This is a genomic window from Pseudomonas sp. GW822-FHT06D10 (assembly GCF_058799535.1).
The window spans coordinates 169,849-223,727 of sequence record NZ_JBXALN010000008.1 but is presented as its reverse complement, the minus strand read 5'-3'; the positions used below and the strand labels follow the sequence as shown (position 1 = coordinate 223,727).

The following is a 53,879-nucleotide window of genomic DNA, read 5'->3' as shown; positions in this document are numbered from 1 at the left end:
GCTCGATCAGCTCCAGCATGATCGAAACGGTTACCGAGGCACCTGGCGAGGCGCCGAGCAGGGCGGCCAGAGAGCCGTCCTTGGCTGCCACCAGTTCGGTACCGAACTGCAGGATGCCGCCTTTCTTCGGATCCTTCTTGATGATCTGCACCCGCTGGCCGGCCACTTCCAGGCGCCAGTCCTCGGCCTTGGCCTCGGGGTAGAAGCGGCGCAGGGATTCCAGGCGCTGCTCCATGGACTGCATGACTTCGCTGACCAGGTACTTGGTCAGGTCCATGTTGTCCCGGGCCACGGCCAGCATCGGGCCGATGTTGCCGGCGCGTACCGACATCGGCAGGTCGAGGAACGAGCCGTGCTTGAGGAACTTGGTGGTAAAGCCGGCATAAGGCCCGAACAGCAGGGACTTCTTGCCTTCGACCACGCGGGTGTCCAGGTGCGGCACGGACATCGGTGGCGAGCCCACGGCCGCCTGGCTGTAGACCTTGGCCTGGTGCTGCTTGACCACTTCCGGGTTGTCGCAACGCAGCCACTGGCCGCTCACCGGGAAACCGCCGAAGCCCTTGCTCTCCTCGATGCCCGAGGCCTGCAGCAGGGGCAGGGCCGCGCCACCGGCGCCGAGGAACACGAACTTGGCGTCGACTTCGCGGGTACTGCCGCTGTTGACGTCCTTGATGCTCACGGTCCAGCCGTTGGCCTTGTTGCGCTTGAGGCCAGTGACACGCTTGCAGTACTTGACCTGGGCATCGGGAGCGCTGGTCAGGTGCTTGAGCAACTGGTTGGTCAGGGCGCCGAAGTTGACGTCGGTACCGTTGAGCACGCGAGTGGCGGCGATGGTTTCGTCCGCTGGGCGGCCCGGCATCATCAGCGGCATCCACTCGGCCATCTTGGCCTTGTCTTCGGTGTATTCCATGTCCGCGAAGGCATGGTGCTGGCTCAGTACTTCAAAGCGTTTCTTGAGGAAGGAAACGCCTTTTTCGCCCTGTACGAAGCTCAGGTGCGGCACGGGGCTGATGAAGGACTTGGACGAGCCGAAGGTGCCTTTCTTGGTCAGGTAGGACCAGAACTGCTTCGACACCTCGAACTGGGTGTTGATGTGCACGGCTTTCTTGATGTCGATGCTGCCATCGGCGGCCTGTGGCGTGTAGTTCAGCTCACAGAGGCCGGCGTGGCCGGTACCGGCGTTGTTCCACGGGTTGGAACTTTCCGCGGCACCCGAATCCATCAGCTCGACGACTTCCAGCTTGATCGCGGGGTCGAGCTCTTTGAGCAGTACAGCAAGGGTGGCACTCATGATGCCGGCCCCGACCAATACGACGTCTACTGCTTCGTTATGCGCCATTAACGCGTCTCCAAAATCTGCAGCACCAAATTGACGGCATGGCTGCCAGGAGTGACGGGGCGGTTCACGTAATGCCCCAGGTTACCCATGGCCAGGATCGCCATGTCCGAATCTTCGCAATTTTTTGCAACTACCACGGACGCTGCCAACCGGGCCTCAAGGTGCGTATGAACGCATCTCGGGGAGCCTCGGGCAATTCGACTTATGGTCGATACATCCGCTCGTGCAACCAAATCCGTCAGCGGACAGGCTTCAAGCACCAGTTCTTGAGGAGTGCTCGGTCCTGTGTAATCGGGCTGTTGTAGAGGCCAATGGTGCCAGTTCAGACGCAAAACTATTCATTTGCTCGCCACACTCTTGTGAAGTTGTGAAAACCCGTTTTTTCACGCTCTTTTGAAGACGTGAACCTCAAAAAAGGGCTGCCTCAGCCTGGCACCTGGCCCGCGCGGTGATGCCGGCAAAGGATGCGGGCACGACGGGCAAACAGCTTTAAGTGGCCGAGCAACGGCAGCTCTGCAGTTTCGCGAAAAGTGGAGGTTTGCAAGGTGAACAGCAAGCACGCCAGCTTCACTCGAACTGTGTGGGCGGCTCTCTGTGGGCGGTGCGGGGTGCCAAAGCAGTGGCGTTGGCGGTACTGCGAGGCCCGATCAGGAGACGTCCTTATAATCGGGGGGAGATTGTAACGAAGAAATGCGCAGAAATGATCCTGTTTCGCGACTTTTATTAGGCTTTTGGTCAGGTGGCCAGTATCGGTTGCACCCGGGAGCGAGCGCAGCGCGGGCTGACCCGGGCGCTGGCGGGCAGAGCCTGGTGCAACCAGTTCAGGCGAATTTCCTGGATTTCCACCCAGCCATCGCCTACCGGGGCCAGCAGGCAGTGCTTAAAGGCCTGGCAACGTCCCTGGTTGTCCAGCAGGGCGAAGCTGCGAAACTGTTGACGGGGGGCGAACAGGGAACGGAGGAAGTTCATGACCAGGTACCTGAATGTGTCATTGACGATAAGAATGCCCTTGAGCCGTTACATCATGATGTATTGCCAGTGAACGGCAGGTTACAGGAACCCGGTTGTACGGGACCTGTCTGAGTCTTGACTAAGTCATGCCTGGCGCTGGTTTGCCGTCCTTGTGCACCGCTATACTGCGGGCCTGTTTGTGCCTGATTCCTGGAGAGATGAGCATGTTGCAACGCCTGTTGTTCGGTTTGATCACTGTGACCAGCCTGTCGCTGGTGGGTTGCGCCCACAGCCCGCAACAACTCAGCCCGGAGCCCAAGCTCACTGCCCAGCTGGCGCCTGTCGGCCATGGCCAGCCGGTGGTGGTGAAAGTGGTTGATGGACGTCCTTCGCCGACCCTGGGCACCCGTGGTGGCCTGTACCCGGAAACCAGTGCCATCACCGTGCAGAGCGCGCAGATCCTGCCCAAGCTGCAGGCCCAGGCCGAAGCGGCAGTGCGCCTGCTGGGCTTTACCCCGACCGCCGGTGGTACCAACGCCCCTCAGTTGACCGTGACCCTGGCCGAGCTCAAGTACCAGTCGCCTAAAGAAGGCCTGTACGTGACCGAAGCCACCATCGGTGCCACCTTCCGCTCGGATGTGCAGAACGCCAACCGTCGTTACAGCGGCCGTTACGGTGCTTCCCTGGACCAGCGTTTCGGCATGGCGCCGAACCAGGACACCAACACCAAGCTGGTGGGTGATGTGCTCAGCGATGCCTTGACCCGTCTGTTCAAGGATCCGACCGTGGGCCAGATCCTCGGCGAGTAACCCGCGCCTGGCCGGGGTTTGAGCCCTGGCCAAGCAACGAAAAAGCCCGGCTGCCTGATAGCGCGCCGGGCTTTTTTATGGGCGCGGATCAGGCCGCCTCGACGTAGAAGTCCAGCATGCTGACGCCCGTCAGCAGGTCTGTTTCCGGCAGGTCCGCGTGCTGGTGCCCGCCCAGGGCGCAATACACCAGCCAGTGCCGGTCCTGCACGTTGAACGCCAGGGCGCCCACCAGCGCCTGCTGTTCTTCACTGGGGGCGATCAGGTAAAGGCGGTCCTGGTTTTCGGCGTGCAGCATGACAAGCTCCGTGGGTTTCGAGGGGCGACAGACTGGCTTGTTTAGATGACGAAAAGATGACGCTTTAAATTAATGGACCGGCGTCTCGTTACTGGTCGGAAAGCTCCCCGCGTTTTGTCGGGGATTGAGTAGAATCCGCGCCGCGGGTGCACTCGACGGCCCGTATACGGCTTTCCTCCGAGGTTCATGATGTCGCTGCAACTGATCTGGTCGATGTTCAACGCCCATCCCGCCAAACTGATCAACCTGCTTGCCCTGCTGTTCGCCTGCCCAGGCAGCTGGCTGCTGCACGCCACCCGCCGTCGTGAACTGCGGGCCCTGGCCAATCTGGCCGTGCAGAGCGAGGGACGGGCGGTGGATCAGCCGCTGCTGATGCTGGATCCCGCAACCTTGCGCATCAATAGATTTTTCTACCGCTTCGGCTTCGCCTGCCTTGGCCTGGCGTTGCTGGTGTCCTGGATCAGCACCCGGTTCTGATCAACCCCCAGGTTGCAGAAACGACAACGGCGCCCGCAGGCGCCGTTGTGCTTTCCAGTCCGGCCGTTACAGCGCCAGACCGGCCTTGACCCGATACTGGTTGCGCACCGGATTGGCGTATTGCAGTACTAGGTACGGCCGGTGTTCTGCCGGGCAGGCATCCAGCCGGCGCTGCCATTCCTGTTCGGCCTTGGCCAGCTCCTGGGCCGGGAAGACCTCGGCGGCCGTTGGCACCTGCAGTTGTGGATCGGCATCGCTCCACTGGGCATAGGCCAGGTAGTGCACCGGGAACAGGCGGTAGCCGCCGAGGATCTGCCGGTCCATTTCCATGGCCAGTTGCTTGGTGTCCTCGAAGGATTCGCTGATGGGCGCGGCGAAGTTCACGTGGACCCGGCCTTTATAGCCGGTGATGCCCTTGGCGATGCTCACGTCATCCTCGCCTGGTGCCTTGGTATAGGTGCCGGTGGTGGCGCGGATGTACAGCTCGCGGGCCTTGGCCTGGTCGCAGGGGTCGTATTCGTAGCTGATGGACACCGGTGTCAGGTTCAACGACTGGATGACCTCGCCGAACGGCTCGTCCTTGCGGCTCATGTGGAACATCTTGAGGATCGCCGACTCGGTGCGATCGTCGCCATCCTTGGCCCGGCCCTCGGCCTGTGCGATCCAGATCGACTGGCCGTCGTTGCGGATCGAATGGTTGATATAGGCCGACAGCAGCTGGTAGGCCGCGAGCTTTTCCCGGCGACCGCTGATGGAACGGTGCACGATGAAACTCTTGTTCAGACGCATCAGGTCGCTGACAAACGGCTTCTGCAGCAGGTTGTCGCCAATGGCGATGCGTGGCGTCGGCAGGCCGGCGTGGTACACCGCGTAGTTGACGAAGGCCGGGTCCATGACGATGTCGCGGTGGTTGGCCAGGAACACATAGGCGGTGCCCGACTTGAACTGCTCGACGCCGGTGTAGGTCACGCCGTCGGTGGCCCGCTCGATGGTGTGGTCGACGTAGAATTCGACCTTGTCCTGCAGGGTGGCCACCGAAGTGACCCCGGCAAACTCACGGCGCAGGCGGTGAGCGATCAGGGGTTTGAGCAGCCAGCCGAAAGTCTTGGCAAAACGCGGGAAGCGAAAGTGGGTGAGGATATCTAGAAACGCCTTGTCACCGAGCAGCCGGGCCAGCACCGCTGGTACTTCGCTGTCGTGGTAAGGTCGGATGGCATCGAATTCGCCCATCATGCTCTCTTGTTAGAAACGGCTAGGGTAAGAAAAGGTTCGGATCGAAAAAAAGCCGGGCACGGTCTGAAAATTCAGCTCAAACAAAAAAAGCCCTGCAAATAGACCGGCGATTATACGCATAAGTCACTCTGGAGACGGCGATGCTGGAAACCGACCATTATCAGTGCCCTTACTGTGGCGAACAGGCAGAGGCGGTGCTGGACCTGTCTGGCGGCGACCAGACCTATATCGAAGACTGCCCGGTGTGCTGCCGGCCCATTGTATTCACCCTGCAAACCGACGGTCGGGAATGGATGCTCGACGTTCACAGTGAAAACGACTGAATGGGGAGTGGCCCTTATGCAGCGCATCTACGAGCCGGAAAACCTGCTGGAAGGCGAGTTGCTCCAGTGCATGCTGGCCAGCGAGGGGATCGAGGCCCATCTGCAGGGGCGCGATCTGTTGGGCGGGGCAGGGGAGCTGCCGCTGTTCGGGCTGCTGGGGCTGTCGGTGGAAAACCACCAGGCGCAACAGGCGCGAGAGCTGATCGCTGCGTACAATGCGGCCCTGCCGTTGCCCTTTGATGAACCGGACAATTTTGCCGGGGTGCTGGTCTGTTAGGCTGAGCGCCGATTTGCCGAGAGTTGTATTGCCCCATGTGTGGACGTTATGCCCTGTTTCGCTGGAACCCCGCGTTTGCCGCCTTGCCGGGATTTCCCGCCGACCAGAAGGCGCAGTGGAACATCTCGCCCAATGATTCGGTGCTGATCCAGCGCGCGGAAAACGGCCAGCGCACCCTGGCCCGGGCCCGCTGGGGGCTGACACCGCCGTGGCTCACGGACCTTTCCCGGACGCCCGCCCATGCCCGGGCGGAAACCCTGGCGGAGCAGCCGATGTTTCGCCAGGCCTTTCGCGAGCGGCGCTGCCTGCTGCCGGCCAATGGTTTCTACGAATGGCGCGGCGGCACCCGCAAGCGCCCCTACTGGCTGACGCCGGGGGAAGGTTCGTCGATCTTTTTTGCCGCGATATGGGAGGCCTACCCGGTGCAGGAGCAGGTCTGGCTGAGCACTGCAGTGGTAACCCAGGCGGCTTCCAATCTGCGTCGCCCGCTGATCCTCGATGCCGCCGGCCAGCAAGCCTGGCTCGATCCAGAAACCCCCTTGCATGCCCTGCAAGCCTTGCTGGCCAGCCCGCCGGCAGCCCTGCGCGAGCGGGTCCTGGCCAACCTGGTCAATGACCCCAAGCTCAACGGCCCCGAGTGCCTGACCCCCGCCTGAAGCATCAACTGCAGGAGCTGGCTGCAGGAGCTGGCTTGCCAGCGAAGAGGCCCCTGGTTTGCTGTCCAAGCCAGGATCGCTTTCGCCGGCAAGCCGGCTCCTGCAGGTCCGTGATTAGACTTTGAACTGGTTGATCAGGCGTCGTTGCTGTTCGGCGAGCTTGGTCAGCCCGGCGCTGGCCGCACTGGACTCATCGGCGCCGCCCGCCACTTCATTGGCCACCTGGCCGATATTGATCACATTGCGGTTGATGTCCTCGGCCACCGCGCTCTGCTCCTCGGCGGCGCTGGCGATCTGGGTGTTCATGTCGTTGATCACCGACACCGCCTGGGTGATGGTTTCCAGGGCCTGGGCCGCCTTGGCCGCGTGTTCCACGCTCTGGTCGGTCTTGTGCTGGCTGTCCTCCATTACCCGCACCACTTCCCGGGTGCCCTGCTGCAGTTGCTGGATCATCGACTGGATTTCTTCGGTGGCCTGTTGGGTTTTCTGCGCCAGGTTGCGCACCTCGTCGGCAACCACCGCAAAGCCCCTGCCTTGCTCGCCGGCCCGCGCCGCCTCGATTGCCGCGTTAAGCGCCAGCAGGTTGGTCTGCTCGGCAATCCCGCGAATGGCGATGAGGATGGCGTTGATGTTCTCGCTGTCCTTGGCCAGGGTCTGCACCACGCCCACCGCACGGCCGATTTCCTCGGCCAGGGCGCCGATGGCGCTGGAGGTGTCGCGCACGATCTGCATGCCCTGGCTGGCGGCCTGGTCGGCGTGGCTGGCGGCTTGCGCGGCCTGGGTGGCATTGCGCGCGACGTCCTGGGCGGTGGCGGTCATTTCGTGCACCGCGGTGGCTACCTGATCGATTTCAACCATTTGCTTGTGCACGCCCTGGTTGGTGCGAATGGCGATGTCTGCGGTGTGTTCCGAAGAATCGCTGACGCTCTGAACCGAGGTCACCACTTGGCTGATCATCGCCTGCAGCTTGGCCAAAAAGGTGTTGAAGCCTTTGGCGATGGAGCCCAGCTCGTCAGCGCGATCGCTGGTCAGGCGTCGGGTCAGGTCGCCTTCGCCCTGAGCGATGTCGTCGAGCATTGCCACCATCTGCCGCAGCGGCCGGGCAATGCCGTGGCCCACCAGCCAGATCACCAGCAAGCCGAGGCCGGCAATCACCAGCCCGACCATGGCCATGCCGAAGGTGTCGGCCTTGCGTTGTTCGGCCAGGTCACCTTGCAGTTTGTCGAGGTCGGCCATCACCGCGCTCAGCGGCAGTTGCAGCATCAGGGTCCAGTGCGCATCGGTCTGGCCGATGCCGAAGGGCAGGTACAGGCTGATGGTGCCGTTGGCCTGGTCGACGTCGTAGGTCACTTCGCCGCGCTTGAGGCTGGACAGCTTGGTCAGTGCGTCACTGCTGAGCACGTCGCTGACTTTTTCACCGAACTTGCTCGAGTCCTTGGTATAGGCGACCAGGCGACCGTTACCGCCGATCAGGGCCATGTGCCCGGCGCCACCGTAGAGCTTCTGGTTGGCGCCCACCAGCATGTCCTGGATGAAGTTCACTGACAGGTCGGCACCCACGATGCCCTGGAACTTGCCGTTGAGCAGGATCGGCTGAATAAAGGAGGCCAGCATCACCACCTTGTCGCCGACCTTGTAGGGAGCGGGATCGATGGCGCAAGGCTTTAGGCTGTCCTGGGAGCAGAGGTAGTACTCGCTGGCGCGCACGCCGGTGGAAAGCAGGGTCCGATCATTGACGTCGGCCAGTTTGTCCAGGCCCAGGCTGCCGTCTTCATTGCGGAACCACCAGGGCAGGAAGCGGCCGTTTGCTGCATCGATACCCACCACCGAGGTGCCTACGTAGGCAGCGTCGTCATGGTCGATGGCGCCGGGTTCCCAGCCAATGTACGCACCCAGGATCTTCGGGTTCTGGGTGACGTTTTCCTTGATCAGGGCAATCAGCTGTTCACGGCTCAGGCTCAGCCCGGCATGGCCTTGCGGGTCCTGGGTGCCCATCAGCGCATTGACCCGCACCAGGCCGCCGGCGATCAGCAGGGGCGCTTCCAGTTCGCGCTGGATCTGGCTGACCTGGGTCTGCGCCAGGCCGCTCAGGCGTTGTTCGATGACCTGTTCGAACTGGGCCTGGGTACGGTCTTGCACCATCTGCTGGGTCCTGGCCCCGGAGAACAGGGCGTACAGCACCAGGGCTGCAACCACGCTGAGAACGATGGCGCCGGCCAGGGCGGCGACGGAAAACTGGATCGACTTGAACTTCATAGAGGCTCCGGGCGCAGGAATTTAGGTCTGCCGAGCTGTATCGGCCGCTGCAGCGCTGGCCATTAGCCTTACACGGAAAAATGACTGTTTCAGGGAGCTTGATGTCGTTCTTGGCGAGCTGTGGGGGTAACCCGGGCGGGATTTGCGGGAGGAATGAATTTTCTCCTGCAAGGCAAATATGTATCTGAAATGCGACCGATTGCTGTTTTTACATCTGGCGCGGATACATTTCCGCCCTTAGGATACGCGCCACGTTTTCAGGGAGGTTTCATGATGAAGAAGTCATTGGTCGTATGTGCATTGAGTGCCGCAGTGCTGCTCAGCGGTTGTGAAACGGTCAATACCACCAGCGGTGGCGTGGTCGGTGTGGATCGCAAGCAATCCATGTTCAGCATGGTTTCCAGCGCTGAAGTGAACCAGTCCTATGCCCAGTCCTATCAGCAGACTCTGGGTGAAGCAAGCAGCCAGGGCGTACTGGACAAGACCAGCGCCAACGCCAAGCGCCTGCAGGTCATTGCCAACCGCCTGATTGCCCAGGCGCCGACTTTCCGCCCCGACTGCGCGCAGTGGAAATGGGAAGTCAACCTGATCAAGAGCGACGAGCTCAACGCCAACTGCGGTCCTGGCGGCAAGATCATTTTCTACTCCGGGCTGATCGAGAAGCTCAAACTCACCGACGATGAAATCGCCGCGGTCATGGGCCATGAAATTGCCCACGCCCTGCGCGAGCACGGTCGCGAAGCCATGTCCAAGCAGTACGCGGTCGGTGCCGGCAAGCAGATCGCCACCTTGTTCGGCGTTCCGCAGGAAACCGTAGCCCTGGGTGACAACGGGGTGAACCTGCTGATGACCCTGCCCAACAGCCGCGAGAATGAAAACGAAGCGGACCTGATCGGCCTGGAACTGGCCGCCCGTGCCGGTTACAACCCGAATGCGGCCATCAGCCTGTGGAACAAGATGGGCCAGGCTGCCGGTGGCTCCGCGCCGCCCGAGTTCATGAGCACTCACCCGGCTTCCACCAGCCGTATCGCTTCCTTGCAGGCGGCGATTCCCAAGGTGATGCCGCTGTATCAGGCCGCCAAGAAGTCCTGATCCCTTCGCGTCATTGTCGATGACGCTGTCGCCGACAAGCCGGCTCCTACGGGTTGCGTAGGGCCAGCTTGCCGGCGATTTCTTTTATACCCAGCCGCTGATCTGCATGGCCTTGTACACCGCCACCACGGCGAGGATGAAGAAGGCCGACGCCGCCAGGCGACGGATCAGGGTCAGGGGCAGCTTGTCTGCGGCGAAGTTGCCTGCCAGGACCACCGGTACGTTGGCAATCAGCATGCCCAGGGTGGTACCGATGATCACCAGCCACAGGTCCGGGTACTGCGCCGCCAGCATGACGGTGGCGACCTGGGTCTTGTCACCGATTTCTGCCAGGAAGAAGGCGATCAGGGTGGTCAGGAAAGGGCCGAACTTGCGTGCGGTATTGGCTTCGTCGTCGTCCATCTTGTCCGGTACCAGGGTCCACAGCGCGGTGGCGGTGAAGCTGGCGGCGAGGATCCAGTGCAGGGTCGAGTCCGAGAAGAAGCTGCCGAACCAGGCGCCTACCGCACCGGCCGCCGCATGGTTGGCCAGGGTCGCGGCAACGATGCCGGCGATGATCGGCCAGGGTTTGCGAAAACGTGCGGCGAGAATCAGGGCAAGCAGTTGCGTCTTGTCGCCGATTTCGGCCAAGGCAACGATTGCGGTGGGAACGAGCAGGGAGTCCAGCATCATCAGGGTTTTCCTAAGGGGCGGGTCGACACGGCTATGACACGTACAGCCTTCCCGCCCCGGGTAAGGTGTGCGTGTCATAGGTCTTGTCAAACCCTGCGGTCCGTCTGTGCGGACTCTTGGGTCGCATGCGCCATGGTCTGTTGACCAAGTATGTTGACGCATGCCGGACGAGCGTGGCGCTCGTGGGAGACTACTCCCCTAGGACGGAGCGGATTCTGCCTAGGCAAAACCCTTTCGGCAAGCCTTGTTTGCGAAAAAGGATTTCAGCCGCGCTTGGCCCGATAAATGCGAAAGCCCTGGCCTTCGGCCTTGATCGCACAGGGCCCCAGGTGCTCTTCGATCAGCGGCTGGTAGCGCAGGAAGCTGTTGGCAACTACTCGCAGTTCTCCACCTTTTTGCAGATGTTTGGCTGCTTTTCGCAGCAGGTTTTCCGTTGCCTGGTAGTCGGTATGGACCCCGGTGTGGAAGGGCGGATTGGTCAGGATGCCGTTCAGCCCCATGGGCGCGGCGTCGATTCCGTCACCGGTCAGCACCTCGGCTTCCAGGCCGTTGGCCGCCAGGGTCAGGCGGCTGCTGGCGGCGGCGAAGGCGTCCACATCCAGCAGGGTCACGCGGCTGTCCGGGTAGCGGCGTTTCACGGTGGCCCCTAGCACTCCGGCACCGCAGCCGAAGTCCAGCAGGTGGCCGGCGGGCAGGTGGTCCAGGTGCTCCAGCAGCAGCGCGGTGCCGCGATCCAGCCGGCCATGGCTGAACACCCCCGGCAGGCTGATGACTTTCAGCGGGCCTTCGGCCAGCGGCAGTTCGTACTCCTGGGCCAGGCTCTGCAGGGTGAGCGGTTCGGGAGCATTGGCCACCGTGACCTGCCACAGCTGGCAGTGCCGGGCGCTATCGAGCTTGCGCGGCTTGCCGAAGGGGTTGAGTTGCTTGGCCGCACTCTCCACGCCGCTGCGCTTCTCGCCCACCAGGTACAGTTCACGCCCGGCCAGGCGCGAGGCCAGGGCGTTGAGCAGGTAGTCGGTCAGGTCCTTGGATTTGGGCAGGAACAGCACGGCGCTGTCGAAGGATTGGGCCGGTGCGTCTACGCCAAAGTGACTGCGGCCGGGAAAGCGCGCCTCCAGGGCTGCCTGGTCGCCGGCGTGCCAGCTCCAGCCCCGGGCATTGGGCAGGCGGCCCAGCAGATCGTCGGCGGCCAGGCCGGCCAGCAGCAGTGAGCCTTGAAACAATTCAGCCTGACGCAACAGTACTTCACTGCGTGTGTCCATGATCCGCCCCCGAAAAAAGTGGCGAAGTTTATCAACTCACGACCCGCAGCGGGGCGCCGCTGAAGAAGGCGTGGGCGTTTTGCGTCAATTGACCGACGATTCGCTGGCGGGCCTCGCGGCTGCCCCAGGCGTTGTGTGGAGTGACGATCAGGCGCGGAATGTCGCCGGCCAGCAGGGGGGTGCCAGCCACCGGGGGTTCGACGCTGAGCACATCGGTGGCCGCACCACCCAGGTGACCATTGCGCAATGCATCGGCCAGGGCCTGTTCATCGATCAGCCCGCCGCGGGCGGTGTTGACCACCAGGGCTCCGGGCTTGAGCAGGGCCAGCTCCGGGGCACCGATAAAGTGGCGGGTGTGCTCGTTGAGGGGGCAGTGCAGGGTCAGGGCGTCCACTTGCGGCAGCAGTTCCTTCAGCGGCAGGCGGTCCGGGCGGGTCGGGCGGCCTGGAATCTGCCCCAGCAGCACACGCATGCCAAAGGCTTCGGCCAGGCGGGCCACCGCGCTGCCCAGTTCGCCATTGCCCAGCAGGCCCAGGGTCTTGCCCGCCAGTTCGATGATCGGGTAGTCCAGCAGGCAGAACTGACTGGCCTGTTGCCAGCGCCCGGCGGCCACGGCCTGTTGGTAATCGGCGACCCGGGTGGCCAGGTTGAGCAGCAGCATCAGGGTGTGCTGGGCCACCGAGGGAGTGCCGTAGCCCTGGCAGTTGCTGACGGTGATCCCCTGCTTGCGGGCTGCGGCCAGGTCGACATTGTTGGTGCCGGTGGCGGCCACCAGGATCAGTTGCAGGTCGGGGCAGGCGGCCAGGGTTTCGGCTGTCAGTGCCACCTTGTTGCTGATGGCCACCTGGGCGCCCTGCAGGCGTTCGGTGACCTGTTCCGGCGCTGTGTGGGCATGTACTTGCAGAGAGCTGAAACTGTCATGCAGCGCACCCAGGTCCAGGTCACCGAGGTCCAGTGAGCTGTGATCGAGGAAGACGGCGCGGCGATTGTTAGTCATGAACTGTACCTTTTGCACGAGGGTTCTAAGGCGTAATCTGCCGAGCCTAACAGATGAAATAATTAGACATACACAGGAGCCTGCATGTACTTCACCGAGTTCTTGACCGTTGCCCTCATCCATCTTCTGGCAGTGGCCAGCCCCGGCCCGGACTTCGCCGTGGTGGTGCGTGAAAGCGTGACCCACGGCCGTCGAGCCGGCACCTGGACCGCGCTGGGCGTGGGCTGCGCAATCTTCCTGCACGTGGGTTACTCGCTGCTGGGGATCGGCCTGATCGTTTCCCAGTCCATCGTCCTGTTCAACGCACTGAAGTGGCTGGCAGCGGCCTACCTGCTGTACATCGGCTACAAGGCCCTGCGTGCCCAGCCGGCCAAACCGGCGGCCGACGACTTGCACAAGGAGGCCGGGGTCCGCACCGCGCGTGGGGCCTTCACTTCAGGCTTTGTCACCAATGGCCTGAACCCCAAGGCGACGCTGTTCTTTCTCTCGCTGTTCACCGTGGTGATCAACCCGCATACGCCGCTGGCGATCCAGGCCGGGTATGGCGTGTATCTGGCGGTGGCCACCGCTGTGTGGTTCTGTCTGGTGGCCATGCTCTTCAGCCAGCAGCGGGTTCGTGCCGGCTTTGCCCGCATGGGCCACTGGTTCGACCGCACCATGGGCGCAGTACTGATCGCCATCGGCGTGAAGCTGGCCTTCACCGAGATGCATTGATTGCGCTGAGCTGATTCAGGGCCGCCACGTAATGCCGTGGCGTATCCCCGAGCAAACGGCAGAACATCGCGCTGAAGGCCCGGGCGCTGCCGTATCCCAGCGAGTCGGCCACGCTGTGCACGCTTTCCCCGGCGAGCAGGCGTGGCAGAGCTTCCATCAGGCGCACCTGCTGGCGCCAGGCATTGAAATTCATCTGCACCTGCTGCTGGAACAGCCTCGCCAGGGTTCGTGAACTGGCGCCGACCTGCTGCGCCCAGTCTTCCAGGGTGTGGGGGTGATCCGGGGTCTGTATCAGGGTCCGGCAGATGGCTTGCAAGCGCCGGTCCTGGGGCATGGGAATGTGCAGCGGAAGGTTTTCCAGGGCGGCGATTTCTTCCAGCATCAATTGCTGGATCAAGGGGTTTTCCGCTTGTTCCGGACCTTGCACGGCACGCAGGATCAACTCCCGCAGCAGCGGTGTGACCGCCAGGACGCAGCATTGGCGCAATGCGGGCGCTGACAGCTCCGGGTCGATGAACACAGAGCGCATGCGCACCTCGCCGACCATGAAGATTTCATGCTCCACCAGTGGCGGGATCCACACCGCCCGGCTCGGTGGGATCACCCAGGCGCCCTGGGCGGTGACCAGGCGCATGGTGCCGCAGGCGGCGTAGAGAAACTGCGCCTCGCGATGGCGGTGCAACGGTTGGTGCGCGGCGTCGGGGTAGTCCCGGGGATAGGCGCTGACCGGCCCATGGTGGAAGTGGTCGATTAACATGTCCGGTCCAATGACTTTGTTGTCAGAAATGCGGTGGATTGCCAAATTAGCATAGGCGGCACAACAACCAACCCCCGGTGTGTCGCCATGAATCAAGCCCGAAACGTCATCCGCTACGTCAACGCCGCCCATGTCATCGATCACATGTTCATGCTGATCTTTCCCGCTGCCGTGCTGGGCATGACCCAGGCCTTTGGCCTGGACTATGCCGGGCTGATCGGTCTGTCCCTGGGCGGTTTCATCGCCTTTGGCGCCTGTTCGCTACCGGCCGGTTGGCTGGGGGATCACTGGAGTCGGCGGCAGATGATGCTGCTGTTCTTCTTCGGCATCGGTGGCGCCTCGATCCTCACCGGGCTCAGTAATAGCCCGAGCATGCTGGTGATCGGGCTGACCCTGATGGGAATATTCGCCGCTATCTATCATCCGGTCGGCACCGCGATGCTGGTGGCCTATGCGCAGAATCGCGGGCGCGAGATCGGCATCAACGGTATGTGGGGCAACCTCGGCGTGGCCTTCTCGGCCTTGATTACCGGCTTGCTGGTGGCGCGGTTCGGCTGGCGCTCGGCGTTCATCCTGCCAGGGGGCGTGGCCATCCTTCTGGGTGTCGGCTTTGCCTGGCAGGTGCGTGACGAGCCTGCCCCCGCACGCGCCCATGTGCCGCTCAAGGGCAAGGGCGGGCAGCAGATCTCCATGCTCCTGGTGTTCGGCGTGCTGGCCCTGGCCACAGCCACTGGCGGGGTGGTCTTCAACGCCACCACCATGACTTACCCGAAGCTGTTCCAGGAACGCCTGCATGAACTGTTCACCTCGCCGCAGACCCTGGGGGTGGTGGTCAGCCTGGCCTATGCCTTCGGCGCAGTGGCGCAGTTGTTGATCGGCCGGGTATTGCACCGCTTCAGCCTGAAGTGGCCGTTCATCATTTTGACCCTGCTCCAGGCCCCGTTGCTGCTGGCGATGGCCGACAGCCAGGGTTGGGGCGTGATCGTCCTGGGTGCGGCCTTCATGTTCGTGGTGTTCGGCCAGGTCACGGTGAACGATGCCATGGTCGCCAACTTCGTTGCGCCCCAGTGGCAGTCGCGAGTCTTCGCCTTGCGTTACTGCTTGTCGTTCGGTGCCAGTGCCACGGCGATTCCATTGATTGCTCTGGTGGAACCGCGTCAGGGCCTGAGCGGCCTGTACCTGGTTCTGGCGGGTGTCGCGGCGCTGACGTTTGCCGCGGCGCTGGCCTTTCCCCGCACCCCCGCGGAAGCGGCAGTGGGGCAAAGCGCCTGAGGTCGTGCAGGGCCGTAACAATACTGGCCTGAAGCTAGTATTTGTGCGGCCCTGCAAATCATTCCTTTGGCTGATTTAGCGGGCGCGCAGGAGCTCTAGAGTGGTTATCCTCCAGTCACGACCGAGCCGTCAGAAAAGGGATTCTTATGTTGCAGACTCGCGTTATTCCTCCCGCCGAAGGCGCCTACCAATACCCACTTCTGATCAAGCGCTTGCTGATGTCCGGCACCCGCTACGAAAAAACCCGCGAGATCATCTACCGTGACCAGTTGCGCTACACCTATCCGACCCTGATCGAGCGGGTGGCGCGCCTGGCCAATGTGCTGACCGCGGCCGGGGTCAAGGCGGGGGACACCGTGGCGGTCATGGACTGGGACAGCCATCGCTACCTGGAGTGCATGTTTGCCATCCCGATGATCGGTGCGGTGATCCACACCATCAACGTGCGTCTGTCGCCGGAGCAGATTCTCTACACCATGAACCATGCCGAGGACCGCTTCGTGTTGGTCAACAGCGAGTTCGTCGGCCTGTACCAGGCGATTGCCGGGCACCTGACCACGGTGGAGAAAACCCTGCTGCTCACCGATGCCCCGGAGAAAACCGCCGAGTTGCCGAACCTGGTGGGCGAGTACGAGACCTTGCTCGCCGCGGCCAGCCCCCAGTACGCGTTCGAGGATTTCGACGAGAACTCGGTGGCCACCACCTTCTACACCACCGGCACCACCGGCAACCCCAAGGGCGTGTACTTCACCCACCGCCAGCTGGTGCTGCACACCCTGGGGGTGTCCACCATCATGGGGGCCATCGACAGCGTGCGCCTGCTGGGCACCAACGATGTGTACATGCCCATCACCCCGATGTTCCACGTGCACGCCTGGGGCTTGCCGTACGTGGCCACCATGCTCGGGCTCAAGCAGGTCTATCCCGGGCGCTACGACCCGGAGTACCTGGTGGAGCTGTGGCGCCGGGAGAAGGTCACCTTCTCTCACTGCGTGCCGACCATCCTGCAGATGGTGCTCAATGCCAAGGGGGCCCAGGGTACGGATTTCGGCGGCTGGAAGATCGTCATCGGCGGCAGTGCGCTGAACCGCGCGCTGTACGAGGCGGCCAAGGCCAAGGGCATCCAGCTGACGGCTGCCTACGGCATGTCGGAAACCGGACCGCTGGTGTCCTGTGCACACCTGAACGATGAACTGATGGCGGGCAGCGAGGACGAGCGCACCACCTACCGCATCAAGGCCGGAGTACCGGGGCCGCTGGTGGAGGCGGCGATCATCGATGCCGAAGGCAACTTCCTCCCGGCGGACGGCGAGGCCCAGGGCGAGCTGGTGCTGCGGGCGCCCTGGCTGAGCGAAGGTTATTTCAACGAGCCGCAAAAAGGCGCCGAGCTCTGGGAAGGCGGCTGGCTGCATACCGGTGACGTGGCGACCCTGGACAGCATGGGGGTGATCGACATCCGCGACCGGATCAAGGACGTGATCAAGACCGGTGGCGAGTGGATCTCCTCCCTGGACCTGGAGGACCTCATCAGCCGCCACGTGGCGGTACGTGAAGTAGCAGTGGTGGGCATCGCCGATCCGCAGTGGGGCGAACGCCCATTCGCCCTGCTGGTCATCCGCGAGGGCCATGAGATTGGCGCCCGCGAGCTCAAGGAACACCTCAAGCCCTTCGTCGAGCTGGGCCACCTGAGCAAGTGGGCGATTCCCAGTCAGATCGCCCTTGTTACTGAAATTCCCAAGACCAGCGTTGGCAAGCTCGACAAGAAGCGCATCCGCGTCGACATCAGCGAGTGGCAAGCCAGCAACAGCACCTTCCTCTCCACGCTCTGAGCGTCCCCGGCCGTGCCCGCTCGGGCACGGCACGCCCACCCGGCAAGCCTTTGCCTTGTGCTCACGGATTTTTCAGTCATTCTTGCCGCGCCGTTTTTCAAAGGTTATGGCAAAGGGCTGTTCCAGTGCGGTGGGTGGCTGCAAATCACACTTTAGAGGGATCAAGCAGTAATCCCTGCTGGATATAGTCCGTTCACGGATTTTTCTGAACAACGGAGCATTGTGGGGTGCTCGCGCCACGCAACTTCGGAGCCGGGACAAGTGTTCATTCAACCGGTATTCGAAGCGTTTTCAGAAAAGCGTACTGCCATAACAATAATGCACATGGAGTAGCGTCGATGACATCAGCAAACCAGTTCTGGCGCCGGGCGAAACTGCCCCTGGCCGTCGGTCTCGCCTCCACGCTCGCCGGGCCGGCATTCGGCGTCAGCTTCAACATCGGTGAAATCGAAGGCAGCTTCGATTCGTCCCTGTCGGTGGGGGCCAGCTGGTCGACCGCCGGGCGCAACAAGGACCTGATCGGGGTCAACAACGGCGGCAAGGGCCTGTCCCAGACCACCGATGACGGCCACTTGAACTTCAACAAGGGCCAGACCTTCTCGAAGATCTTCAAGGGTATCCATGACCTGGAATTGAAGTACGGCGATACCGGTGTGTTTGTCCGTGGCAAGTACTGGTATGACTTCAAGCTCAAAGACGAAGACATGGACTTCAAGAACATCAGCGACAACAACCGCAAGGAAGGCGCCAAGTCTTCCGGCGGTCAGATCCTCGATGCCTTCGTCTATCACAACTACTCCATTGCCGATGAGCCAGGTTCGGTGCGCTTCGGTAAGCAGGTGGTGAGCTGGGGCGAAAGTACCTTCATCGGTGGCGGTATCAACTCGATCAACCCCATCGATGTGTCGGCGTTCCGCCGTCCTGGCGCCGAGATCAAGGAAGGCCTGATCCCGGTCAACATGTTCTACATCTCCCAGAACCTGACCGAGAACCTGTCAGCCGAAGCCTTCTACCAGCTGGAATGGGACCAGACCGTTACCGATAACTGCGGCACCTTCTTCTCGCAGCCGGACAACATTTCCGATGGCTGTGACGACAACCTGCGCCTGCTGGCCAAGCGTTCGACCATCACCGCCACGGCGCCGGGGCGCGCGGCCCTGGCCGCGATGCAGGCTCGTGGCGTCGACGTCAACGAAGAAGGCACGCTGGTGCGCCGCAGTGGCGACCGCGATGCCCGTGACAGCGGCCAGTTCGGCGCGGCGTTCCACTACAACTTCGAGCCGCTGGACACCGAGTTCGGTGCCTACTTCATGAACTATCACAGCCGGGCGCCGATTTTCAGTGCCACGGCAGCTCCACAGTCGGCTTACGACATCGCAGCAGGATTCGGCACCCTGGCGCCGGTATGGATCGCCGGTAATTCGAAGTACTTCGTTGAGTATCCAGAAGACATTCGCCTGTACGGCTTGAGCTTCTCCACCACCCTGCCTACGGGGACCGCATGGAGTGGTGAAATCAGCTACCGGCCGAATGCGCCTGTGCAACTCAACTCTACCGATATTCTCTATTCCGCCGTTCGACCTCTGAAGGGGGCATACACCAACGCCTCTCTGCTTGAAGGTGTAGCGGGGCAGGACCTCAATGGCTATCGCCGCAAGGAAATCACTCAGTTCCAGACTACCTTCACGCACTTCTTCGATCAGGTCATGGGCGCCAGCCGTCTGACGCTGGTAGGGGAGGTGGGGGTTACCCACGTCGGTGGCCTTGAGAGCAAGTCGGATGTCCGCTATGGACGTGATCCGGTGTTTGGTCCTGGCGCCTTGCCAGCCACCGGCGGGCAAAACACCTGTCGTGCGCTTAACTCCACCACCATCGCCGGTGCGGGTCCTGGTGCAGATGCCAGCAATGTCAGCGCCAACTGCAACAACGATGGCTTCACCACCGCCACCTCCTGGGGCTACCGCGGCCGTGCCATCTGGGAATACCCGGATGTGTTCGCTGGTGTGAACCTCAAGCCGAACGTGGCTTGGTCCCATGACGTCAAGGGTTACTCGCCAGGTCCTGGCGGCAACTTCGAAGAAGGCCGCAAGGCCATCAGCCTGGGGCTGGATGCCGAGTACCAGAACACCTACACCGCGAGCCTGGCCTACACCAACTTCTTCGGTGGCGACTACAGCACCGTGGATGACCGGGACTTCCTCGCCTTGAGCGTTGGCGTGAACTTCTAAGCACACTGCATTTTCAGGAAGAACAACAATATGAAAATCACCAAGAGTCTGTTGCACGTCGGTGTGCTGGGACTGTCACTGCTGGCCACCGGGGTCATGGCCGCGGTCTCGGCCGATGAAGCCGCCAAGCTGGGTACCAGCCTGACGCCGATGGGCGCGGAAATGGCCGGCAATGCCGCCGGCACCATTCCGGCCTGGAAGCCACTGGCGACCAATGCTGGCACCGTGGATAGCAAGGGTTTCCTGTCCAACCCCTACGGCAGCGAGCAGCCGCTGTTCACCATCACCGCGCAGAACGTCGAGCAGTACAAGGACAAGCTGGCGCCGGGGCAGTATGCGATGTTCAAGCGCTACCCGGAAACCTTCAAGATGCCGGTCTACCCGTCCCATCGCGGGGCCACCGTGCCGGCTGACGTGTTCGCCGCGATCAAGCGCAACGCTACCAGCACCAACCTGGTGTCCGGCGGCAACGGCCTGGAGAACTTCGAAACCGCGATTCCGTTCCCGATCCCGAAAAGCGGCGTGGAAGTCATCTGGAACCACATCACCCGCTATCGCGGTGGCAGTGTGACCCGCCTAGTGACCCAGGCTACGCCACAGGCCAACGGCTCCTACAGCCTGGTGTACTTCCAGGACCAGTTCGTGTTCCGCGACAAGATGAAGGACTACGATCCGAAAAACCCGGGCAACATCCTGTTCTACTTCAAGCAGAAAGTGACCGCGCCAGCGCGCCTGGCCGGTGGCGTGCTGCTGGTGCACGAAACCCTCGACCAAGTGAAGGAGCCGCGTTCGGCCTGGGTCTACAACGCGGGTCAGCGCCGCGTACGCCGCGCCCCGCAAGTGTCCTATGACGGCCCGGGTACCGCTGCCGACGGCCTGCGTACTTCCGACAACCTGGACATGTACAACGGTGCGCCGGATCGCTACGACTGGAAGCTGGAAGGCAAGAAGGAGATGTACATCGCTTCCGACAGCTACAAGCTCGACTCGCCGACCCTGAAGTACGCCGACATCATCAAGGCCGGCCACATCAACCAGGACCTGGCTCGCTATGAACTGCGCCGGGTCTGGCATGTGGTGGCAACCTTGAAGGAAGGCCAGCGCCACATCTACGCCAAGCGTGACTTCTACATCGACGAAGACACCTGGCAGGCCGCGGTGATCGACCACTACGACGGTCGTGGCCAGCTGTGGCGCGTGGCCGAGGCTCACGCCGAGAACTACTACGACAAGCAAGTGCCGTGGTACGCCCTGGAAACCCTCTACGACCTGCAGTCCGGCCGTTACCTGGCCCTGGGCATGAAGAACGAAGAGAAACAGGCCTACGACTTCGGTTTCACCGCCACCACCAGCGATTTCACCCCAGCCGCCCTGCGTCAGGACGGGGTTCGCTGAGCCGCTGCAAATAGAGGCCGCATCCTCGGAAAAAGCCCCGACCTGGTTCGGGGCTTTTTTTTGCCTGAGGCCCGGCCTTGGAATCCATCGGGGTACAGACGGTTTTCTCTAAGCTAATTAGCCACTTAATCAATAAATAAACGAAATATCCTTCAATCATTCGGAGTTATCTGACCAATTTGCTCATAGTCTTTTTCGCCCGAATGGTCGCAAAAATCTTCAACAGGTGGCCTTTTACCGCTAGTCTGCGGACATCTGCTACGCCGACAACCGTACATCAATAAGAGTTGGCCATGACTGACCTGTCCCCCCTGCAACGGCCTGCCAGCGCGGTGATCCCCGCTCTGGAGGGGCGTTTTTATCGACCCCCCCTGCCCGATGGATACGTGCAGCGGCCGCGTCTTTGCGAGCGCCTGGGCGCCGGGTTGAAGGGGCGATTGCTGCTGGTCTGTGCGCCTGCCGGGTTTGGCAAGAGCTCGCTGGCCGTGGAGTTTTGCCAGGGCCTGCCGGATAACTGGCAGAGCCTGTGGCTGGGGTTGAGCCGCCGGGACAGCGATCCCGGGCGCTTCCTCGAGCGTCTGTTGGCCGGTCTGCAGCAGTACTTTCCCCAATTGGGACGGCAGTCCCTGGGCCTGTTGAAAATGCGTCAGCGCCACCAGCCCTTCGCCTTTGAAGAGTGGCTGGACGGCCTGCTGGATGAGCTGGCGGTGCAATTGACCGGTGCCAGTCCGTTATTGCTGGTGCTGGACGACTATCACCTGGCCCAGGGGCCGGTCCTCGATCGTTGCCTGCAGTTTTTTCTCAATCACCTGCCCGATGGCTTGCTGGTGCTGGTCACCAGCCGCCAACGCCCGGACTGGCACCTGGCGCGGCTGCGGTTGTCCCGGCAACTGCTGGAGCTGCACGAGCAGGATTTGCGCCTGACCCACGACGAGTCCCTGAGCCTGCTCGACCGGCACAGCAGTTCGCTGCGCGGCGAAGCCCTGGAAAACCTGATTCAGCGCAGTGAAGGCTGGGTGGCCGGGCTGCGTTTCTGGTTGCTGGCGGCATCCGAGGCGGGAGCCGGGGGCGCGCTACCCCAGGGCCTGCATGGCGGGGAAGGGCTGATCCGCGACTACCTGCTGGAAGAGGTCATCGACTGCCTGCCCGCCGAAGTGCAGTCATTCCTGTATGACACGGCGCCCCAGGAGCGGTTTTGCGCCGAGCTGTGCGATGCCCTGCGCGAAGCCCATGACAGCGCCGAGATCCTGGGTTTCCTCCAGGCCCACCAGGTATTCCTGGTGCCCCTGGATGAGCACGGCCATTGGTATCGTTATCACCACCTGTTTTCCGACCTGCTGCGCAGCCGGCCCACGGCCAATGCCCTGGTGCCAGCGGCCAGCCTGCACCTGCGCGCCTGTCGCTGGTTCAACGCCCAGGGGCTGCTCGACGAAGCGGTGGAGCAGGCGCTGCGCGCCGGACACCTGGACGTGGCGGCCAACCTGGTGCAGAACCTGTCCGAAGAGCAACTACTGGCGGAACAGAACGTCGGCATGCTGCTGCGCTGGAAGATGGACCTGCCCGACAGCCTGCTGATCAGCACGCCGCGGCTGATCGTGCTCTACAGCTGGGCCCTGGGCCTGGCCTGTCAGCTGGATGCGGCGGAGGAACTGGCCAATCACCTGAGTCGTTTCCTGCCGGCCCCTTCGGCCACGGCGCAGAAGTCGATGTTGGCGCAATGGCTGGCCCTGAGCGGGATCATCGCCCGTGGCCGCGGCCAGCGGGAAAACACCCTGGCCTATTGCAGCGAGGCCCTGGAAAGCCTGCCGCCCAAACGTTATGGGCAGCGCCTGATGTGCCTGTCGACCTTGTCCAACCTGGCCATTACCGATGCCGATCTGTGGCGGGCCCGCAGCCTCAATCGCGAATCCCTGGAGCTGGCGCAACGGGTCGGCAATCCGTTGTTCGAAGCCCTGGCCCACTACGACCGTGCCCGGGTCCTGCAGGCCCGCGGCGAAGTGCTGCGGGCGCAGGAGGAGGTACACCAGGGACTGCGGCGCTTGCAGGGCCTGTCGGCCCAACGGTTGTATGCGGTGCGGGCCCGGCTGACCCTGTATGACGGTTATCTGCTGACCCTGCGTGCCCAGCCCGAGGCCGGCCTGTTGCGCTTGCAGGCCGGCCTGGTGGAGGCCCGGGCCTGTCGCGATATCAGCGTGCTGATCGGTCACTGCGTGATCGCCAAGCAGGAAGGCCTGGGTGGCGAGTTCTCCCGAGCCTTCGCCGAGCTGGCGGAAGCCGAGCGCTTGATGCACATCTGGGACGTGCCACCGATCTATTACCTGGCAATGATCACCCTGGTGAAATGCGAGCTGTGGCTGGCCCAGGGGCGTACCGATCTGGCCGAAGCCTGGCTGGCCCGCCTGGGCCAGACCTACACCGGCGAACAGGCGGCGGCGCCACCGGAATTCCACCCGCAACTGCCGTTGCACATCGAATTGCAGCAAGCCCAGCTTGAAAGCATCAAGGGCGATCTGGGCCGGGCGGAGCAGCGCTTGAATCGGTTGGTCGAACATGGCCAGCAAAGCGGCCGGCAGTTGCTGAGCGTGATGGCCCTGACCCAGAAAGCCGCACTGTTGCTGGCGGCCGGTCGCGGTCCGCAGGCCCGCCAGGACCTGGCCCAGGCTCTGGAGGCCGGGGTTGGAGGCGCGATGCAGCCGTTCATGGCATTGCTCCATGGCCATCCCGGTTGGATGCGTGAGCAGTTGCAGCAGGGCGTATCGACAGCGCTGACCCAGGCATTGCTGGAGCGGTTGCCGGCAGCATCGCGTGAGCCTCAGGAGATCGCAGCCCATAACGAGTCCTTGAGCTCCCGAGAGCTTTCAGTGTTGCAGTTGATCGCCCAGGGCTGCTCCAACCAGGAAATCAGCGAGCGCCTGTTCATCTCGTTGCATACGGTGAAGACCCATGCCAGCCATATCAACAGCAAGCTGGGGGTAGAGCGCCGGACCCAGGCCGTGGCCCGGGCCCAGGAGCTGGGGTTGCTGGGGTAGGCGCTGCGCCACTGGCTGCCGGGGCTAGCGGGCCAGGTGCTCCTTGCAGTAGTCGGCGAACAACCGCGCCGGCTTGGTCAATTGGCCACGTTTGAGCCAGGCGGCCACCAGGCCTGAACCTGTGACGTCCTCGACAATGTCGACACACACCACCGGCTTGCCATCGTAGGAAAAAGGCGAGTGGGGGCGGGTGACCAGGATCGAGAAACCGAAGCCCTGGCCGACCATCCCGCGCACCATCTCGATGGACGGTGAGCTGAAGGCAATCTGCGGCGTCAGCCCCAGTTCTTCGAACAGGCTGACGAAATAGGTGCGGCTCGGTTGCACGTCCAGCAGGATCATCGGCTCCAGGCACAGGTCGCGCAGCGATACCTGGGGCTGCTTGGCGTAGCGATGGCCGGCCGGCAGCAAGGCGTAAGGCCGTTGCGGCGGCATCAGTGGCTCGGTTTCGATGGTGCCGTCCAGGTCATGCTCATAGAGGATCGCCAGATCGAACGCGCCACCGGTCAGGCCCTGTACCAGTTCCTGCTGCTCGCCATCACGGATGCGGATTTCCACCCCGGGATAGAGCGCGCTGAAGCCGGCGATCAGTTGTGGCAGGTACAACGGTGCCACGGTTTCGAAGCAGCCGATGTCGATCTGCCCGGCGACCACGTCGTTGTCTGCCAGGGCGTTCTGCTCGAACTCCTTGGCCATGCGCAGCAGCTCCTGGGCCTTGCGGTAGAAACGTGCCCCGCTGGGGGTCAGGGAGACGCCGAGAGCATGGTGACGAATCAGCAATTGCACGCCGAAGCTGTCCTCCAGGCCCTTGATGGCTGTGGAGATCGACGGCTGGGCGATGTACAGCTTGCGTGATGCCTCGGCGACGCTGCCGCACTCGACGGTGGTGATGAAGTACTTCAGTTGACGCAGATTGTAGGCAGCCACAGCGAACCTCGTTCTTTGCCCGGGCACGGGGGAAGGGCGGCCGGGTCAGGGTGACCCGGGACTTGCATGCATCACCGCGCATGCAGTGCGCTTGATGCAAGCAAGTTACGCACCGGCAAGGCTCCCCCGGCGTGTTTTTTTGTCCCGCAACAATACTCACAAGTGCCGGGAGGGAGGGCATGACCAAGGCAGTTTTTTCATCGCTTGCGAGCACATTTTTCCTCGCTTGGCTTCAGGCACTCTCCTCGCCGGGGTCGGCGGGCGGGGCTTCCTCGGTCGGGGTGGCGTCGAAGTCCAGGGTGACGCTGAAGCGTTGCTCCTCCACCAGCACATCGATGCGCCAGCCCAGGCGGGCACACAACTGGCGCATCAGTTCCAGGCCTAGGCCGTAGCCGTAGTCGCTGGAAGGCTCGATCTGCTTGGCTTCGCGGATGCGGTTGAGAATGCGCAGGCGCGGGTAGTCGAAGTGGATCTCGATGGTGCCGTCATCGGCATATTGCAGGGCATTGCGCAGGAAGTTGCCGACCACGATTCGGCAGGCGGTCAGGGGCAGGCGGCAGGGCGTGGTGCTGATGTCCAGGGTCAGTTCGATATCCCGTGTCCCGATCAGGTAGCGCTGCTCCTGGATCAGCTCGTTGACCAGCCCGCTCATGTCGATGGGCTCCTCGGGCAGGGCTTCGGGCAGCTCGCGGCTCATCCACAGCAAGGTCTCGGCGATGCGCTGCATGTTCAGCACCGAGCGTTCGATACGTTGCAGGGGCGGCGGCAGGGCGCCGCCGGATTGCAGGGTCAGCAGCTCGATATTGGCCTTGAGCACTGCCAGCGGGGTACGCAGTTCATGGCTGGTGTAGCGTAGCAGCCGACCTTCACGCAGGCTGGCTGCCTGGACCTGTTGGATGCTCTGGGCCAGGGCGTCGGCCAGCATATTGAATTCCTTGAAGCTGAAATTGGGCCGTTCGCCGGCCACCGTGTCGGGGTCCTTGAGGGTACTGGACCACTGGGACAGGCGGCCCAGGGGCCGCACCAGCCACCAGACCAGCAGGGCAATGATGATCAGCGCCGGTATGAACACCGCCAGGCTGATGAAAATCACCCCGTGCAGTTCACGGTCCAGGTAGGCATCGGACAGTGGCGTCTCGACTTCGCCGCCTTCTTCCTGGTCATGGTCGACGTCGTACATGTACAGGGTCTTGCCGTCCGCCAGGGGTTGGGCAAGGATCGCCCGGCCTTCATCGTCGTCATCGGAATCCAGGTCGCCAAAGACCTGGACTGCACCGAAGGACAGGCTCGGGGGCGTGTCCAGCAATTGGCGGACCTTCTCGGGCAGCGCCTCCTTGCCGATGACGCTGGTATAGAAATAGTTGTGCGGCGGCGGGGTCGTGGGGTCCTTGTTGTAGTGCCTGGCGAAGTACTGGGCTTCTTCCTCCATCATCGCGCTGGCGGTGTAGAGCAGGCCGCGGACGCTGTATTCCGGCAGCAGCAGACTGTAGATCAGCAGTACCACGGCAATCAGCAGCAGGAAGCTGCCGCTGATCACCCATTTCAAACTAAGGCCGTTACGCATGTGACCTCAGCTGTATGCCAATACCGGGAAGGGTGTGGATCAGGGGCTGGTCGAAGGACTTGTCCACAGTCTTGCGCAGCCGATGCATATGCACCTTGAGGGTGTTGCTGTCGGGCGGCTCGTCGCCCCAGATCGTCGCCTCCAGGCGTTCCCGGGTGACAGGTTCGGGGCTGGCGCGCATCAGGCATTCCAGCAGGGTCCAGCAGATGGGCGACAGGTGCAGTTCCTGGCCGGCGCGGCTGACCTTGCGGGTGGTCAGCTCCATCACCAGGTCGGCCACCTGCAGGCGGCTGGCCTGGCCGCTGCGGCGCAGGCTCAGGGCGCGGATCCTGGCCACCAGCTCGGCCAGTTCGAAGGGCTTGACCAGATAATCGTCGGCACCGGCGGCAAAGCTGGCGAGCTTGTCCGACAGGGCATCCAGCGAGGTGAGCATGAGGATGGGGGTCTGGCTGCCGTGTTGGCGCAGTTGTTCGCACAGCTGCTGGCCGTCCAGCCGCGGCAGCATGATGTCCAGGAGGATCACGTCGTAATGCTGGCTCAGGGCCAGGTTAAGGCCGGTCTGGCCGTTGCTGGCGTGGTCGCAGACGATGCCGCCGATTTCCAGGTACTCGATGACGGTATTGGCCAGGTCGAGGTTGTCCTCGACCAGCAGCAGGTGAATATGCACGGAAACGTCCCCTTGGACCCTTGGCACTCGATGGGCCGAAGGATAGCGGAAGCCGAGGCCTTTCCATTGATGTTTACCCGCTGTTAACCCGGCGCTCTCTAAGCTCAGGCTCTTCTTAACTGCAGAGCGCGGCACAGCCATGAACCTGTCTTCAGTGCTCAAAGGCATCCTGCTGGTGTTGATTCTTCTCGGCCTGATGGCTTGCGTCCTGCCGTCCGGGGCACCCATGGTGCGCCTTGGGGACGGTGGCCCCTTGAGCTTGTTCCTGCTGGGGCATGACCTGCAACAGGCGGAGGCCGAGCATGTCGCGGGCATCGTCTGACGATAGCGGCGCCGGCTACACCGACCAGTTGGTGCTGTGTCTGATGCTGATCCTGTGTGTATCGATTTCCCTGGGTGCCTATATCGTGCGTTTCAACGCCCAGATCGACCGCCAGCGCGAGCTGTCGCCGGTGCACTTGCTGGAGTGTGGTCAGGGGCGAGGGGCCTTTATCGTCGACCCCCATGGCCGGCTTAGCAGCAGCGACAATTGCTACCTGGTGGACGAAGACGACTAGCCTCGCCGCCTGGCAGCGCCCAGAATGATCCGCCTTCGAGTTCCAGCGCAAGAAACGAGGTTCTTGCGCTGAAATCTCGTTCTACAGTGCAGGCGTACTGAGATAAAGGCGGCGAACCCCAGGGTTGCCGGCCTGATTTCCCTGGCGGATTGAAGGAGAACTGCGATGTCCTGCGTATTCAAGAAAATGGCGTCCCCGGTTGGCCAACTGACCCTGGTCGCCCGGGGAGCGAAGCTGGCGGCGATTCTGTGGGAGCACGAGCGGCAGAACCGAGTGCGCCTGGGCCCACTGCAGGAAGCCGCGGAGCATCCACTGTTGCTGGAGACCGAGCGCCAGTTGCGCGAATACTTTGCCGGTACCCGCGAGCGTTTCGAGCTTGAGCTGGACTTTGTCGGCACCGAGTTCCAGCGCCAGGTCTGGCAAGCCCTGCTGACCATTCCTTTCGGCGAGACCCGCAGTTACAGCCAGATCGCCCGACAGATCGGCAATCCCACTGCAGTGCGTGCGGTAGGGGCGGCCAATGGGCGTAATCCGATCTCGATCGTCGCCCCCTGCCACCGGGTGATCGGCGCCTCGGGCAGCCTCACCGGTTTCGCCGGCGGTCTTGAGGCCAAGCAGTTCCTGTTGGCACTGGAAGGCGAGGAGACGTTGCAGCTGGCGTTCTGAGTAAGCAGTGGCGGCGAGCTGTGACAGAATGGCCCATCGATTTTTCTGGAGCCTTCCCATGGACGCCGCCAAGCCCAGCCTCATCCGCGAAACCTTCCCCGTCGGCCCGCTGCAGTGCAACTGCACCATCATTGGCGACCCGCTGACCAAGAAAGCCATAGTCGTCGATCCGGGCGGCAACCCCGACCTGATCATGGCGCGCCTGGACGCACTGGGCCTGAAGGTGGTGAGCATCATCCATACCCATGCCCATCTGGATCACTTCCTGGCCTCCGGGCAGATGAAGGAAAAGACCGGCGCCACCCTGCACTTGCACAAGGACGACCAGTTTCTCTGGGACAACCTTGAGATGCAGTGCAGCATGTTCGGCGTGCCCTACACCCCTGTGCCGTCCCCGGATCGCTGGCTGGGTGATGACGAAGAGTTGGCCTGCGGTTGCGGCGTGGCCTTGCACACTCCAGGGCATACCCCAGGTTCCATGAGCTTTTGGTTTTCCGAGGCTAAGCTTTTGATAGCCGGCGACACGCTGTTCAAACGCGGGGTCGGGCGCACGGATTTGTGGGGTGGCGACCAGGCCACGCTGGTGCGTTCGATCAAGCAGCGTCTCTATACCCTCGACGAAGACGCCACAGTGGTTGCCGGGCACGGCCCAGACACCCGGCTGGGAGATGAGATGCGTCAGAACCCGTTCGTGCGAGCCTGACTATTTGCCCGTTGGTTCACGGAATTTTTGCCGTTCTGCGTGTTCCAACGCCGGCAAAGGTCTATTGCCAACGTCCGCTGCACCACAGAATGCAAAATGTAGGAGCTTTCCATGTTCACCTCACGTCGTTTGATTGTTGTCGCTACTGCTGTGGCCTTGTTGTCCGGCTGCGCTTCGCCTAACCCCTATGACAACCAGGGGCAGGCCGACGGCGGCTCGTCTGGCATGAGTAAAACCGCCAAGTACGGTGGGCTGGGAGCCTTGGCCGGTGCGTTGGCTGGTGCTGCCATCGACCACAACAACCGTGGCAAGGGGGCCCTGATCGGTGCAGCAGTGGTCGGTGCTTCCGCTGCAGGTTATGGCTACTACGCTGACCAGCAGGAGAAAAAACTGCGCGCCAGCATGGCTAACACCGGGGTCGAGGTGCAGCGCCAGGGCGATCAGATCAAGCTGATCATGCCGGGCAACATCACCTTCGCCACTGACTCGGCGAATATCGCGCCCAGCTTCTACCAGCCCCTGAACAACCTGGCCAACTCCCTGCGTGAGTTCAACCAGAACCAGATCGAGATTGTTGGCTATACCGACAGCACCGGCAGCCGTCAGCACAACATGGATCTGTCCCAGCGTCGCGCCCAGAGCGTAGCGACCTACCTGACGTCCCAGGGGGTCAGCGGTTCCAACCTGTCCGCTCGTGGCGCCGGTCCGGACAACCCGATCGCCAGCAACGCCGATGTCAACGGCCGTGCGCAGAACCGTCGGGTCGAGGTCAACCTCAAGGCGATTCCGGGCCAGCAATACCAGCAACCGAACCAGCAGTACCAGCAGCCCTATCAGCAGCAAGGTCAGCAATACCAGCAGTATCCCTGACCGGACTGGCTGAACCCCAGGCATAAAAAAGCCCGCCCGATGCAGATCGGGCGGGCTTTTTTAATGGCTGAGGCGTATTACTTCTTCAGGCCATATTGTTCGTCGAGCATGCCTGGGGCATTCGGCGTCTTCGGCGCGTAGTCCCGTGGTGGTTCCTGGTCCCGTGGAGGGGTCAGGCGCTCACGTGGAGCCTGCACCGACTCCGAGTGCAAGGCGGCCAGCAGGCGCTGGCGGGTCAGTTCGTCCAAGGCCAGGCGATTGGCGCCCTCGGCGAGGTGATCCTGCACTTCCTGGTAACTCTGGGTCAGTTTCTTGACCAGGGTTGCGGTGCTGTTGAAGTGAGTGACCACTTCATTCTGATAATTGTCGAAACGTTCCTGAATATCATCCAACTGACGCTGCGTGCGGTTAGGCGCGGCATTGGGCAGCAGGCGAGCGACCAGGAATCCAATGGCGACACCCGCGACCAGGGCAAGAGTCGGCAACAACCAAACTAAGAGCGAGTGTTCCACGAGTCCTTCCTCTATAAACGGCTTTGCTTTACGTTAACGGCTCGAACCTGCGCTGTATACCGCGATTCACTCGCAATAGATTGGCACAGACCATTTGCTAGACGAGTCGACCCCCTTCGAGGTCACGGAGTTCCTTCCTTGCTTATGCGTGAAACCCCTGTAGTGATTGCCGGCCCGGTGGGCCAACTGGAAGCCCTGTATCTGCAGGTGCCCGATGCACGTGGGATGGCGCTGATCTGCCACCCCAATCCGGTGCAGGGCGGCACCATGCTCAATAAGGTGGTATCCACCCTGCAGCGCACTGCGCGGGATGCCGGCCTGACCACCCTGCGCTTCAACTACCGTGGCGTGGGCGCCAGTGAAGGCAGCCACGACATGGGCAGCGGTGAAGTCGACGATGCCCAGGCGGCTGCCCAGTGGTTGCAGGCCCAGCATCCGCAACTGCCCTTGACCCTGTTCGGGTTCTCCTTTGGCGGTTTTGTCGCGGCCAGCCTTGGCGGGCGTCTGGAAGGCCAGGGCACGCAGCTCAAGCACTTGTTCATGGTGGCGCCGGCAGTCACTCGCCTGCGTGATAGCGACCTGCTGCCGCAGAACTGCCCGTTGACCCTGATCCAGCCGGAAACCGATGAGGTCATCGACCCTCAGGCGGTCTACGACTGGTCCGACGCGCTTGTTCGCCCCCATGAGCTGCTGAAAGTGGCAGAATGCGGGCACTTTTTTCATGGCAAGCTCACCGATCTGAAAGATCTGGTGCTGCCGCGACTTTCGAATTGATAGCAGTCTGATAAGCGATTACCCATGACTACTCGTACGCGTATCCTCACCGGCATCACCACCACCGGCACCCCGCACCTGGGCAACTATGCCGGTGCGATCCGCCCGGCGATCGTCGCCAGCCGCGACAGCAATGCCGATTCCTTCTACTTTCTGGCCGACTACCACGCACTGATCAAGTGCGATGACCCGCTGCGTATCCAGCGTTCGCGCCAGGAAATCGCCGCCACCTGGCTGGCCGGTGGCCTGGATGTGGAGCGCGTGACTTTCTATCGCCAGTCGGACATCCCTGAGATCCCGGAGCTGACCTGGCTGTTGACCTGCGTGGCGGCCAAGGGGCTGCTCAACCGTGCCCATGCCTATAAGGCTTCGGTGGACAAGAATGTCGAGGCCGGTGAAGACCCGGACGCCGGCATCACCATGGGCTTGTACAGCTACCCGGTACTGATGGCGGCGGACATCCTGATGTTCAACGCGCACAAGGTGCCGGTGGGCCGCGACCAGATCCAGCACGTGGAAATGGCCCGGGACATTGGCCAGCGTTTCAACCACCTGTTCGGCCAGGGCAAGGAGTTCTTCACCATGCCCGAGGCGCTGATCGAGGAAAGCGTTGCCACCTTGCCAGGCCTCGATGGCCGCAAGATGTCCAAGAGTTACGACAACACCATCCCGCTGTTCACCAGCGCCAAGGACATGAAGGACGCGATCTCGCGGATCGTCACCGACTCCAAGGCGCCAGGCGAGGCCAAGGATCCGGACAACTCTCATTTGTTCACCCTGTACCAGGCGTTCTCCACCCCTGCGCAAGCCGCCGAGTTCCGCAGCGAGCTGCTTCAGGGCCTGGGTTGGGGCGAAGCCAAGAACCGCCTGTTCCAATTGCTGGATGCCGAACTGGGCGAAGCCCGCGAGCGTTATCACCAACTGATCGCACGCCCTTCGGACCTGGAAGACATCTTGCGTGCCGGCGCCGTCAAGGCCCGTGCCGTGGCCACGCCGTTCCTCAACGAACTGCGCGAAGCCGTGGGCCTGCGCTCTTTCGCCGCCCAGGTACAGGTGGCAGCCACCACCAAGAAAAAAGCCGCCAAGGCCGCGCGTTTCATTAGCTTTCGCGAGGATGACGGCAGCTTCCGTTTCCGTTTGCTGTCGGCCGATGGCGAGCAACTGCTGCTGTCGCGCAATTTCGCTGATGGCAAGGCTGCAGGTGCTGTCACCAAGCAACTGCAATCGGGCCAGGAGCTGGATCTGCGGACCGAGGGCAATGCATTCGGTATCTGGCTGGACGGCGCCTGTGTGGCGGACAGCCCGGACTTTGCCGATGCCAGCGCCCGTGATGCGGCTGTAGATGCACTGCGCATTGCTCTGACCCCGGCGCAGGACTAATCGGCATCTTCCCGACCAAGGGCTGATTGCCATTCCCCAGGGCCGTCGCTAAAGTGACGGCCCGTTTTTGTTGCCTTGCTAACGAATTATGACGCCCCTAGAACGATACCAAGCAGATCTGAAACGCCCGGATTTCTTTCATGATGCGGCACAGGAAACGGCTGTGCGTCATCTGCAGCGCCTGTATGACGATCTGATCGCGGCCGAGCAAAACAAGCCGGGCCTGCTCGGCAAGCTCTTTGGCAAGAAGGACCAGACGCCGGTCAAGGGTCTGTATTTCTGGGGTGGAGTGGGGCGCGGTAAGACCTATCTGGTGGACACCTTCTTCGAAGCCTTGCCGTTCAAGGAAAAGGTACGCACGCACTTTCACCGTTTCATGAAGCGCGTACACGAAGAAATGAAAACCCTGGGCGGTGAGAAGAACCCGTTGACCATCATCGCCAAGCGTTTCTCGCAAGAGGCGCGGGTGATCTGCTTCGACGAATTCTTCGTGTCTGACATTACTGACGCGATGATTCTTGGCACCCTCATGGAGGAGCTGTTCAAGAATGGCGTGACCCTGGTCGCCACCTCGAACATCGTCCCCGACGGCTTGTACAAGGATGGCTTGCAGCGCGCGCGCTTCCTGCCGGCGATTGCCCTGATCAAGCAGAACACCGAGATCGTCAACGTCGACAGCGGTGTCGACTACCGCCTGCGTCATCTGGAGCAGGCGGAGCTGTTCCACTATCCATTGAACGAAGAAGCACAGGAAAGCTTGCGCAAGAGCTTCCGGGCGTTGACGCCGGAGTGCACCCAGGCGGTGGAAAACGATGTGTTGATCATCGAGAATCGCGAGATCCGCGCATTGCGTACCTGCGATGATGTGGCCTGGTTCGACTTCCGGGAACTGTGCGACGGCCCGCGCAGCCAGAACGACTACATCGAGCTGGGCAAGATCTTCCATGCCGTGTTGCTCAGTGGCGTGGAGCAGATGAGCGTCACCACCGACGACATCGCTCGGCGCTTTATCAACATGGTCGACGAGTTCTACGACCGCAACGTCAAGCTGATCATTTCTGCCGAGGTCGAACTCAAGGACCTCTACACCGGTGGCCGCCTGACGTTCGAGTTCCAGCGCACCCTTAGCCGCCTGCTGGAGATGCAGTCCCACGAGTTCCTGTCGCGGGCGCACAAGCCATAAGCATTGCCAGATGAAAAAGGGCCTGCATTGCAGGCCCTTTTTTTATGCCGCCTGTTGCTGGAACTGTTGGCGGTACTGGTTGGGTGAAAGTTCGGTGTGCTGGCGGAACAGTCGGGCGAAGAAACTGGCGTCGTCGTAGCCGACTTCGTAGCTGATGGTCTTGATGCTCTTGCGCGTTCCCGAGAGCAGGCCCTTGGCGGTTTCGATGCGCAGGCGCTGCAGGTAATGCAGGGGCTTGTCGCCGGTGGCGGTCTGGAAACGGCGCATGAAGTTGCGAATGCTCATGCCGTGCTCGCGGGCCACGTCCTCGAAGCGGAACTTGTCGGCGAAGTGCTCTTCGAGCCAGTGCTGGATCTGCAGGATGATCACGTCCTGATGCAGCTTCTGGCCGCCGAAGCCGATGCGCCCTGGGGCGTAGCTGCGCTGTACTTCATAGAGAATGTCCCGGGCCACGGCCTGGGCCACGTTGGCACCGCAGAAGCGTTCGATCAGGTAGATGTACAGATCGCAGGCCGAGGTGGTACCGCCCGCGCAGTAGAGGTTGTCGGCGTCGGTCAGGTGCTTGTCCTGATTGAGCTGGACCTTGGGGAAGCGCTCATTGAAGGCGCTGAAGAAGCGCCAGTAGGTAGTGGCTTCCTTGCCATCGAGCAAGCCGGCTTCCGCCAGCCAGAATACCCCGGTGGCTTCGCCGCAGAGCACCGCGCCGCGAGCGTGCTGGGCGCGCAGCCAGGGCAGGATCTGCGGGTAACGCTGGCACAGGGTGTCGAAGTCGTCCCAGAACGCCGGGAGGATGATGATATCGGTGTCTTCCAGCGGGCCGTCCACTGGCATGATCACGTCGCTGAAACTGCATACGGGTTGACCGTCGGGGCTGACCAGGCGGGTTTCGAACGCCGGGGTCAGGCCTTGGCCCAGTTGTTTGCCGTAGCGCAGGCTGGCCAGATGGAAGAAATCCTTGGCTTGCATGAGGGTGGAAGCGAAAACCCGGTCGATAGCCAGGATGCTGACGCGCCGCAAGGGCGTGGAGGTTTGGTTAGACATAATTCAATTGTTCTTATAGGGGAAAGTGGTCACCAGACGGCTGGATCGTCTTATTTTTTGTCGGATGTGTCCAGTGTCCCGTGCAGGTGGCTAGCCTTAGGCTCTGGCAGCCAACCCATGATCAATAACCATCACAGGTGCCTGCATGATCCCTAGAACCTTGTTCAGCTCCGAGCACGAACTCTTCCGTGACAGCGTGCGTACATTCCTTGAGAAAGAGGCAGTGCCCTTCCATGGAGAATGGGAAAAACAGGGCTATATCGACCGTCAGTTGTGGAGCAAGGCGGGGGAGGCCGGAATGCTGTGTTCGCACATTCCCGAGGAATACGGCGGCCTGGGGGCGGACTTTCTCTACAGCGCGGTGGTGATCGAGGAGATTGGCCGGCTGGGGCTGACGGGCATTGGTTTTTCCCTGCATTCGGACATTGTCGCGCCCTACATCCTGCATTACGGCAGTGAGTCGCTGAAGCACAAGTACCTGCCCCGGCTGGTCTCGGGGGAAATGGTCACGGCCATTGCCATGACCGAGCCGGGGGCGGGCTCCGACCTGCAAGGGGTGAAGACCACGGCAGTGCTCGACGGCGACGAATACGTGATCAATGGTTCCAAGACCTTTATTACCAACGGCTACCTGGCGGACCTGGTGATAGTCGTGGCCAAGACCGATCCCAAGGCCGGAGCCAAGGGCACCAGCCTGTTTCTGGTTGAGGCCGATACTCCCGGGTTCTCCAAGGGCAAGCGCCTGGAAAAGGTGGGAATGAAGGCTCAGGACACCTCCGAGCTGTTCTTCCAGGATGTGCGAGTACCCAAGGAGAATCTGCTGGGGCAGGCTGGGGCAGGTTTTGCCTATTTGATGCAGGAGTTGCCCCAGGAGCGCCTGACCGTGGCCATTGGCGGCCTGGCCAGTGCCGAGGCTGCATTGCAGTGGACCCTGGAATACACCCGCGAACGCAAAGCCTTTGGCAAGGCAATTGCCGATTTCCAGAACAGCCGTTTCAAGCTGGCGGAAATGGCCACGGAAATTCAGATCGGCCGGGTATTTGTCGATCGCTGCCTGGAGCTGCACTTGCAGGGCAAGCTCGATGTGCCGACGGCGGCCATGGCCAAGTACTGGGGGACTGACCTGCAGTGCAAGGTGCTTGATGAATGCGTGCAGTTGCACGGCGGCTACGGCTTCATGTGGGAGTACCCGGTGGCCCGGGCCTGGGCCGATGCCCGGGTGCAGCGCATTTATGCCGGGACCAACGAGATCATGAAGGAGATCATTGCCCGCTCACTATAGGAAGCGGGCCGCAGGCGAAGGGTGCGAAGCGGGTTTGCGACGTATCCATTCGCTGGCAGGCCAGCAACTGTGGGCCGATTAAGGCGCGGGGTTGGGGTGATCCTTGTGGATTGCCTCGATCCCGGCGAGGACCTCATCCGACAACTTCAAGGCGGCGCTGGCGATGTTGCTGTCCAGCTGTTCCAGAGTGGTGGCGCCGATGATGTTGCTGGTCACGAACGGCTGTTGAGTGACGAAGGCCAGGGCCATTTGTGCCGGATCCAGGCCGTGCTCGCGGGCCAGCGCCACATAGCGGCTGCAGGCCGCTTCCGACTGAGGGTTGAAGTAGCGGCTGAAGCGGCTGTAGAGGCTCAGCCGTGCCTTGGCTGGCCGCGCGCCGCCTTCGTACTTGCCGGACAGGTAGCCAAAGGCCAGGGGAGAGTAGGCCAGCAGGCCGCATTGTTCACGAATGGCTATTTCCGCCAGGCCTACTTCGAAGCTGCGGTTGAGCAGGTTGTAGGGGTTCTGGATCGAAACCGCTCGCGGCCAGCCACGGCTCTCGGCCAGGGCAAGGAACTTCATGGTGCCCCATGGCGTTTCGTTGGACAGGCCGATATGGCGGATCTTGCCGGCCTTGACCTGCTCGTCCAGAGCTTCGAGGGTTTCTTCCAGCGGAGTGAAGTCTTCATCGGCCTGGTGCTTGTAGCCCAGTTGGCCGAAGAAGTTGGTGCTGCGCTCGGGCCAGTGCAGTTGGTACAGGTCGATCCAGTCGGTCTGCAGGCGCTTGAGGCTGGCATCCACGGCTTCGACTATATGCTTGCGGTTGTGCTTGAGCTGTTTGTCGCGAATGTAGTCGATGGTGTTGCCCGGACCTGCGATCTTGCTGGCCAGGACCCAGTCGGCGCGGTCGCCGCGCTGCTTGAACCAGTTGCCGATATAGCGCTCGGTGGTGGTGTAGGTTTCGGCCTTTGGCGGCACCGGGTACATCTCGGCAGTGTCGATGAAGTTGATTCCGGCGTTCTTGGCCCGCTCGATCTGAGCGAAGGCTTCAGCCTCGGTGTTCTGCTCGCCCCAGGTCATGGTGCCCAGGCAAATTGCACTCACATTCAGATCGGTTCGGCCCAGCTGGCGGTAGTCCATCGGGTGCTCCCTTGGCAAAACAATCATAAAAGCAGGTTGAAATTTTTTTCGCAATCTGCATAATTCGGCAGCTCTTTCTGCAGTGGAAGTGATGCGCCGCCTGCCGAAGAATCTTGCCGTATATCAGACGCGCTGACCCGAGCCCCCGATAGCGTCTGTGTCCGGCTGCCTTTGACCTTGTCAAAGTAAGCACTATTCAGTAAGATCCGCCGTCTATTTTGCTGGGCGGCCCCTGAGGCTATAAAGAATGAAAACTTTTACTGCTAAACCGGAAACAGTAAAGCGCGACTGGTTCGTCGTCGACGCTGCTGGTCAGACCCTGGGTCGTCTGGCCACCGAAATCGCGAGCCGTCTGCGTGGCAAGCACAAGCCTGAGTACACTCCTCACGTTGACACCGGCGACTACATCGTCGTAATCAATGCCGAGCAGGTACGTGTTACTGGCGCTAAAACCACTGACAAAATGTACTACTCCCACTCCGGTTTCCCGGGCGGCATCAAGTCGATCAACTTCGAAAAGCTGATCGCCAAAGCCCCTGAGCGCGTGATCGAGACCGCGGTAAAAGGCATGCTGCCTAAGAACCCGCTGGGTCGCGACATGTACCGTAAGCTGAAAGTCTATGCGGGCGCTGCACACCCTCATACTGCTCAGCAGCCCCAAGAACTGAAGATTTAACGGAATAGTTCATTATGTCGGCGACTCAAAATTACGGCACTGGCCGTCGCAAGACTGCAACCGCACGCGTTTTCCTGCGTCCGGGCACTGGCAACATCTCGATCAACAACCGTTCCTTGGATAACTTCTTCGGTCGCGAAACTGCCCGCATGGTAGTTCGTCAACCGCTGGAGCTGACCGAGACCGTTGAGAAGTTCGATATCTACGTCACCGTTATCGGCGGCGGTGTAAGTGGTCAAGCTGGCGCAATCCGCCACGGTATCACTCGCGCTCTGATGGATTACGACGAAACTCTGCGCAGCGCGCTGCGTAAAGCTGGTTTCGTAACCCGTGACGCACGTGAAGTTGAACGTAAGAAAGTGGGTCTGCGTAAAGCGCGTAAGCGTCCGCAATACTCCAAGCGTTAATTCGCTACTGCGTTCAAAAACGCCCAGTCTCCTCGCGGAGCTGGGCGTTTTTTATTGTCTAGAATTTGCTCTGTGACAACTTGCCACATCCGCGGAGGCCCTATACTGCAAGGCTTCGGGCCGGCTCGGCTTGGTAATTACCTTGTCAGAATAGGGGCTTTTCATTACCATTCGGCAAAATTTTTATAAGTTCAGATTTTTACTTAGTAGATGCCTGATTTAACAGGCCACAAAGCTGATGGGAGAGGACTGAATGAGCAATGACGGCGTGAATGCAGGCCGGCGTCGCTTCCTAGTAGCAGCCACATCCGTGGTGGGTGCTGCTGGAGCGGTGGGGGCTGCGGTCCCGTTCGTGGGGTCATGGTTTCCCAGTGCCAAGGCGAAAGCCGCAGGTGCACCGGTGAAGGTGAATATCAGCAAGATCGACCCAGGTCAGCAGATGATTGCTGAATGGCGTGGTCAGCCGGTATTCATCGTCCGCCGTACCGAGGAAATCCTGGGGAATCTTAAAAAGATCGAGGGCCAGTTGTCTGACCCTGACTCCAAGAACTCAGTACAACCAACCTACGTCGACCCGGAAGTGCGTTCGATCAAGCCAGAGATTCTGCTGCTGATCGGTATCTGCACCCACCTGGGCTGTTCTCCGACCTTCCGTCCTGAAGTGGCGCCCGCGGATCTGGGCAAGGACTGGGTAGGTGGCTATTTCTGCCCTTGCCACGGTTCCCACTACGATCTGGCTGGTCGCGTCTACAAGTCGCAACCTGCGCCTTTGAACCTGCCAGTACCCCCGCATTCCTATGAGTCGGATGACATCATCGTCATTGGCGTCGACACGGAGAAAGCGTGATGAGCAAGTTCATGGATTGGGTTGATGCGCGCTTCCCCGCGACCAAGATGTGGGAAGACCATCTCAGCAAGTATTACGCTCCGAAGAACTTCAACTTCTTCTATTTCTTTGGCTCCCTGGCGCTGCTGGTTCTGGTCAACCAGATCGTAACCGGTGTCTGGCTGACCATGAGCTACACCCCTTCGGCGGAAGAGGCCTTCGCTTCCGTTGAATACATCATGCGCGACGTCGAGTACGGCGCGATCCTGCGTCTGCTCCACTCCACCGGCGCTTCGGCGTTCTTCATCGTGGTCTATCTGCACATGTTCCGTGGCCTGCTCTACGGTTCCTACCAGAAGCCCCGTGAGCTGGTGTGGCTGTTCGGCATGCTGATCTACCTGGCACTGATGGCCGAGGCCTTCATGGGCTACCTGCTGCCGTGGGGCCAGATGTCCTACTGGGGCGCCCAGGTGATCATCTCGCTGTTCGGTGCGATCCCGGTCATCGGCGACGACCTGACTCAGTGGATCCGCGGTGACTACCTGATTTCCGGTATCACCCTGAACCGCTTCTTCGCCTTGCACGTTGTTGCCCTGCCGATCGTGATCCTCGGTCTGGTGGTGCTGCACATCCTGGCACTGCACGAAGTGGGTTCGAACAACCCGGATGGCGTCGACATCAAGAAGAACAAGGATGAGAACGGCATCCCGCTGGATGGTATTCCTTTCCACCCTTACTACACCGTGAAGGATATCGTCGGCGTAGTGGTGTTCCTCTTCATCTTCTGCTCGATCGTGTTCTTCTTCCCGGAAATGGGTGGCTACTTCCTCGAGAAGCCGAACTTCGAACAGGCCAACCCGTTCAAGACGCCTGAGCACATTGCTCCGGTTTGGTACTTCACCCCGTTCTACGCGATCCTGCGTGCGGTGCCGGACAAGCTCATGGGCGTCATTGCCATGGGGGCTGCCATTGCCGTGCTGTTCGTGCTGCCTTGGCTGGACCGTAGCCCGGTCAAGTCCATGCGCTACAAAGGCTGGCTGAGCAAGATCTGGCTGCTGGTGTTCTGCATCTCGTTCGTGATCCTGGGTGTGCTGGGTGTATTGGCACCGACTCCGGGCCGTACGCTGCTGTCGCAGGTATGTACCTTCCTGTACTTCGCCTACTTCATTCTGATGCCGTTCTACACCAGGCTCGAGAAGACCAAACCGGTTCCGGAAAGGGTGACTGGCTGATGAAAAAGCTATTTGCTGTACTGATTCTTGCTGCTATGCCTGTATTGTCTTTCGCGGCCGAGCACGGCGGACCTGAGTTGGAGAAGGTCGATATCGACCTGGCCGACAAAGCAGCCCTGCAAGACGGCGCGCGTACCTTTGCCAACTACTGCATGGGCTGCCACAGCGCCAAGTTCCAGCGTTATGAGCGGGTTGCCGACGATCTGGGCATTCCTCACGATCTGATGTTGAGCAAGCTGGTCTTCACCGGCGCCAAGATCGGTGACCACATGAACATCGGCATGCAGCCGGCAGATGCCAAGACTTGGTTCGGCGCTGCGCCACCGGATCTGACTCTGGTGGCCCGTGTGCGGGGTACCGACTGGCTCTATGGCTACCTCAAGTCCTTCTATGAGGACCCGGCGCGCCCTTGGGGTGTGAATAACAAGGTTTTCCCGAACGTGGGCATGCCTAACGTTCTGGTTGGCCTGCAGGGTCGCCAGATGATCGGTTGCAAGCAGGTGCAGATCGTCGAAGACGGCAAGAAGCAATACGATCCACTGACCGGCACGCCGCTGACTCATGAAGCCTGTGACCAGCTGACCATCAAGGAGAACACCGGGACTCTCAACGAGGCTCAGTTCGACGAGAAGGTCAAGAACCTGGTGACCTTCCTGGCTTACTCGGCCAACCCGGTCAAGCTGCAGCACCAGCGCATCGGTACCTACGTACTGCTGTACCTGGCCTTCTTCTTCGTGTTCGCCTATCTGCTCAAGCGCGAATACTGGAAGGATGTGCATTGATAGCGTTTTAAGCATCAGTTGTTGAACGTGCGCGCCCAAGGGCGTCTCTGAAACTGTAACAACCCTGTATCATTCGGGGGTTACCAGAGGCGCCCTGAGGGCGCGCTCGTTTTTTCTGCTTCCGATAATTTCAACAAGCGAGGAGGATCGCCATGGGCGTGACCAATCGGTTGGCCTGTTACTCCGACCCCGCCGACCACTATTCCCACCGGGTGCGCATTGTGCTCGCAGAGAAGGGTGTCAGCGCCGAGATCATCAGTGTGGAGGCGGGGCGTCAGCCGCCGAAGCTGATCGAAGTGAACCCTTATGGGAGCTTGCCAACGCTGGTCGACCGCGACCTGGCGTTGTGGGAGTCGACAGTGGTGATGGAGTACCTGGATGAGCGTTATCCGCATCCGCCACTGCTGCCGGTTTATCCTGTGGCGCGAGCCAACAGCCGTCTGCTGATACACCGGATCCAGCGTGACTGGTGCGGGCAAGTGGATCTGATTCTTGATCCGCGGACCAAGGAGGCTGCTCGAGTGCAGGCGCGCAAGGAATTGCGTGAAAGCCTGACGGGTGTTTCTCCTTTGTTTGCCGACAAGCCATTTTTCCTCAGTGAGGAACAAAGTCTGGTGGACTGCTGCCTACTGCCCATACTCTGGAGATTGCCGGTCCTGGGTATCGAACTGCCGCGGCAGGCCAAGCCGTTGCTTGATTATATGGAACGCCAATTTGCGCGTGAGGCTTTCCAGGCGAGTCTGTCTGGTGTCGAACGCGATATGCGCTGAGGCTTAAGGAGCCGCTATGAACTCCAGTCGACCTTATCTGGTCCGCGCGCTCTATGAGTGGATTGTGGACAACGATTGCACCCCACACATGCTGGTCAATTCCGACTATCCGGCAGTGCAGGTGCCCCAGGGCTTTGCCAGTGATGGGCAGATCGTCCTGAACATTTCTCCCAGTGCCGTGCGTCATCTGCATATGGATAACGACGTAGTGACCTTCGAAGGGCGCTTCGGTGGTGTGCCGCACAGCCTGCATGTGCCGGTTGCGGCGATCCTGGGGATCTATGCCCGTGAGAATGGCCAGGGCATGGTCTTCGATCTGGAGTCGCCTCTGGATGAAGAGGATGATCTCGAGCCGGATGACGACCTGCCGCCACCGGACAGTGAGCCGCCGCGCCCCAGTGGCCGGCCCAGCTTGAAAGTGGTCAAGTAATAAAAAAGGCGATCCATCCGGATCGCCTTTTTTGTATCTCGCGGTTGTGTATCAGTCGATGTATTCGAACAGTTTGACGATCTTCTGCACGCCGGACACGCCTTGAACCAGGTTGGTGGCCTGGGTGGCCTCCTGTTGGGTCAGCAAGCCCAGCAGGTAGACGATGCCGTTCTCGGTCACCACCTTGATTCGCGAGGCGGGCACGCTGGCGTCGGTGAGCATCTGGGTCTTGATCTTGGTGGTCAGCCAGCCATCGTTCTGGCGGGCCAGGAAGCCGGAAGGTGGCAGTACCTGCAGTTCGTTGTGCACCTTCTTGACGCGCTGCACTTCGCTGGCGGCCTGTTCGGCCATGGCCTTGAGGTCCGGGCGGGGTGTTTGTCCGGCCAGCAGGACGATGCCGTTGAAGCTGGTGACAACGATGTGCGAGTTGTTTTCCAGGTCAGGGCTGGCTTTGGCGACGTTGACGGCGACTTTGGTCTCGATCAGCGAGTCGTCGATCTTGCTGCCAAAGGTACGGGTGCCGCGGTCATCATCGATGGGTTTGTCGCGGGTGGCGGTAATCACCGAGCTGCAACCAGTGATGCTCAGGCACAAGGTCAAGGCCAGGAGGCCAAGGCGATTAGGGGTCATTCTTCACTCCCGAACAATTGGCTGTCGATCAGATCGCAGAGGCAATGGATCGCCAGCAGGTGGACTTCTTGAATGCGTGCAGTGACGGTGGCCGGTACGCGGATCTCGACATCTTCAGGCAGCAGCAGGGAAGCCATGCCGCCGCCGTCACGACCGGTCAATGCTACGACAATCATTTCGCGATCATGTGCGGCCTGGATCGCCTGAATAATGTTTGCGGAGTTGCCGCTGGTGGAAATCGCCAGCAATACGTCGCCGGGCTGGCCCAGGGCGCGGATCTGCTTGGAGAAGACTTCGTTGTAGCTGTAGTCGTTGGCGATCGAGGTAATGGTAGAGCTGTCGGTAGTCAGGGCAATGGCCGGTAGGCTCGGGCGTTCGCGCTCGAAGCGGTTGAGCAGTTCGGAGGAGAAATGCTGGGCATCGCCGGCGGAGCCACCGTTGCCGCAAGAGAGCATCTTGCCCTCGTTCAGCAGGGCGTTGACCATGACCTGGCTGGCTTGCTCGATGTGCGGTGCAAGTACGTCCATCGCCTGTTGCTTGGTGTCGATACTGGCCTGAAAAAGCTGGCGAATTCGGGATTGCATGTCCATCTGTGTGACCTTAAGTGGCGCGGCTTGGTGGCACGTAAATGTGCAGCCCGCAAAGCAAAGAGCAAAAAAGTTGAGTGAAAATGGGTGCGGCCTGAGGGCTTCTTTCAGCTGTCGAAGGCATTGCGTAGCCAGTTCAAGCGGGCTTCTGCACCCGAGGCGCCGTCAATGGCGACCACGTCGAAACGGCAAGGATGGCTGGACCAGCGTGATTCGCTTTGCAGGAAAAGCTGCGCGGCAAGGATCAGTTTTTGACGCTTGCGCCCATCGATACTGCCCAGTGCGCCACCCCATTGCGTGTGTTTTCTGTAGCGGACTTCGACGAATACTACTGTATCGCCGTCAAGCATGACCAGATCAAGCTCGCCGCGTTTACACAACCAGTTCTGCGCCAGCAGGCGCAGTCCGTGCTGTTGGAGATGCCGAAGCGCTTGGCTTTCGGCATCTCGTCCGCTGTGCTGGCTTGATCCTTGGAGCATTAGCGCGGCGTGTCGGGCAGGCGGGTCACCTGGCCCCCGACGAACTTGGCCCATGGCAGCTGACGCTCGATGCGTTGCCCGGCAGCCATGCCCAGGCTGCCGGATTCACCTTCTATCCGGCTGTCTGGCAGGGCCTTGAGTTGGCCCAGGCGTGGCGCCAATCGATAGGCGTCGACGCCCATGGCATACAGGCGCCCTAGGCTGCCGCCGGCTTGCGGCCATTGTGCGGTGACCTGGCGGCGCAGCGGGCCGTTGGCATCCAGCAGCCATGGCGTTTCGCAGAACATCACGCCGTTCATGTCGTTGTACTGGTTCTGGTCGCCGCTGGCGCTGAACACATTGGAGGTGGCGTAGACCGGTACATCACCAGCGTATTGGAAGTTCAAGGTCGGCTTGATCTGCTGAGCCTGTTGCGGAGTGGCGGCGAGGAAAATGAACTCGATATCCTGGCGACGTGATGGCTGTGCGGCTACCTGGGTGCCTACGGTGCTCTGCAGGCTCTTGGCGCGGCCTTCACTCTGGCGCAGCTGGAACAGGTCGGCAATCTGCTGTGCCAGGGCGACGGGCTGATCGACGCGTTCGATACCGATTACGCTACCACCGTTGGCTTCCCAATCCTGACGGAATGCCTTGAGCACGCGATCGCCCCATTCGCCTTTCGGAACCAGAGCGGCGGCGCGGTGCAGGCCATCGGCGCGGGCGCGACGGGAAACCTCGCGGGCTTCGTCTTCGGCTGCCAGGCCGAACTGGAACAACTGCGCCGGGCCTTGTTCACCTTCGCTGTAATTCAGGGCCAGGGTGGTGATCGGCAGTTGCGGGCGAGCGGCAAGTTGTTTGACCAGGGGCTTTTCCAGTGGGCCGACGACCAGTTGCACGCCAGCGGCCTGAGCCTTGCGGTAGAAGTCATCCAGCGAGCTTAGGCGCGAGCTGTCATAGAACTCGATGCTGGGTGGATTCTGTCCGGCTTGCTGAGCCTGGTAGTGAGCAGCCATGAAACCTTCGCGCAGTGCTTTGGAAACCGATGCGAGGGGGCCGTCCTGTGGCAGCAGCAAGGCAATTTTCGATACCGGCTGACTGGCCAGTTCCTTGAGCTTGATCAGGGGTTGAGGCAGTTGAATGGCAGCCGGGTGCTTTGGATTCTGGGCGCGCCAGGTATCGATGGCTGCCTGCTGCTGTTCCAGGGTGCCGGCGCTCTTGACTGCCAGGGCCAGGCTCATCCAGCCGGCCAGGTCGTCATTGCCGGCAGGCTGCAACTGATCGGTCGGCAGGGCGGCAATCAGTGCCCAGATGGCTTCGTGGTTTTTGGCTGCTGCATCATCCTTGAGCAAGGGCGCGATAACGATGCGCTCTTTGGCGGCGGCCAATGTCTGGCCGTCGGCTTCCAGTGCGCGAGCATGAACGCTGCCGGTGCGAATCTGTTGAGCTGCCGGCAGTTCGCTCAGGTGTTGCAGGCTTGGATGGCTCAGTGCGGTGAGGGCAGCCTTTGGCTGGTTGCGCACCAGGGCCAGCTCTGCGGACAGGGTGCTGGCGAAGATTTGCTGGGCAGGCTTGAGTTGATCCAGCGGCACTTGCTGCAGGATTTGTCCGGCGCGTCCGGCATTGCCTTGACGATACGCCAGGTCGGCGGCGCTCAGGCGCAGCAGGGCTGCTTTTTCCGGAGTTTTGCTGGTGGCGGCCTGTTCGAGCAGTTGCTCGATACTGGCATCCGGTGTCCGTGGAAGTTCGCCAAGGCTGGAAGAGGGCGAGCTGGCGCAAGCCACCAGAAGGGTAGCCAGGCAGAGGGCAAGAAACAGCCGCAGGCAAGCGATCATGTAAGTGTTCCTGATACTCGATCAAATGAGCGTGGAATTGTACCCAAGCGCTGGCTGGGGTGCGATGTTACTGGCGATAAACCGTCGATTTAGCTCAAGCAAATGTTGCGTGGCTGCCTGAAAGGTCGCAGCGCAGCGCCATACCGGCTGATCGCAAGGCGTATTGAGAATGCTTCAACGCGCTACAATGGCGCTTTTGCCGATCAAGAGGTGTGCGCTTTGACTGCTCCAGGTCCTTTGAATTCCGCTGCTGGCTCGCTTTATGTGGTGGCGACGCCCATCGGCAACCTGGACGATATCAGCGCCCGGGCCTTGAAGCTGTTGCGCGAGGTGTCGCTGATCGCTGCCGAAGATACCCGGCATTCCCAGCGCCTGATGCAGCATTTTGGTATTTCCACGCCCCTGGCTGCCTGCCATGAGCACAACGAGCGTGATGAGGGCAGTCGCTTCATTACTCGTCTGCTGGCTGGGGATAATGTCGCCTTGATCTCCGATGCGGGCACACCGCTGATTTCCGATCCCGGCTACCACCTGGTGCGCCAGGCGCGGGCGGCGGGTATCAACGTGGTTCCAGTACCGGGGGCCTGTGCTCTGATCGCGGCGTTGTCGGCGGCGGGCTTGCCTTCAGACCGGTTCATCTTCGAAGGCTTTCTGCCGGCCAAGGCGGTCGGGCGCAGGGCGCGCCTGGAAGCGGTCAAGGAAGAGCCACGTACGCTGATTTTCTATGAGGCGCCGCATCGCATACTTGAATGCCTGCAGGATATGGAGTCGGTATTGGGTGGTGAGCGGCCGGCATTGCTGGCGCGTGAATTGACCAAGACCTTCGAGACCCTGAAGGGGCTGCCACTTTCCGAGCTGCGCCAATTCGTCGAGTCCGACAGCAATCAGCAGCGTGGGGAGTGCGTGGTGCTGGTCGCGGGATGGACAGCACCGGAAAGTGATGAGGCGATCAGTAGTGAGTCGATGCGTATCCTCGACCTGTTGCTCAAGGAAATGCCGCTGAAGCGGGCTGCTGCTTTGGCTGCGGAAATCACTGGCGAGCGCAAGAATGTGTTGTATCAGGTGGCCCTGGATAAACAGAAAGAACAATAAATTGCGTAGCAGGGTGGCCAAAGGCTTTTAGCGCTTGTTCTTCGTTCGCTCTGCCGTTAACCTGCGCGGCGGAGAGTCGATTGGACAGTCGCTGCCCTCTATGAAAATTAGAGGGGGGAGGAAAGTCCGGGCTCCATAGGGCGGAGTGCCAGGTAATGCCTGGGGGGCGTGAGCCTACGGAAAGTGCCACAGAAAATAACCGCCTAAGCACTTCGGTGCCGGTAAGGGTGAAAAGGTGCGGTAAGAGCGCACCGCACGTCTGGTAACAGTTCGTGGCTAGGTAAACCCCACTCGGAGCAAGACCAAATAGGGTTCCAAGGCGTGGCCCGCGCTGGAACCGGGTAGGTTGCTAAAGATGTCCAGTGATGGCCATCGTAGAGGAATGACTGTCCTCGACAGAACCCGGCTTACAGATCGACTCTCCACCTTTTCCCTCCCTGCTTGAATCAATAGCAGAAGCGTTTTTGTAATACCGAAAAAATCTTACTCTTAATAAATTACTTTAACTTCGCGCTGCAGCTTATTGAGCTGTCGGAAGTTGATGCTCTGAAACACCCTTCGAATTCTCGTTACCTCTCCTTTAAGTCTCCTAAATCTCCGTTCTATAAGGCTTTTCCGTCGCCGCGCGCCTTGACGGTGGTGTGGGCGCATTCCTATAGTGTGCGCAAGTGGCGGAAAGTGGCATGAAGTGGGTTTTTTGAGCGCAAAACGCTAAAATTTGGAGAAACGCTGACGTGTTTCGCGGAGCTAACGCTATCAGTCTCGATGCAAAAGGCCGTCTCGCCATGCCGAGCCGGTATCGTGACGAGCTCGTTTCGCGAAGTTCCGGGCAGTTAATCGTCACCATCGATGCCGTTGATCCCTGTTTGTGTGTTTACCCCCTCGATGAGTGGGAACTGATTGAAACCAAGCTGCGCGCACTGCCTTCTCTTCGCGAAGAGAACCGTCGTTTGCAGCGTTTGCTGATTGGTAACGCCGTCGATCTTGAACTCGATGGCAGTGGTCGTTTTCTGGTGCCGCCGCGCCTGCGTGAATATGCCAAGTTGGATAAGCGCGCAATGCTGGTGGGCCAACTGAACAAGTTCCAATTGTGGGACGAGGATGCCTGGAATGCTGTTTCCGCAGCGGACCTGGCAGCTATTCAACAACCGGGCGCCATGCCTGATGAACTGCGTGATTTGATCCTGTGACTATTGATAGCGGCTTTAACCACATCACCGTACTGCTTGACGAAGCCGTCGAGGCTCTCGCCGTACGTCCTGATGGCTGCTATCTGGATGGCACCTTCGGGCGTGGCGGGCATAGTCGGCTGATTCTCAGCAAGCTCGGGCCCCAGGGGCGCCTCCTCGGATTCGACAAGGATCCCCAGGCGATTGCCACCGGGCAAGCGCTAGCGGCCGAAGACGGCCGCTTTGTCGTTGTACAGCGCAGTTTCGCCGAGCTCGGTTCGGAAGTTGCCGAACGCGGCCTGGCGGGCAAGGTCAGCGGTGTCCTGCTGGATCTGGGGGTGTCTTCGCCGCAGCTGGACGACCCTGAGCGCGGCTTCAGTTTTCTCAATGACGGCCCGCTGGATATGCGCATGGACCCGACTCGCGGCATCAGTGCTGCGCAGTTCATCGCCACCGCTCCGGTAGAGGAAATTGCCCGTGTATTCAAGGAGTACGGCGAGGAGCGTTTCTCCGGTCGCATGGCGCGAGCCGTGGTCGAGCGCCGCGAGATCCAGCCGTTCGAGCGTACCGCCGATCTGGCTGAAGTGTTGAAAGTCGCCAACCCGGCTTGGGAGAAGGGCAAGAACCCGGCTACCCGTGCTTTCCAGGGGCTGCGCATTCACGTCAACAATGAACTGGGTGATCTCGAGGCTGGCCTTGAGGCTGCATTGGAGTCCCTGGAAGTGGGTGGTCGCCTGGTGGTGATCAGCTTCCACTCCCTGGAAGACCGCATCGTCAAATTGTTCATGCGTCGTCTGGTCAAGGGCGAATCGGACAACCTGCCGCGCAATCTGCCGGTACGTTTCGAAGCCTTTGTGCCGAAAATCAAGATCCACGGCAAAGCGCAGTTCGCCTCCGAGGCAGAGCTCAAGGCCAACCCGCGTGCCCGCAGTGCCGTCATGCGCGTCGCGGAGAAGCTTCGGTGAGCAAGCTTTTCGCCAAGCCACTTCCGGGCGGAAGCTTTTTCATGTTCCTGCTATTCGTCGGCGTTCTGGTTTCCGCGATTGCGGTGTCCTACAGCGCCCACTGGAACCGTCAGTTGCTCAATACGCTGTACGGCGAGTTGAGCGTGCGTGACAAAGCCCAGGCCGAATGGGGCCGTCTTATTCTTGAGCAAAGCACCTGGACTGCTCACAGCCGCATTGAAGTGCTGGCCACCGAACAGTTGAAAATGCACATTCCCGGCGCGGCCGAAGTCCGCATGGTGGCGCCATGAAGCTCGAAGGCGCGCTCTATCCATGGCGTTTCCGTGTAGTGCTGGGTTTGCTGGCGGTCATGGTGTCGGCGATTGCCTGGCGCATCATCGACCTGCAAGTGGTCGACCGTGACTTCCTCAAGGGGCAGGGCGATGCACGCAGTGTCCGGCACATTCCGATTCCCGCGCACCGCGGTCTGATCACCGATCGCAATGGCGAGCCTCTGGCCGTCAGTACGCCCGTGACCACCCTCTGGGCCAATGCCAAGGAAATGCAGCTGGCCAAGGACCGCTGGCCGGCGCTGGCCATGGCACTTGGCCAAGACCCGAAAGCCCTGGCCGAGCGGCTTGAAGCCCAGGCCAATAAAGAATTCATCTATCTGGTCCGAGGCCTGACGCCTGAACAGGGCCAGTCCGTATTGGATCTTAAGGTCCCCGGTGTCTATGGCATCGAGGAGTTCCGACGCTTCTATCCAGCCGGCGAAGTAACCGCGCACATGGTGGGTTTCACCGATATCGACGACCGCGGTCGCGAAGGGGTGGAACTGGCCTACGACGAATGGCTCGCAGGGGTTCCGGGCAAGCGCCAGGTGATCAAGGACCGGCGCGGCAGGCTGATCAAGGACGTCCAGGTCACCAAGAACGCCAAGGCCGGCAAGCCCTTGGCGTTGTCGATTGACCTGCGCCTGCAATACCTGGCCAATCGCGAGCTGCGCAACGCCATCGTCGAGAACGGTGCCAAGGCTGGCAGCCTGGTGATCATGGATGTGAAGACCGGCGAGATCCTGGCCATGGTCAACCAGCCGACCTACAACCCGAACAACCGGCGCAACCTGCAGCCGGCGATGATGCGCAACCGGGCGATGATCGACGTATTCGAGCCTGGCTCGACCATGAAAGCGATCTCCATGAGCGCCGCGCTGGAAACCGGACGCTGGAAGCCCAGCGATACCGTCGAGGTCTACCCGGGCACCCTGCAGTTGGGCAAATACACCATCCGTGACGTTTCCAAGACCGAAGGTCCGGTACTCGACCTGACCGGCATCCTGATCAACTCCAGTAACGTCGGCATGAGTAAGGTGGCCTTCGATATCGGCGGCGAAACCATTTTCCGCCTGGCACAGAAAATCGGTCTGGGCCAGGACACGGGGCTCGGCTTCCCTGGTGAACGGGTCGGCAACCTGCCGAATTACCGTGAATGGCGCAAGGCGGAAACCGCGACCCTGTCCTATGGCTACGGCCTGTCGGTGACCGCGATCCAGCTGGTGCACGCCTTTTCCGCATTGGCCAACAACGGCCGTATTGCGCCGCTGACACTGATCAAGTCCGACAAGACTCCGCAGACCACCCAGGTGATTCCGGAAAATGTCGCCAAGACCATGCAGGGCATGCTGCAGCAAGTGATCGAGGCCCCGCGCGGAGTATTCCGTGCACAGGTTCCGGCCTATCACGTGGCTGGCAAGAGTGGTACTGCGCGCAAGACTTCGGTGGGTACCAAGGGCTACGCCGAGAACTCCTACCGCTCGCTGTTCGCCGGCTTCGGTCCGATGAGTGATCCACGCTACGCCATCGTGGTGGTGATCGACGAACCGAGCAAAGCCGGTTACTTCGGTGGCCTGGTATCGGCGCCGGTGTTCAGCAAAGTGATGTCCGGCACCCTGCGCTTGATGAACATCACCCCGGACAACCTGCCGACCACGCAGCAGGCCAACGCCGCATCCGGCACCCCTGTACGAGCCAATGGAGGGCGCGGCTGATGTCTCTTAGCCTGAACAAGATTTTCGCCCACGCCGGTCGCGACCTGCTGATTCGTGAGTTGACCCTGGACAGCCGTAACGTGCGGGCCGGGGACCTGTTTCTTGCGGTGCCCGGCGCCAAGTTCGATGGGCGTGCGCACATTGCCGATGCCCTGCAGCGCGGCGCTGCAGCGGTGGCTTATGAAGTGGAAGGGGCAACTGTGTTGCCGCTGACCGATGTACCGCTGATTCCGGTCAAGGGCCTGGCGGCGCAGCTGTCGGACATAGCCGGGCGCTTCTATGGTGACCCGAGCCGCCAGTTGAACCTGGTGGGCGTGACCGGCACCAACGGCAAGACCAGCGTTACCCAACTGGTGGCTCAGGCCCTGGACCTGCTGGGCCAGCGTTGTGGCCTGGTAGGTACCCTGGGGACCGGGTTTCATGGCGCGCTGCAAAGCGGCATGCACACCACGCCGAACCCGATTGCCGTGCAGGCCACCCTGGCGGACCTGAAGAACGCAGGAGCCAAGGCGGTGGCCATGGAGGTCTCGTCCCATGGCCTGGATCAGGGGCGCGTGGCGGCACTGGCTTTCGATGTGGCGGTGCTGACCAACCTGTCCCGTGACCATCTGGATTACCACGGGACCATGGAAGCCTATGGCGCAGCCAAGGCCAAGCTCTTTGCCTGGAACGACCTGCGTTGCCGGGTGATCAACCTCGACGACGATTTTGGCCGGCAACTGGCGGCGGACAAACACGAGTCGCGACTGATCACTTACAGCCTGGAAGACGCCGCTGCCTATCTGTACTGCCGCGAAGCGCGTTTTGACGATGATGGCGTGCGCGCGACCCTGGTGACCCCGCAGGGTGAGCACCACCTGCGCAGTTGCCTGCTCGGGCGTTTCAACCTGAGCAACGTGCTGGCTGCGGTAGGTGCGTTGCTGGGTCTTGAGTACGCGCTGGACGAAATTCTTGCGGTCCTGCCCAAGCTTGAAGGCCCCGCCGGACGAATGCAGCGCCTGGGTGGCGGTACTCAGCCGCTGGTGGTGGTGGATTACGCCCACACCCCGGATGCCCTGGAAAAAGTCTTGCTGGCCCTGCGTCCGCACGCCAAGGGCCGCCTGCTGTGCCTGTTCGGTTGTGGCGGTGACCGGGACCGCGGCAAGCGTCCGTTGATGGCTGAGGTGGTCGAGCGTCTGGCCGACGGTGTGCTGGTGACTGATGACAACCCACGCAGCGAAGACCCGGCCCAAATCTTCGACGATATTCGTGCCGGCTTCAGCGCGGCAGAAAAGGTGGAATTCGTAGCCGGTCGCGGGTTGGCCATTGCTCGCCTGATCGCTTCCGCGTCGGCGGATGACGTGGTGGTGCTAGCCGGTAAAGGCCATGAGGATTACCAGGAAATAAACGGCCAGCGACATGATTTTTCTGATCTCGCCGAGGCGGACAAAGCCTTGACCGCGTGGGAGGTGGGCCATGCTTAAAGCCCTGCAACTCAGTGAAGTCTCGGCTCCATTGGACGCCCGCCTGATCGCGGGCGATGCTCGTTTTAGCGGCGTCAGTATCGATAGCCGGGCGATTCAGGCCGGCCAACTGTTTATTGCTCTTACCGGCCCACGCTTTGACGGCCACGATTACTTGAATGAAGTGGCGGCCAAGGGCGCCGTGGCGGCGTTGGTTGAACGTGAGGTTCCCGACAGCACGCTGCCGCAACTGCTGGTCAAGGACACTCGCCTGGCGCTGGGACAGTTGGGTGCGCTCAATCGCGCCGCGTTCAGCCGCCCGGTCGCTGCGGTAACCGGCTCCAGCGGCAAGACCACGGTCAAGGAAATGCTTGCCAGCATCCTGCGCACCCGTGGTCCGGTACACGCTACTCGGGGCAACCTGAACAATGACCTGGGTGCGCCCCTGACCCTGCTGGAACTGGCCCCGGAACACACAGCCGCAGTGATAGAGCTGGGCGCTTCGCGCATCGGCGAGATTGCCTACACCGTGGCCATGACTCGCCCCCACGTAGCGATCATCAACAACGCCGGCACCGCTCATGTCGGTGAGTTTGGCGGGCCGGAGAAGATTGTCGAGGCCAAGGGGGAAATCCTGGAAGGCCTCGATAGCGCCGGGATCGCCGTGCTCAACCTGGACGACAAGGCTTTCCCTATCTGGAAGGCCCGTGCTGCCGGCCGTCAGGTACTGAGCTTCGCCCTGACTGACAGCTCTGCCGATTTCTTTGCCTCCGATATCGGTCGCGATGCCCGTGGCTGCCCATCCTTCAAGTTGCACAGCCCCAAGGGTGTGGAGGCGGTGCAATTGAACCTGCTGGGCACCCATAACGTTGCCAATGCCCTGGCTGCGGCAGCCGCGGCCCACGCCATGGGCATCTCGCTGTTCGGCATCGTCACCGGCCTGAATGCGGTGCAGCCGGTCAAAGGGCGTACCGTCGCCCAACTGGCCAAGAACGGCATGCGGGTCATTGATGACACTTACAACGCAAACCCCACCTCAATGTGCGCCGCCGTTGATATACTCGCCGGCTTTTCCGGCCGCACCGTCCTGGTGCTCGGAGACATCGGCGAGTTGGGCGAGTGGGCGGAGCAGGGGCACCGCGAAGTAGGTGCATATGCCGCTGGCAAGGTTTCGGCCCTCTACGCCGTAGGCCCGATGATGGCTCATGCCGTTGCCGCCTTCGGCGAGCACGCGCGCCACTTCGCCAGCCAGGCTGACCTGATTGCCGCCCTGGGCGTCGAGCAAGACCCAAATACCACCATTTTGATCAAAGGATCGCGCAGCGCGGTGATGGAAAACATCGTCGCGGCTTTGTGCGGCTCCAGTACGGAGAAACATTGATGCTGCTGCTGCTAGCGGAGTACCTGCAACAGTTCTACAAAGGCTTCGCGGTCTTTCAGTACCTGA

At 61.3% G+C, this 53,879-nt stretch carries 55 protein-coding genes, 1 other RNA gene, 1 pseudogene and 1 riboswitch (2 of these 58 only partly in view); of the genes and pseudogenes, 37 read left to right on the top strand and 20 right to left on the bottom strand.

The window, feature by feature from the left end; all coding sequences use genetic code 11:
* Both mqo and AC1RL5_RS25455 read right to left on the bottom strand, forming a co-directional pair.
* On the bottom strand, window positions 1-1,339 hold the 5' portion of the coding sequence (mqo, locus tag AC1RL5_RS25460; RefSeq protein WP_019095052.1) for a malate dehydrogenase (quinone). The gene continues 173 nt to the left of window position 1, outside the view; the window shows 1,339 of its 1,512 coding nt (coding positions 1-1,339); the start codon lies at window positions 1,337-1,339; the stop codon falls past the left edge of the window.
* A gap of 735 nt (window positions 1,340-2,074) precedes the next feature.
* The gene (locus AC1RL5_RS25455; protein ID WP_015636956.1) at window positions 2,075-2,308 is read right to left on the bottom strand and encodes a hypothetical protein; all 234 of its coding nucleotides are present in this window, start codon (window positions 2,306-2,308) and stop codon (window positions 2,075-2,077) included.
* A gap of 206 nt (window positions 2,309-2,514) precedes the next feature.
* On the opposite strand from AC1RL5_RS25455, the gene AC1RL5_RS25450 reads away from it, so the two are divergent.
* Complete coding sequence (locus AC1RL5_RS25450; protein ID WP_047285306.1) at window positions 2,515-3,099, top strand: YajG family lipoprotein; 585 nt, start codon at window positions 2,515-2,517, stop codon at window positions 3,097-3,099.
* A gap of 88 nt (window positions 3,100-3,187) precedes the next feature.
* On the opposite strand, the gene AC1RL5_RS25445 is transcribed toward AC1RL5_RS25450, so the two are convergent.
* The gene (locus AC1RL5_RS25445) at window positions 3,188-3,394 is read right to left on the bottom strand and encodes a hypothetical protein (protein WP_011063378.1); all 207 of its coding nucleotides are present in this window, start codon (window positions 3,392-3,394) and stop codon (window positions 3,188-3,190) included.
* Window positions 3,395-3,583: 189 nt separating this feature from the next.
* Between AC1RL5_RS25445 and AC1RL5_RS25440 the strand changes: the two genes are divergently transcribed.
* Complete coding sequence (locus AC1RL5_RS25440; RefSeq protein ID WP_015636955.1) at window positions 3,584-3,871, top strand: hypothetical protein; 288 nt, start codon at window positions 3,584-3,586, stop codon at window positions 3,869-3,871.
* 66 nt (window positions 3,872-3,937) lie between these two features.
* Here AC1RL5_RS25440 and AC1RL5_RS25435 read toward each other — a convergent pair whose 3' ends face one another.
* The gene (locus AC1RL5_RS25435) at window positions 3,938-5,104 is read right to left on the bottom strand and encodes a 1-acyl-sn-glycerol-3-phosphate acyltransferase (protein WP_015636954.1); all 1,167 of its coding nucleotides are present in this window, start codon (window positions 5,102-5,104) and stop codon (window positions 3,938-3,940) included.
* Between the two features lie 140 nt (window positions 5,105-5,244).
* Here AC1RL5_RS25435 and AC1RL5_RS25430 point away from each other — a divergent pair, with 140 nt between their 5' ends.
* From AC1RL5_RS25430 to AC1RL5_RS25420, 3 genes are read left to right on the top strand one after another with little or no spacing between them, the layout of a single operon-like run.
* Window positions 5,245-5,427 (top strand): CPXCG motif-containing cysteine-rich protein, encoded by a 183-nt coding sequence (locus tag AC1RL5_RS25430; RefSeq protein WP_011063375.1) that lies wholly within the window; start codon window positions 5,245-5,247, stop codon window positions 5,425-5,427.
* 16 nt (window positions 5,428-5,443) lie between these two features.
* Entirely contained in the window at window positions 5,444-5,704 is a 261-nt protein-coding gene (locus AC1RL5_RS25425; RefSeq protein WP_011063374.1) for a putative signal transducing protein, read from the top strand.
* A gap of 35 nt (window positions 5,705-5,739) precedes the next feature.
* Window positions 5,740-6,360, top strand: a complete 621-nt coding sequence (locus AC1RL5_RS25420; protein ID WP_011063373.1) for an SOS response-associated peptidase — start codon at window positions 5,740-5,742, stop codon at window positions 6,358-6,360.
* Between the two features lie 114 nt (window positions 6,361-6,474).
* Here the strand turns inward: AC1RL5_RS25420 and AC1RL5_RS25415 are convergent, their stop codons facing one another.
* Window positions 6,475-7,218, bottom strand: a complete 744-nt coding sequence (locus AC1RL5_RS25415; RefSeq protein WP_370059449.1) for a methyl-accepting chemotaxis protein — start codon at window positions 7,216-7,218, stop codon at window positions 6,475-6,477.
* A 111-nt stretch (window positions 7,219-7,329) separates the two neighbouring features.
* Window positions 7,330-7,527: pseudogene (locus AC1RL5_RS25410) on the bottom strand (HAMP domain-containing protein); the annotation flags it as partial.
* Between the two features lie 1,362 nt (window positions 7,528-8,889).
* Between AC1RL5_RS25410 and AC1RL5_RS25405 the strand changes: the two are divergent.
* Window positions 8,890-9,708 carry a M48 family metallopeptidase gene (locus AC1RL5_RS25405; RefSeq protein WP_011063371.1) on the top strand — a complete coding sequence of 273 codons (819 nt, stop codon included), beginning with the start codon at window positions 8,890-8,892 and terminating at the stop codon, window positions 9,706-9,708.
* A gap of 84 nt (window positions 9,709-9,792) precedes the next feature.
* On the opposite strand, the gene AC1RL5_RS25400 is transcribed toward AC1RL5_RS25405, so the two are convergent.
* From AC1RL5_RS25400 to AC1RL5_RS25390, 3 genes are all read right to left on the bottom strand, one after another.
* On the bottom strand, window positions 9,793-10,377 hold the full coding sequence (locus tag AC1RL5_RS25400) for a TMEM165/GDT1 family protein (RefSeq protein ID WP_011063370.1): 585 nt from the start codon (window positions 10,375-10,377) through the stop codon (window positions 9,793-9,795).
* Window positions 10,378-10,468: 91 nt separating this feature from the next.
* Window positions 10,469-10,592, bottom strand: a riboswitch (yybP-ykoY riboswitch).
* A gap of 51 nt (window positions 10,593-10,643) precedes the next feature.
* Window positions 10,644-11,642 (bottom strand): methyltransferase, encoded by a 999-nt coding sequence (locus tag AC1RL5_RS25395; protein WP_011063369.1) that lies wholly within the window; start codon window positions 11,640-11,642, stop codon window positions 10,644-10,646.
* A 31-nt stretch (window positions 11,643-11,673) separates the two neighbouring features.
* Window positions 11,674-12,639 carry a 2-hydroxyacid dehydrogenase gene (locus tag AC1RL5_RS25390; protein ID WP_492589883.1) on the bottom strand — a complete coding sequence of 322 codons (966 nt, stop codon included), beginning with the start codon at window positions 12,637-12,639 and terminating at the stop codon, window positions 11,674-11,676.
* Between the two features lie 84 nt (window positions 12,640-12,723).
* Here AC1RL5_RS25390 and AC1RL5_RS25385 point away from each other — a divergent pair, with 84 nt between their 5' ends.
* Complete coding sequence (locus AC1RL5_RS25385; RefSeq protein WP_011063367.1) at window positions 12,724-13,353, top strand: LysE family translocator; 630 nt, start codon at window positions 12,724-12,726, stop codon at window positions 13,351-13,353.
* On the opposite strand, the gene AC1RL5_RS25380 is transcribed toward AC1RL5_RS25385, so the two are convergent.
* Window positions 13,337-14,110, bottom strand: coding sequence for an AraC family transcriptional regulator (locus tag AC1RL5_RS25380; protein ID WP_072450933.1), 774 nt, complete (start codon window positions 14,108-14,110; stop codon window positions 13,337-13,339). The two genes, AC1RL5_RS25385 and AC1RL5_RS25380, sit on opposite strands and share 17 nt — an antisense overlap.
* A gap of 87 nt (window positions 14,111-14,197) precedes the next feature.
* Between AC1RL5_RS25380 and AC1RL5_RS25375 the strand changes: the two genes are divergently transcribed.
* The 5 genes from AC1RL5_RS25375 to AC1RL5_RS25355 all read left to right on the top strand — a co-directional run bounded on the left by AC1RL5_RS25375 (window position 14,198) and on the right by AC1RL5_RS25355 (window position 23,863).
* Window positions 14,198-15,382 (top strand): MFS transporter, encoded by a 1,185-nt coding sequence (locus AC1RL5_RS25375; protein ID WP_492589881.1) that lies wholly within the window; start codon window positions 14,198-14,200, stop codon window positions 15,380-15,382.
* Window positions 15,383-15,528: 146 nt separating this feature from the next.
* Entirely contained in the window at window positions 15,529-17,211 is a 1,683-nt protein-coding gene (locus AC1RL5_RS25370; protein ID WP_072450931.1) for a fatty acid--CoA ligase, read from the top strand.
* A 338-nt stretch (window positions 17,212-17,549) separates the two neighbouring features.
* On the top strand, window positions 17,550-19,439 hold the full coding sequence (locus AC1RL5_RS25365) for a DUF1302 domain-containing protein (protein WP_072450930.1): 1,890 nt from the start codon (window positions 17,550-17,552) through the stop codon (window positions 19,437-19,439).
* A 30-nt stretch (window positions 19,440-19,469) separates the two neighbouring features.
* Complete coding sequence (locus tag AC1RL5_RS25360; protein ID WP_011063362.1) at window positions 19,470-20,834, top strand: DUF1329 domain-containing protein; 1,365 nt, start codon at window positions 19,470-19,472, stop codon at window positions 20,832-20,834.
* A 293-nt stretch (window positions 20,835-21,127) separates the two neighbouring features.
* The gene (locus AC1RL5_RS25355) at window positions 21,128-23,863 is read left to right on the top strand and encodes a winged helix-turn-helix domain-containing protein (RefSeq protein WP_072450929.1); all 2,736 of its coding nucleotides are present in this window, start codon (window positions 21,128-21,130) and stop codon (window positions 23,861-23,863) included.
* 24 nt (window positions 23,864-23,887) lie between these two features.
* Here AC1RL5_RS25355 and AC1RL5_RS25350 read toward each other — a convergent pair whose 3' ends face one another.
* The 3 genes from AC1RL5_RS25350 to AC1RL5_RS25340 form a co-directional block, all read right to left on the bottom strand.
* Window positions 23,888-24,790, bottom strand: a complete 903-nt coding sequence (locus tag AC1RL5_RS25350; protein ID WP_011063360.1) for a LysR family transcriptional regulator — start codon at window positions 24,788-24,790, stop codon at window positions 23,888-23,890.
* Between the two features lie 232 nt (window positions 24,791-25,022).
* Window positions 25,023-26,354: a sensor histidine kinase gene (locus AC1RL5_RS25345; RefSeq protein WP_041119813.1), complete on the bottom strand. Its 1,332-nt coding sequence runs from the start codon at window positions 26,352-26,354 to the stop codon at window positions 25,023-25,025.
* Window positions 26,347-27,021 (bottom strand): response regulator transcription factor, encoded by a 675-nt coding sequence (locus AC1RL5_RS25340; protein ID WP_019093010.1) that lies wholly within the window; start codon window positions 27,019-27,021, stop codon window positions 26,347-26,349. The genes AC1RL5_RS25345 and AC1RL5_RS25340 overlap by 8 nt, the downstream gene beginning before the upstream one ends.
* A gap of 139 nt (window positions 27,022-27,160) precedes the next feature.
* On the opposite strand from AC1RL5_RS25340, the gene AC1RL5_RS25335 reads away from it, so the two are divergent.
* From AC1RL5_RS25335 to AC1RL5_RS25315, 5 genes are all read left to right on the top strand, one after another.
* Entirely contained in the window at window positions 27,161-27,343 is a 183-nt protein-coding gene (locus AC1RL5_RS25335) for a hypothetical protein (RefSeq protein ID WP_143031425.1), read from the top strand.
* Window positions 27,324-27,578, top strand: coding sequence for a hypothetical protein (locus AC1RL5_RS25330; RefSeq protein ID WP_072450928.1), 255 nt, complete (start codon window positions 27,324-27,326; stop codon window positions 27,576-27,578). Before AC1RL5_RS25335 ends, AC1RL5_RS25330 begins: the two co-directional genes overlap by 20 nt.
* Window positions 27,579-27,743: 165 nt before the next feature.
* Entirely contained in the window at window positions 27,744-28,244 is a 501-nt protein-coding gene (locus AC1RL5_RS25325; RefSeq protein WP_011063355.1) for a methylated-DNA--[protein]-cysteine S-methyltransferase, read from the top strand.
* Between the two features lie 58 nt (window positions 28,245-28,302).
* Window positions 28,303-28,947 (top strand): MBL fold metallo-hydrolase, encoded by a 645-nt coding sequence (locus AC1RL5_RS25320; RefSeq protein ID WP_015636939.1) that lies wholly within the window; start codon window positions 28,303-28,305, stop codon window positions 28,945-28,947.
* Window positions 28,948-29,058: 111 nt separating this feature from the next.
* Window positions 29,059-29,817: a YiaD family glycine zipper/OmpA-like lipoprotein gene (locus tag AC1RL5_RS25315; RefSeq protein ID WP_011063337.1), complete on the top strand. Its 759-nt coding sequence runs from the start codon at window positions 29,059-29,061 to the stop codon at window positions 29,815-29,817.
* A gap of 77 nt (window positions 29,818-29,894) precedes the next feature.
* On the opposite strand, the gene AC1RL5_RS25310 is transcribed toward AC1RL5_RS25315, so the two are convergent.
* Window positions 29,895-30,329, bottom strand: a complete 435-nt coding sequence (locus AC1RL5_RS25310; protein WP_011063336.1) for a Z-ring associated ZapG family protein — start codon at window positions 30,327-30,329, stop codon at window positions 29,895-29,897.
* A 144-nt stretch (window positions 30,330-30,473) separates the two neighbouring features.
* Between AC1RL5_RS25310 and AC1RL5_RS25305 the strand changes: the two genes are divergently transcribed.
* The 3 genes from AC1RL5_RS25305 (at window position 30,474) to zapE (ending at window position 33,666) form a co-directional block, all read left to right on the top strand.
* Window positions 30,474-31,103, top strand: a complete 630-nt coding sequence (locus tag AC1RL5_RS25305) for an alpha/beta hydrolase (RefSeq protein ID WP_015636938.1) — start codon at window positions 30,474-30,476, stop codon at window positions 31,101-31,103.
* Between the two features lie 24 nt (window positions 31,104-31,127).
* Window positions 31,128-32,483, top strand: coding sequence for a tryptophan--tRNA ligase (locus AC1RL5_RS25300; protein ID WP_015636937.1), 1,356 nt, complete (start codon window positions 31,128-31,130; stop codon window positions 32,481-32,483).
* A gap of 88 nt (window positions 32,484-32,571) precedes the next feature.
* A complete protein-coding gene (gene zapE, locus AC1RL5_RS25295; RefSeq protein WP_019093692.1) occupies window positions 32,572-33,666 on the top strand; it encodes a cell division protein ZapE in 1,095 nt (364 codons plus the stop codon).
* A gap of 42 nt (window positions 33,667-33,708) precedes the next feature.
* Here the strand turns inward: zapE and AC1RL5_RS25290 are convergent, their stop codons facing one another.
* The gene (locus tag AC1RL5_RS25290) at window positions 33,709-34,608 is read right to left on the bottom strand and encodes a GlxA family transcriptional regulator (protein WP_169892244.1); all 900 of its coding nucleotides are present in this window, start codon (window positions 34,606-34,608) and stop codon (window positions 33,709-33,711) included.
* Between the two features lie 244 nt (window positions 34,609-34,852).
* Here AC1RL5_RS25290 and AC1RL5_RS25285 point away from each other — a divergent pair, with 244 nt between their 5' ends.
* Window positions 34,853-35,989 (top strand): acyl-CoA dehydrogenase family protein, encoded by a 1,137-nt coding sequence (locus tag AC1RL5_RS25285; protein WP_011063331.1) that lies wholly within the window; start codon window positions 34,853-34,855, stop codon window positions 35,987-35,989.
* Window positions 35,990-36,067: 78 nt separating this feature from the next.
* Here AC1RL5_RS25285 and AC1RL5_RS25280 read toward each other — a convergent pair whose 3' ends face one another.
* Window positions 36,068-37,108, bottom strand: a complete 1,041-nt coding sequence (locus AC1RL5_RS25280) for an NADP(H)-dependent aldo-keto reductase (protein WP_492589879.1) — start codon at window positions 37,106-37,108, stop codon at window positions 36,068-36,070.
* Between the two features lie 247 nt (window positions 37,109-37,355).
* Here AC1RL5_RS25280 and rplM point away from each other — a divergent pair, with 247 nt between their 5' ends.
* From rplM to AC1RL5_RS25245, 7 genes are all read left to right on the top strand, one after another.
* Window positions 37,356-37,784, top strand: a complete 429-nt coding sequence (gene rplM, locus AC1RL5_RS25275; protein WP_007928449.1) for a 50S ribosomal protein L13 — start codon at window positions 37,356-37,358, stop codon at window positions 37,782-37,784.
* A gap of 14 nt (window positions 37,785-37,798) precedes the next feature.
* The gene (rpsI, locus tag AC1RL5_RS25270; RefSeq protein ID WP_003228056.1) at window positions 37,799-38,191 is read left to right on the top strand and encodes a 30S ribosomal protein S9; all 393 of its coding nucleotides are present in this window, start codon (window positions 37,799-37,801) and stop codon (window positions 38,189-38,191) included.
* 253 nt (window positions 38,192-38,444) lie between these two features.
* Complete coding sequence (gene petA, locus AC1RL5_RS25265) at window positions 38,445-39,038, top strand: ubiquinol-cytochrome c reductase iron-sulfur subunit (protein WP_011063329.1); 594 nt, start codon at window positions 38,445-38,447, stop codon at window positions 39,036-39,038.
* Window positions 39,038-40,249, top strand: coding sequence for a cytochrome b (locus AC1RL5_RS25260; RefSeq protein ID WP_011063328.1), 1,212 nt, complete (start codon window positions 39,038-39,040; stop codon window positions 40,247-40,249). The genes petA and AC1RL5_RS25260 overlap by 1 nt, the downstream gene beginning before the upstream one ends.
* Window positions 40,249-41,031, top strand: coding sequence for a cytochrome c1 (locus AC1RL5_RS25255; protein ID WP_492589877.1), 783 nt, complete (start codon window positions 40,249-40,251; stop codon window positions 41,029-41,031). Before AC1RL5_RS25260 ends, AC1RL5_RS25255 begins: the two co-directional genes overlap by 1 nt.
* A gap of 152 nt (window positions 41,032-41,183) precedes the next feature.
* Window positions 41,184-41,801 carry a glutathione S-transferase N-terminal domain-containing protein gene (locus AC1RL5_RS25250; protein ID WP_011063326.1) on the top strand — a complete coding sequence of 206 codons (618 nt, stop codon included), beginning with the start codon at window positions 41,184-41,186 and terminating at the stop codon, window positions 41,799-41,801.
* Window positions 41,802-41,817: 16 nt separating this feature from the next.
* Window positions 41,818-42,231: a ClpXP protease specificity-enhancing factor gene (locus tag AC1RL5_RS25245; RefSeq protein ID WP_011063325.1), complete on the top strand. Its 414-nt coding sequence runs from the start codon at window positions 41,818-41,820 to the stop codon at window positions 42,229-42,231.
* A 51-nt stretch (window positions 42,232-42,282) separates the two neighbouring features.
* Here AC1RL5_RS25245 and AC1RL5_RS25240 read toward each other — a convergent pair whose 3' ends face one another.
* The 4 genes from AC1RL5_RS25240 to AC1RL5_RS25225 form a co-directional block, all read right to left on the bottom strand.
* Window positions 42,283-42,861 (bottom strand): BON domain-containing protein, encoded by a 579-nt coding sequence (locus tag AC1RL5_RS25240; RefSeq protein WP_011063324.1) that lies wholly within the window; start codon window positions 42,859-42,861, stop codon window positions 42,283-42,285.
* Window positions 42,858-43,451: a phosphoheptose isomerase gene (locus AC1RL5_RS25235; RefSeq protein WP_015636934.1), complete on the bottom strand. Its 594-nt coding sequence runs from the start codon at window positions 43,449-43,451 to the stop codon at window positions 42,858-42,860. The genes AC1RL5_RS25240 and AC1RL5_RS25235 overlap by 4 nt, the downstream gene beginning before the upstream one ends.
* 104 nt (window positions 43,452-43,555) lie before the next feature.
* Window positions 43,556-43,927 (bottom strand): YraN family protein, encoded by a 372-nt coding sequence (locus AC1RL5_RS25230; protein WP_011063322.1) that lies wholly within the window; start codon window positions 43,925-43,927, stop codon window positions 43,556-43,558.
* Complete coding sequence (locus AC1RL5_RS25225) at window positions 43,927-45,738, bottom strand: penicillin-binding protein activator (RefSeq protein WP_072450925.1); 1,812 nt, start codon at window positions 45,736-45,738, stop codon at window positions 43,927-43,929. Before AC1RL5_RS25225 ends, AC1RL5_RS25230 begins: the two co-directional genes overlap by 1 nt.
* Window positions 45,739-45,957: 219 nt before the next feature.
* Here AC1RL5_RS25225 and rsmI point away from each other — a divergent pair, with 219 nt between their 5' ends.
* The 9 genes from rsmI to mraY form a co-directional block, all read left to right on the top strand.
* Window positions 45,958-46,830 (top strand): 16S rRNA (cytidine(1402)-2'-O)-methyltransferase, encoded by an 873-nt coding sequence (gene rsmI, locus AC1RL5_RS25220; RefSeq protein WP_093408219.1) that lies wholly within the window; start codon window positions 45,958-45,960, stop codon window positions 46,828-46,830.
* A 72-nt stretch (window positions 46,831-46,902) separates the two neighbouring features.
* An RNA gene (gene rnpB, locus AC1RL5_RS25215) (RNase P RNA component class A) lies at window positions 46,903-47,256 on the top strand.
* Window positions 47,257-47,564: 308 nt separating this feature from the next.
* The gene (gene mraZ, locus AC1RL5_RS25210; RefSeq protein ID WP_011063319.1) at window positions 47,565-48,020 is read left to right on the top strand and encodes a division/cell wall cluster transcriptional repressor MraZ; all 456 of its coding nucleotides are present in this window, start codon (window positions 47,565-47,567) and stop codon (window positions 48,018-48,020) included.
* A complete protein-coding gene (rsmH, locus tag AC1RL5_RS25205; protein ID WP_011063318.1) occupies window positions 48,017-48,964 on the top strand; it encodes a 16S rRNA (cytosine(1402)-N(4))-methyltransferase RsmH in 948 nt (315 codons plus the stop codon). The genes mraZ and rsmH overlap by 4 nt, the downstream gene beginning before the upstream one ends.
* The gene (gene ftsL, locus AC1RL5_RS25200) at window positions 48,961-49,254 is read left to right on the top strand and encodes a cell division protein FtsL (RefSeq protein WP_011063317.1); all 294 of its coding nucleotides are present in this window, start codon (window positions 48,961-48,963) and stop codon (window positions 49,252-49,254) included. The genes rsmH and ftsL overlap by 4 nt, the downstream gene beginning before the upstream one ends.
* Window positions 49,251-50,990: a peptidoglycan D,D-transpeptidase FtsI family protein gene (locus tag AC1RL5_RS25195; protein WP_011063316.1), complete on the top strand. Its 1,740-nt coding sequence runs from the start codon at window positions 49,251-49,253 to the stop codon at window positions 50,988-50,990. The genes ftsL and AC1RL5_RS25195 overlap by 4 nt, the downstream gene beginning before the upstream one ends.
* Window positions 50,990-52,453 (top strand): UDP-N-acetylmuramoyl-L-alanyl-D-glutamate--2,6-diaminopimelate ligase, encoded by a 1,464-nt coding sequence (locus AC1RL5_RS25190; RefSeq protein ID WP_011063315.1) that lies wholly within the window; start codon window positions 50,990-50,992, stop codon window positions 52,451-52,453. The genes AC1RL5_RS25195 and AC1RL5_RS25190 overlap by 1 nt, the downstream gene beginning before the upstream one ends.
* Window positions 52,446-53,813: a UDP-N-acetylmuramoyl-tripeptide--D-alanyl-D-alanine ligase gene (locus AC1RL5_RS25185; RefSeq protein ID WP_103407172.1), complete on the top strand. Its 1,368-nt coding sequence runs from the start codon at window positions 52,446-52,448 to the stop codon at window positions 53,811-53,813. The genes AC1RL5_RS25190 and AC1RL5_RS25185 overlap by 8 nt, the downstream gene beginning before the upstream one ends.
* Window positions 53,813-53,879 carry the start of a phospho-N-acetylmuramoyl-pentapeptide-transferase gene (gene mraY / locus AC1RL5_RS25180; protein WP_011063313.1) on the top strand. The gene runs 1,016 nt beyond the window's last position, so 67 of the gene's 1,083 nt are visible here — the first part of the coding sequence; it begins with the start codon at window positions 53,813-53,815; its stop codon lies beyond the right edge, outside the window. Before AC1RL5_RS25185 ends, mraY begins: the two co-directional genes overlap by 1 nt.

Bases quoted from the DNA above. Each gene is read 5' to 3' on its own strand.
- AC1RL5_RS25455 (WP_015636956.1), bottom strand. From the start codon at position 2,308: ATGAACTTCCTCCGTTCCCTGTTCGCCCCCCGTCAACAGTTTCGCAGC.
- AC1RL5_RS25450 (WP_047285306.1), top strand. From the start codon at position 2,515: ATGTTGCAACGCCTGTTGTTCGGTTTGATCACTGTGACCAGCCTGTCG.
- AC1RL5_RS25445 (WP_011063378.1), bottom strand. From the start codon at position 3,394: ATGCTGCACGCCGAAAACCAGGACCGCCTTTACCTGATCGCCCCCAGT.
- AC1RL5_RS25440 (WP_015636955.1), top strand. From the start codon at position 3,584: ATGTCGCTGCAACTGATCTGGTCGATGTTCAACGCCCATCCCGCCAAA.
- AC1RL5_RS25435 (WP_015636954.1), bottom strand. From the start codon at position 5,104: ATGATGGGCGAATTCGATGCCATCCGACCTTACCACGACAGCGAAGTA.
- AC1RL5_RS25430 (WP_011063375.1), top strand. From the start codon at position 5,245: ATGCTGGAAACCGACCATTATCAGTGCCCTTACTGTGGCGAACAGGCA.
- AC1RL5_RS25425 (WP_011063374.1), top strand. From the start codon at position 5,444: ATGCAGCGCATCTACGAGCCGGAAAACCTGCTGGAAGGCGAGTTGCTC.
- AC1RL5_RS25420 (WP_011063373.1), top strand. From the start codon at position 5,740: ATGTGTGGACGTTATGCCCTGTTTCGCTGGAACCCCGCGTTTGCCGCC.
- AC1RL5_RS25415 (WP_370059449.1), bottom strand. From the start codon at position 7,218: ATGGTTGAAATCGATCAGGTAGCCACCGCGGTGCACGAAATGACCGCC.
- AC1RL5_RS25405 (WP_011063371.1), top strand. From the start codon at position 8,890: ATGAAGAAGTCATTGGTCGTATGTGCATTGAGTGCCGCAGTGCTGCTC.
- AC1RL5_RS25400 (WP_011063370.1), bottom strand. From the start codon at position 10,377: ATGCTGGACTCCCTGCTCGTTCCCACCGCAATCGTTGCCTTGGCCGAA.
- AC1RL5_RS25395 (WP_011063369.1), bottom strand. From the start codon at position 11,642: ATGGACACACGCAGTGAAGTACTGTTGCGTCAGGCTGAATTGTTTCAA.
- AC1RL5_RS25390 (WP_492589883.1), bottom strand. From the start codon at position 12,639: ATGACTAACAATCGCCGCGCCGTCTTCCTCGATCACAGCTCACTGGAC.
- AC1RL5_RS25385 (WP_011063367.1), top strand. From the start codon at position 12,724: ATGTACTTCACCGAGTTCTTGACCGTTGCCCTCATCCATCTTCTGGCA.
- AC1RL5_RS25380 (WP_072450933.1), bottom strand. From the start codon at position 14,110: ATGTTAATCGACCACTTCCACCATGGGCCGGTCAGCGCCTATCCCCGG.
- AC1RL5_RS25375 (WP_492589881.1), top strand. From the start codon at position 14,198: ATGAATCAAGCCCGAAACGTCATCCGCTACGTCAACGCCGCCCATGTC.
- AC1RL5_RS25370 (WP_072450931.1), top strand. From the start codon at position 15,529: ATGTTGCAGACTCGCGTTATTCCTCCCGCCGAAGGCGCCTACCAATAC.
- AC1RL5_RS25365 (WP_072450930.1), top strand. From the start codon at position 17,550: ATGACATCAGCAAACCAGTTCTGGCGCCGGGCGAAACTGCCCCTGGCC.
- AC1RL5_RS25360 (WP_011063362.1), top strand. From the start codon at position 19,470: ATGAAAATCACCAAGAGTCTGTTGCACGTCGGTGTGCTGGGACTGTCA.
- AC1RL5_RS25355 (WP_072450929.1), top strand. From the start codon at position 21,128: ATGACTGACCTGTCCCCCCTGCAACGGCCTGCCAGCGCGGTGATCCCC.
- AC1RL5_RS25345 (WP_041119813.1), bottom strand. From the start codon at position 26,354: ATGCGTAACGGCCTTAGTTTGAAATGGGTGATCAGCGGCAGCTTCCTG.
- AC1RL5_RS25335 (WP_143031425.1), top strand. From the start codon at position 27,161: ATGAACCTGTCTTCAGTGCTCAAAGGCATCCTGCTGGTGTTGATTCTT.
- AC1RL5_RS25330 (WP_072450928.1), top strand. From the start codon at position 27,324: ATGTCGCGGGCATCGTCTGACGATAGCGGCGCCGGCTACACCGACCAG.
- AC1RL5_RS25325 (WP_011063355.1), top strand. From the start codon at position 27,744: ATGTCCTGCGTATTCAAGAAAATGGCGTCCCCGGTTGGCCAACTGACC.
- AC1RL5_RS25320 (WP_015636939.1), top strand. From the start codon at position 28,303: ATGGACGCCGCCAAGCCCAGCCTCATCCGCGAAACCTTCCCCGTCGGC.
- AC1RL5_RS25315 (WP_011063337.1), top strand. From the start codon at position 29,059: ATGTTCACCTCACGTCGTTTGATTGTTGTCGCTACTGCTGTGGCCTTG.
- AC1RL5_RS25305 (WP_015636938.1), top strand. From the start codon at position 30,474: ATGCGTGAAACCCCTGTAGTGATTGCCGGCCCGGTGGGCCAACTGGAA.
- AC1RL5_RS25300 (WP_015636937.1), top strand. From the start codon at position 31,128: ATGACTACTCGTACGCGTATCCTCACCGGCATCACCACCACCGGCACC.
- zapE (WP_019093692.1), top strand. From the start codon at position 32,572: ATGACGCCCCTAGAACGATACCAAGCAGATCTGAAACGCCCGGATTTC.
- AC1RL5_RS25285 (WP_011063331.1), top strand. From the start codon at position 34,853: ATGATCCCTAGAACCTTGTTCAGCTCCGAGCACGAACTCTTCCGTGAC.
- AC1RL5_RS25280 (WP_492589879.1), bottom strand. From the start codon at position 37,108: ATGGACTACCGCCAGCTGGGCCGAACCGATCTGAATGTGAGTGCAATT.
- rplM (WP_007928449.1), top strand. From the start codon at position 37,356: ATGAAAACTTTTACTGCTAAACCGGAAACAGTAAAGCGCGACTGGTTC.
- rpsI (WP_003228056.1), top strand. From the start codon at position 37,799: ATGTCGGCGACTCAAAATTACGGCACTGGCCGTCGCAAGACTGCAACC.
- petA (WP_011063329.1), top strand. From the start codon at position 38,445: ATGAGCAATGACGGCGTGAATGCAGGCCGGCGTCGCTTCCTAGTAGCA.
- AC1RL5_RS25260 (WP_011063328.1), top strand. From the start codon at position 39,038: ATGAGCAAGTTCATGGATTGGGTTGATGCGCGCTTCCCCGCGACCAAG.
- AC1RL5_RS25255 (WP_492589877.1), top strand. From the start codon at position 40,249: ATGAAAAAGCTATTTGCTGTACTGATTCTTGCTGCTATGCCTGTATTG.
- AC1RL5_RS25250 (WP_011063326.1), top strand. From the start codon at position 41,184: ATGGGCGTGACCAATCGGTTGGCCTGTTACTCCGACCCCGCCGACCAC.
- AC1RL5_RS25245 (WP_011063325.1), top strand. From the start codon at position 41,818: ATGAACTCCAGTCGACCTTATCTGGTCCGCGCGCTCTATGAGTGGATT.
- AC1RL5_RS25240 (WP_011063324.1), bottom strand. From the start codon at position 42,861: ATGACCCCTAATCGCCTTGGCCTCCTGGCCTTGACCTTGTGCCTGAGC.
- AC1RL5_RS25235 (WP_015636934.1), bottom strand. From the start codon at position 43,451: ATGGACATGCAATCCCGAATTCGCCAGCTTTTTCAGGCCAGTATCGAC.
- AC1RL5_RS25230 (WP_011063322.1), bottom strand. From the start codon at position 43,927: ATGCTCCAAGGATCAAGCCAGCACAGCGGACGAGATGCCGAAAGCCAA.
- AC1RL5_RS25225 (WP_072450925.1), bottom strand. From the start codon at position 45,738: ATGATCGCTTGCCTGCGGCTGTTTCTTGCCCTCTGCCTGGCTACCCTT.
- AC1RL5_RS25195 (WP_011063316.1), top strand. From the start codon at position 49,251: ATGAAGCTCGAAGGCGCGCTCTATCCATGGCGTTTCCGTGTAGTGCTG.
- AC1RL5_RS25190 (WP_011063315.1), top strand. From the start codon at position 50,990: ATGTCTCTTAGCCTGAACAAGATTTTCGCCCACGCCGGTCGCGACCTG.
- AC1RL5_RS25185 (WP_103407172.1), top strand. From the start codon at position 52,446: ATGCTTAAAGCCCTGCAACTCAGTGAAGTCTCGGCTCCATTGGACGCC.